Annotated in this window: 53 protein-coding genes, 1 pseudogene and 1 riboswitch (1 of these 55 only partly in view); of the genes and pseudogenes, 31 read left to right on the plus strand and 23 right to left on the minus strand. The window is 71.3% G+C overall.

Annotated elements, in window-relative coordinates; translation table 11 throughout:
* From OF819_RS16350 to OF819_RS16365, 4 genes are all read right to left on the minus strand, one after another.
* The coding region (locus OF819_RS16350; protein ID WP_267244272.1) for a reverse transcriptase-like protein at window positions 1–517 on the minus strand (517 nt) is incomplete at its 3' end.
* Entirely contained in the window at window positions 517–1,260 is a 744-nt protein-coding gene (locus OF819_RS16355; protein WP_267244433.1) for a zinc ribbon domain-containing protein, read from the minus strand. The genes OF819_RS16350 and OF819_RS16355, both read right to left, overlap by 1 nt.
* Window positions 1,257–2,108, minus strand: coding sequence for a Nif3-like dinuclear metal center hexameric protein (locus tag OF819_RS16360; protein ID WP_267244273.1), 852 nt, complete (start codon window positions 2,106–2,108; stop codon window positions 1,257–1,259). Before OF819_RS16360 ends, OF819_RS16355 begins: the two co-directional genes overlap by 4 nt.
* A 279-nt stretch (window positions 2,109–2,387) precedes the next feature.
* Complete coding sequence (locus OF819_RS16365; RefSeq protein WP_267244434.1) at window positions 2,388–3,458, minus strand: ABC transporter substrate-binding protein; 1,071 nt, start codon at window positions 3,456–3,458, stop codon at window positions 2,388–2,390.
* Window positions 3,459–3,696: 238 nt separating this feature from the next.
* Here OF819_RS16365 and OF819_RS16370 point away from each other — a divergent pair, with 238 nt between their 5' ends.
* Window positions 3,697–5,055: a hypothetical protein gene (locus OF819_RS16370; RefSeq protein ID WP_267244274.1), complete on the plus strand. Its 1,359-nt coding sequence runs from the start codon at window positions 3,697–3,699 to the stop codon at window positions 5,053–5,055.
* 430 nt (window positions 5,056–5,485) lie between these two features.
* Here the strand turns inward: OF819_RS16370 and OF819_RS16375 are convergent, their stop codons facing one another.
* The 4 genes from OF819_RS16375 to OF819_RS16390 all read right to left on the minus strand — a co-directional run bounded on the left by OF819_RS16375 (window position 5,486) and on the right by OF819_RS16390 (window position 10,085).
* Window positions 5,486–6,445, minus strand: coding sequence for a 3-oxoacyl-ACP reductase (locus OF819_RS16375; protein ID WP_267244275.1), 960 nt, complete (start codon window positions 6,443–6,445; stop codon window positions 5,486–5,488).
* Between the two features lie 17 nt (window positions 6,446–6,462).
* The gene (locus OF819_RS16380; protein WP_267244276.1) at window positions 6,463–7,539 is read right to left on the minus strand and encodes a Zn-dependent alcohol dehydrogenase; all 1,077 of its coding nucleotides are present in this window, start codon (window positions 7,537–7,539) and stop codon (window positions 6,463–6,465) included.
* Window positions 7,540–7,569: 30 nt separating this feature from the next.
* The gene (locus OF819_RS16385) at window positions 7,570–8,424 is read right to left on the minus strand and encodes a MaoC/PaaZ C-terminal domain-containing protein (RefSeq protein WP_267244277.1); all 855 of its coding nucleotides are present in this window, start codon (window positions 8,422–8,424) and stop codon (window positions 7,570–7,572) included.
* Window positions 8,425–8,639: 215 nt separating this feature from the next.
* Window positions 8,640–10,085 carry an MFS transporter gene (locus tag OF819_RS16390; protein ID WP_267244278.1) on the minus strand — a complete coding sequence of 482 codons (1,446 nt, stop codon included), beginning with the start codon at window positions 10,083–10,085 and terminating at the stop codon, window positions 8,640–8,642.
* 220 nt (window positions 10,086–10,305) lie between these two features.
* Here OF819_RS16390 and OF819_RS16395 point away from each other — a divergent pair, with 220 nt between their 5' ends.
* The 3 genes from OF819_RS16395 to OF819_RS16405 are packed head-to-tail and all read left to right on the plus strand — an operon-like array spanning window position 10,306 to window position 13,566.
* Window positions 10,306–10,761, plus strand: a complete 456-nt coding sequence (locus tag OF819_RS16395; protein ID WP_267244279.1) for a hypothetical protein — start codon at window positions 10,306–10,308, stop codon at window positions 10,759–10,761.
* A gap of 7 nt (window positions 10,762–10,768) precedes the next feature.
* Window positions 10,769–12,604 carry an alpha/beta hydrolase gene (locus tag OF819_RS16400; protein WP_267244280.1) on the plus strand — a complete coding sequence of 612 codons (1,836 nt, stop codon included), beginning with the start codon at window positions 10,769–10,771 and terminating at the stop codon, window positions 12,602–12,604.
* A complete protein-coding gene (locus OF819_RS16405; protein WP_267244281.1) occupies window positions 12,601–13,566 on the plus strand; it encodes a hypothetical protein in 966 nt (321 codons plus the stop codon). The genes OF819_RS16400 and OF819_RS16405 overlap by 4 nt, the downstream gene beginning before the upstream one ends.
* On the opposite strand, the gene OF819_RS16410 is transcribed toward OF819_RS16405, so the two are convergent.
* Together OF819_RS16410 and OF819_RS16415 are read right to left on the minus strand one after the other, a co-directional pair.
* Complete coding sequence (locus OF819_RS16410; RefSeq protein WP_267244282.1) at window positions 13,567–13,848, minus strand: DUF397 domain-containing protein; 282 nt, start codon at window positions 13,846–13,848, stop codon at window positions 13,567–13,569.
* Window positions 13,808–14,674, minus strand: coding sequence for a helix-turn-helix domain-containing protein (locus OF819_RS16415; protein ID WP_267244283.1), 867 nt, complete (start codon window positions 14,672–14,674; stop codon window positions 13,808–13,810). The genes OF819_RS16410 and OF819_RS16415 overlap by 41 nt, the downstream gene beginning before the upstream one ends.
* A gap of 163 nt (window positions 14,675–14,837) precedes the next feature.
* Here OF819_RS16415 and OF819_RS16420 point away from each other — a divergent pair, with 163 nt between their 5' ends.
* The 6 genes and pseudogenes from OF819_RS16420 to OF819_RS16445 all read left to right on the plus strand — a co-directional run.
* A complete protein-coding gene (locus tag OF819_RS16420; RefSeq protein ID WP_267244284.1) occupies window positions 14,838–15,476 on the plus strand; it encodes a class I SAM-dependent methyltransferase in 639 nt (212 codons plus the stop codon).
* A gap of 33 nt (window positions 15,477–15,509) precedes the next feature.
* Complete coding sequence (locus OF819_RS16425) at window positions 15,510–16,421, plus strand: N-acetylmuramoyl-L-alanine amidase (RefSeq protein ID WP_416370553.1); 912 nt, start codon at window positions 15,510–15,512, stop codon at window positions 16,419–16,421.
* Window positions 16,422–16,582: 161 nt separating this feature from the next.
* Window positions 16,583–17,404, plus strand: a complete 822-nt coding sequence (locus OF819_RS16430) for a hypothetical protein (RefSeq protein WP_267244285.1) — start codon at window positions 16,583–16,585, stop codon at window positions 17,402–17,404.
* 145 nt (window positions 17,405–17,549) lie between these two features.
* On the plus strand, window positions 17,550–18,560 hold the full coding sequence (locus OF819_RS16435; RefSeq protein WP_267244286.1) for an LLM class F420-dependent oxidoreductase: 1,011 nt from the start codon (window positions 17,550–17,552) through the stop codon (window positions 18,558–18,560).
* A 117-nt stretch (window positions 18,561–18,677) separates the two neighbouring features.
* Complete coding sequence (locus tag OF819_RS16440) at window positions 18,678–18,881, plus strand: cold-shock protein (protein ID WP_267244287.1); 204 nt, start codon at window positions 18,678–18,680, stop codon at window positions 18,879–18,881.
* 32 nt (window positions 18,882–18,913) lie between these two features.
* Window positions 18,914–19,333 (plus strand): annotated as a pseudogene (locus tag OF819_RS16445) (Uma2 family endonuclease); the annotation flags it as partial.
* Window positions 19,334–19,562: 229 nt separating this feature from the next.
* On the opposite strand, the gene OF819_RS16450 reads toward OF819_RS16445, so the two are convergent.
* Entirely contained in the window at window positions 19,563–19,703 is a 141-nt protein-coding gene (locus tag OF819_RS16450) for a hypothetical protein (RefSeq protein WP_267244288.1), read from the minus strand.
* 643 nt (window positions 19,704–20,346) lie between these two features.
* Between OF819_RS16450 and OF819_RS16455 the strand changes: the two genes are divergently transcribed.
* From OF819_RS16455 to OF819_RS16470, 4 genes are all read left to right on the plus strand, one after another.
* A complete protein-coding gene (locus OF819_RS16455; RefSeq protein WP_267244289.1) occupies window positions 20,347–20,826 on the plus strand; it encodes a hypothetical protein in 480 nt (159 codons plus the stop codon).
* Window positions 20,827–21,026: 200 nt separating this feature from the next.
* Complete coding sequence (locus tag OF819_RS16460; RefSeq protein ID WP_267244290.1) at window positions 21,027–22,958, plus strand: hypothetical protein; 1,932 nt, start codon at window positions 21,027–21,029, stop codon at window positions 22,956–22,958.
* A 309-nt stretch (window positions 22,959–23,267) separates the two neighbouring features.
* On the plus strand, window positions 23,268–23,984 hold the full coding sequence (locus OF819_RS16465; RefSeq protein WP_267244291.1) for an ISAs1 family transposase: 717 nt from the start codon (window positions 23,268–23,270) through the stop codon (window positions 23,982–23,984).
* Window positions 23,985–24,018: 34 nt separating this feature from the next.
* Window positions 24,019–24,297: a YncE family protein gene (locus tag OF819_RS16470; RefSeq protein WP_267244292.1), complete on the plus strand. Its 279-nt coding sequence runs from the start codon at window positions 24,019–24,021 to the stop codon at window positions 24,295–24,297.
* A gap of 68 nt (window positions 24,298–24,365) precedes the next feature.
* Here the strand turns inward: OF819_RS16470 and OF819_RS16475 are convergent, their stop codons facing one another.
* The 3 genes from OF819_RS16475 to OF819_RS16485 all read right to left on the minus strand — a co-directional run bounded on the left by OF819_RS16475 (window position 24,366) and on the right by OF819_RS16485 (window position 27,842).
* Window positions 24,366–25,454, minus strand: a complete 1,089-nt coding sequence (locus OF819_RS16475) for a prenyltransferase (protein WP_267244293.1) — start codon at window positions 25,452–25,454, stop codon at window positions 24,366–24,368.
* Window positions 25,451–26,203, minus strand: a complete 753-nt coding sequence (locus OF819_RS16480) for a class I SAM-dependent methyltransferase (RefSeq protein ID WP_267244294.1) — start codon at window positions 26,201–26,203, stop codon at window positions 25,451–25,453. The genes OF819_RS16475 and OF819_RS16480 overlap by 4 nt, the downstream gene beginning before the upstream one ends.
* Before the next feature lie 286 nt (window positions 26,204–26,489).
* Entirely contained in the window at window positions 26,490–27,842 is a 1,353-nt protein-coding gene (locus OF819_RS16485; RefSeq protein WP_267244295.1) for a glycosyltransferase family 4 protein, read from the minus strand.
* Between the two features lie 252 nt (window positions 27,843–28,094).
* On the opposite strand from OF819_RS16485, the gene OF819_RS16490 reads away from it, so the two are divergent.
* From OF819_RS16490 to OF819_RS16500, 3 genes are read left to right on the plus strand one after another with little or no spacing between them, the layout of a single operon-like run.
* Window positions 28,095–28,763: a TetR family transcriptional regulator gene (locus OF819_RS16490; protein WP_267244296.1), complete on the plus strand. Its 669-nt coding sequence runs from the start codon at window positions 28,095–28,097 to the stop codon at window positions 28,761–28,763.
* A 43-nt stretch (window positions 28,764–28,806) separates the two neighbouring features.
* A complete protein-coding gene (locus OF819_RS16495) occupies window positions 28,807–29,010 on the plus strand; it encodes a hypothetical protein (RefSeq protein WP_267244297.1) in 204 nt (67 codons plus the stop codon).
* The gene (locus tag OF819_RS16500) at window positions 29,007–29,387 is read left to right on the plus strand and encodes a hypothetical protein (RefSeq protein WP_267244298.1); all 381 of its coding nucleotides are present in this window, start codon (window positions 29,007–29,009) and stop codon (window positions 29,385–29,387) included. Before OF819_RS16495 ends, OF819_RS16500 begins: the two co-directional genes overlap by 4 nt.
* Before the next feature lie 18 nt (window positions 29,388–29,405).
* Here the strand turns inward: OF819_RS16500 and OF819_RS16505 are convergent, their stop codons facing one another.
* Window positions 29,406–29,639, minus strand: a complete 234-nt coding sequence (locus OF819_RS16505) for a ferredoxin (RefSeq protein WP_267244299.1) — start codon at window positions 29,637–29,639, stop codon at window positions 29,406–29,408.
* A gap of 4 nt (window positions 29,640–29,643) precedes the next feature.
* Entirely contained in the window at window positions 29,644–31,107 is a 1,464-nt protein-coding gene (locus tag OF819_RS16510; RefSeq protein WP_267244300.1) for an aldehyde dehydrogenase, read from the minus strand.
* 101 nt (window positions 31,108–31,208) lie between these two features.
* On the opposite strand from OF819_RS16510, the gene OF819_RS16515 reads away from it, so the two are divergent.
* The 7 genes from OF819_RS16515 (at window position 31,209) to OF819_RS16545 (ending at window position 39,557) form a co-directional block, all read left to right on the plus strand.
* Entirely contained in the window at window positions 31,209–32,246 is a 1,038-nt protein-coding gene (locus OF819_RS16515; protein ID WP_267244301.1) for an MBL fold metallo-hydrolase, read from the plus strand.
* Window positions 32,247–32,357: 111 nt separating this feature from the next.
* Window positions 32,358–32,483, plus strand: a riboswitch (cobalamin riboswitch).
* Between the two features lie 112 nt (window positions 32,484–32,595).
* A complete protein-coding gene (locus OF819_RS16520; protein ID WP_267244302.1) occupies window positions 32,596–33,882 on the plus strand; it encodes a prenyltransferase/squalene oxidase repeat-containing protein in 1,287 nt (428 codons plus the stop codon).
* Window positions 33,879–34,619, plus strand: a complete 741-nt coding sequence (locus OF819_RS16525) for an SCO2322 family protein (protein ID WP_416370554.1) — start codon at window positions 33,879–33,881, stop codon at window positions 34,617–34,619. Before OF819_RS16520 ends, OF819_RS16525 begins: the two co-directional genes overlap by 4 nt.
* Complete coding sequence (locus OF819_RS16530) at window positions 34,592–35,926, plus strand: energy-coupling factor transporter transmembrane component T (RefSeq protein WP_267244303.1); 1,335 nt, start codon at window positions 34,592–34,594, stop codon at window positions 35,924–35,926. Before OF819_RS16525 ends, OF819_RS16530 begins: the two co-directional genes overlap by 28 nt.
* Entirely contained in the window at window positions 35,923–37,737 is a 1,815-nt protein-coding gene (locus OF819_RS16535) for an ABC transporter ATP-binding protein (RefSeq protein WP_267244304.1), read from the plus strand. The genes OF819_RS16530 and OF819_RS16535 overlap by 4 nt, the downstream gene beginning before the upstream one ends.
* A gap of 11 nt (window positions 37,738–37,748) precedes the next feature.
* Window positions 37,749–38,801: an ECF transporter S component gene (locus OF819_RS16540; RefSeq protein WP_416370559.1), complete on the plus strand. Its 1,053-nt coding sequence runs from the start codon at window positions 37,749–37,751 to the stop codon at window positions 38,799–38,801.
* Window positions 38,802–39,155: 354 nt separating this feature from the next.
* Complete coding sequence (locus OF819_RS16545; protein ID WP_267244305.1) at window positions 39,156–39,557, plus strand: transglycosylase SLT domain-containing protein; 402 nt, start codon at window positions 39,156–39,158, stop codon at window positions 39,555–39,557.
* 136 nt (window positions 39,558–39,693) lie between these two features.
* Here OF819_RS16545 and OF819_RS16550 read toward each other — a convergent pair whose 3' ends face one another.
* Window positions 39,694–40,866, minus strand: a complete 1,173-nt coding sequence (locus tag OF819_RS16550; RefSeq protein ID WP_267244306.1) for a steroid 3-ketoacyl-CoA thiolase — start codon at window positions 40,864–40,866, stop codon at window positions 39,694–39,696.
* 379 nt (window positions 40,867–41,245) lie between these two features.
* Here OF819_RS16550 and OF819_RS16555 point away from each other — a divergent pair, with 379 nt between their 5' ends.
* Window positions 41,246–42,502, plus strand: a complete 1,257-nt coding sequence (locus OF819_RS16555) for a cytochrome P450 (protein ID WP_267244307.1) — start codon at window positions 41,246–41,248, stop codon at window positions 42,500–42,502.
* A gap of 195 nt (window positions 42,503–42,697) precedes the next feature.
* Here the strand turns inward: OF819_RS16555 and OF819_RS16560 are convergent, their stop codons facing one another.
* Window positions 42,698–44,134: a DNA-binding response regulator gene (locus OF819_RS16560; RefSeq protein ID WP_267244308.1), complete on the minus strand. Its 1,437-nt coding sequence runs from the start codon at window positions 44,132–44,134 to the stop codon at window positions 42,698–42,700.
* A gap of 251 nt (window positions 44,135–44,385) precedes the next feature.
* The gene (locus OF819_RS16565) at window positions 44,386–46,446 is read right to left on the minus strand and encodes a bifunctional glycosyltransferase 87/phosphatase PAP2 family protein (RefSeq protein ID WP_267244309.1); all 2,061 of its coding nucleotides are present in this window, start codon (window positions 46,444–46,446) and stop codon (window positions 44,386–44,388) included.
* Between the two features lie 271 nt (window positions 46,447–46,717).
* On the opposite strand from OF819_RS16565, the gene OF819_RS16570 reads away from it, so the two are divergent.
* Window positions 46,718–47,395: an O-methyltransferase gene (locus OF819_RS16570; protein WP_267244310.1), complete on the plus strand. Its 678-nt coding sequence runs from the start codon at window positions 46,718–46,720 to the stop codon at window positions 47,393–47,395.
* An 81-nt stretch (window positions 47,396–47,476) separates the two neighbouring features.
* Entirely contained in the window at window positions 47,477–47,815 is a 339-nt protein-coding gene (locus OF819_RS16575) for an antibiotic biosynthesis monooxygenase family protein (RefSeq protein ID WP_267244311.1), read from the plus strand.
* Window positions 47,816–47,935: 120 nt separating this feature from the next.
* Here the strand turns inward: OF819_RS16575 and OF819_RS16580 are convergent, their stop codons facing one another.
* A complete protein-coding gene (locus OF819_RS16580) occupies window positions 47,936–49,984 on the minus strand; it encodes an MDR family MFS transporter (RefSeq protein ID WP_267244312.1) in 2,049 nt (682 codons plus the stop codon).
* A gap of 462 nt (window positions 49,985–50,446) precedes the next feature.
* Between OF819_RS16580 and OF819_RS16585 the strand changes: the two genes are divergently transcribed.
* Window positions 50,447–50,635: a peptidoglycan-binding domain-containing protein gene (locus OF819_RS16585; RefSeq protein ID WP_267244313.1), complete on the plus strand. Its 189-nt coding sequence runs from the start codon at window positions 50,447–50,449 to the stop codon at window positions 50,633–50,635.
* Between the two features lie 217 nt (window positions 50,636–50,852).
* On the opposite strand, the gene OF819_RS16590 is transcribed toward OF819_RS16585, so the two are convergent.
* Window positions 50,853–52,037 carry a serine hydrolase domain-containing protein gene (locus OF819_RS16590; protein ID WP_267244438.1) on the minus strand — a complete coding sequence of 395 codons (1,185 nt, stop codon included), beginning with the start codon at window positions 52,035–52,037 and terminating at the stop codon, window positions 50,853–50,855.
* A gap of 407 nt (window positions 52,038–52,444) precedes the next feature.
* Between OF819_RS16590 and OF819_RS16595 the strand changes: the two genes are divergently transcribed.
* The gene (locus OF819_RS16595; protein ID WP_267244314.1) at window positions 52,445–53,095 is read left to right on the plus strand and encodes an HAD-IA family hydrolase; all 651 of its coding nucleotides are present in this window, start codon (window positions 52,445–52,447) and stop codon (window positions 53,093–53,095) included.
* Between the two features lie 139 nt (window positions 53,096–53,234).
* Here the strand turns inward: OF819_RS16595 and OF819_RS16600 are convergent, their stop codons facing one another.
* Together OF819_RS16600 and OF819_RS16605 are read right to left on the minus strand one after the other, a co-directional pair.
* Window positions 53,235–53,819, minus strand: coding sequence for a TMEM165/GDT1 family protein (locus tag OF819_RS16600; protein ID WP_267244315.1), 585 nt, complete (start codon window positions 53,817–53,819; stop codon window positions 53,235–53,237).
* Window positions 53,820–54,115: 296 nt separating this feature from the next.
* The gene (locus tag OF819_RS16605) at window positions 54,116–54,847 is read right to left on the minus strand and encodes an ABC transporter permease (protein ID WP_267244316.1); all 732 of its coding nucleotides are present in this window, start codon (window positions 54,845–54,847) and stop codon (window positions 54,116–54,118) included.
* Between the two features lie 233 nt (window positions 54,848–55,080).
* Between OF819_RS16605 and OF819_RS16610 the strand changes: the two genes are divergently transcribed.
* Both OF819_RS16610 and OF819_RS16615 read left to right on the plus strand, forming a co-directional pair.
* Window positions 55,081–55,734, plus strand: coding sequence for an HNH endonuclease family protein (locus OF819_RS16610; RefSeq protein ID WP_267244317.1), 654 nt, complete (start codon window positions 55,081–55,083; stop codon window positions 55,732–55,734).
* A gap of 121 nt (window positions 55,735–55,855) precedes the next feature.
* Window positions 55,856–56,445, plus strand: the 5' portion of a protein-coding gene (locus tag OF819_RS16615) for an alkaline phosphatase D family protein (RefSeq protein WP_267244318.1). It continues 1,534 nt past the right edge of the window; only the first 590 of its 2,124 coding nucleotides appear in the window; it begins with the start codon at window positions 55,856–55,858; the stop codon falls past the right edge of the window.

Consider the following 56,445-nt stretch of genomic DNA (forward strand, 5'->3'; position numbering starts at 1 on the left):
CGTGGGCGTCGGCCTCGGCGCCCCGCAGTGCGGCCGTGGAACGGGAGGGTTCCCACTGCCCGCCCCGCTTGCCCGCGTCCATCGCCTCGTTGGCGAGCCGGTCCGCGTGCTTGTTCTTCTCGCGGGGGATCCACTCGTACGTCACCTGGGACGCGGGGAAGATCCGTCCGGCCTCGGCCGCCAGCGGCTTCATGTCCGGGTGCTTGATCTTCCAGCGGCCCGACATCTGCTCGACGACGAGCTTGGAGTCCATGCGGACGCGCACCGTGGCGTCCGCGGCCAGTTCGCGGGCGGCCGTCAGCCCGGCGATCAGCCCCTTGTACTCCGCGACGTTGTTCGTGGCGACGCCGATGTACTCGGCGCGTTCGGCGAGCGTCTCGCCCGTCGCCGCGTCCCGGACGACCGCGCCGTAACCGGCCGGGCCGGGGTTCCCCCGCGAGCCGCCGTCCGCTTCGACGACCAGCCCGGAAATCCGCGATGGGGCAGTCCGCGATGAAGCAATCCGCGCCGCAGCCATCAGAGGCCGGACTCCGAGGTGCGCACGAGGATGCGGCGGCAGTTCTCGCACCGTACGACGGCGTCGGGGGCCGCGGCGCGCACCTCGTTCAGCTCGGTGATGTTCAGCTCAAGGCGGCAGCCCTCGCAGCGGCGCTGGTAGAGCCGGGCCGCGCCGACCCCGCCCTGCTGGACGCGGAGCTTCTCGTACAGGGCGAGCAGATCCGCCGGGACGGACGCCGCGACGACCTCGCGCTCCTTGGTGACGGTGGCGATCTCGCCGTCGATCTCCTGCTGGGCGGCCTCGCGCCGGCCGGTCGCGTCATCGACCTTGGCCTGGACGGAGGAGACGCGTTCGGTCAGTTCGCCGACCCGCTCCTGCGCGGCCTCACGCCGCTCCATCACCTCCAGGACGACGTCCTCCAGGTCTCCCTGACGCTTGGCCAGGGAGGCGATCTCGTGCTGGAGGCTCTCCAGGTCCTTGGGCGAGGAGACCGCTCCGGAGTCCAGGCGCTGCTGGTCGCGCACAGCGCGCTGGCGCACCTGGTCGACGTCCTGCTCCGCCTTGGTCTGCTCGCGGGCGCAGTCGCTCTCCTCCGTCTGCGCGGCCACCAGCAGGTCGCGCAGCTGGCTGAGGTCCTTGGTCAGCGACTCGATCTCGGCGTGCTCGGGGAGGGACTTGCGCTTGTGCGCGAGCTGCGACAGGCGTACGTCCAGGGCCTGGACATCGAGAAGTCGGATCTGGTCGGCGGGCGCGGCGTTCAGTTGGGGGCTCCAGAAGGATGGTGGGTTGACCAGGGGTCGGTGACCGTCTTCGAGACATGGACGCGCAGGTCCCAGCCATGGCGGTCGGAGATCTCGTCGAGCTGGGCTGCGGCCTGTTGGCACCAGGGCTGCTCGGTGGCCCAGTGCGCGGCGTCGACCAGCCCCAGCGGTGCGTGTTGCGGAAGCGAGTGCTGTACGGCCTCGGAGGCGGGGTGGTGGCGCAGGTCGGCGGTGAGGAAGGCGTCCACGCCCGCCGCCCGTACGGCGTCGAAGAGGCTGTCGCCCGAGCCGCCGCTGACCGCGACGGTGCGGACCATCGCCTCCGGGTCGCCCGCCGTGCGGATGCCCTGCGCGGCGGCGGGCAGCCGCTCGGCCGCGCGCGCCGCGAACTCCCGCAGGGTGAGCGGGTGGTCCAGCTCGCAGATCCTGCCGAGGCCGCGGCGGCCTGCCGGGTCCGTCGGGTCGGGCACCAGGGGGCGTACGACCCTGATGTCCAGCGCGCCCGCGAGCGCGTCGGAGACTCCGGGGTCGGCGGTGTCGGCGTTGGTGTGGGCGACGTGCAGCGCGATGTCGTGCTTGATGAGGGTGTGCACGACGCGGCCCTTGAAGTGGGAGGCCGCGACCGTCGTCGTACCGCGCAGATAGAGCGGATGGTGGGTGACGAGCAGTTCCGCGCCGAGCTTCACCGCCTCGTCGGCGATCTCCTGTACGGGGTCGACGGCGAACAGCACACGGCTGACCTGGGCGTCGGGGTCGCCGCAGACCGTGCCGACGGCGTCCCACTGCTCGGCCCGCTCAGGGGGCCAGAGGGCGTCGAGCGCGGCGATCACTTCAGACAGACGGGGCACGGGGGCAAGGCTACCTGCCTGCCGCGCCCCGCAGCCCATGGGTCACGCCCGTGCGGCGTTCGCACGTTCGGCGGGTGCCGCGAGAGCGCCCGCGGTCACGCGCGGCCGCCAGTCGGCGCCCACGGGTGTCCACGGATGTCCGCGGATGTCCGCGGATGTCCGCGGGTCCCGCCGGCGCACACGGGCGCCCACGGGTGTCCTCCACGGGTGGTGCCCACGGGTGCTCGCGGGTGCCGCACGGGCGCCCAGGGAGCCGTGTACGAGCAGTCCGGTCGCGTGTTACGGCAGCAGGAAGCCGCGCAGGTCGTCGAGGACCCGGTCGGCCGCGGTGACGCCGAGTCCCAGGTACCAGGTCTCGTCCGGAACGTCCTCTGCCCGGCCCGCCTTGACCGCCTTCAGCTTCTTCCACAGCGGGTTGGAGCGTGCGGTGTCGCGCTGGGTGGCCTTGGGGTCGCCGTACACGCCGGTGAAGATCCAGTCGGCGTCCGCGTCGTCGATCTTCTCGGGGCTGATCTCCACCGCGAGATCGTCGGTCTGCTGGTTCTTCGGGCGGGGCAGCCCGGAGTCGTCGAGGATCGTGCCGATGAACGAAGCCTTGGCGTACAGCCGGATCTTGCCGGGCATATAGCGGACCATCGAGACGGTCGGCTTGCCCTCGCCGCCGCTCGCCTCGGCGACGTCCTCGCCGAGCTGCCGCGCCTTCTCCTCGTACGCCGCGAGCTTGGCCTTCGCCTCTGCCGTCCTGTCGAGGGCGGCGGCGTTGAGGAGGTAGTTCTCCTTCCAGGTGAAGCCGGGGCGGATGGCGAAGACGGTCGGCGCGATCGCGGAGAGCTCCTGGTACTTGTCGGCGGCGCGCAGCTGGGTGCCGAGGATCAGATCCGGCTTGAGCGCGGCGATGGCCTCCAGGTTGAGGTTGTTGATCGTGCCGACGCTCTTGGGGCGGCCCGCCGTGTCGGCGAGGTACTCCGGTATGCCGTCGTCGCCCTCGGTGGGCGCGTAGCCGACGGGCCGCACGCCCAGGGAGGCGACGTTGTCGAGTTCTCCGACGTCGAGGACGACGACCCGCTTGGGCTTGGCCTTCAGTTCGGTCGTGCCCATGGCGTGGGCGATGGTGCGGGGGAACTGGCCGGGCTTGGCGTCCGTGCCCATGGCGGCGGTCTTCTCGGCGGCGCCGCCGAAGTCCTTGCCGCCCTGGGCCACGGCCTTCTTGCCCGCGCCGTCGGCCTGCCCCGCGGCGCTCGCGCCCGTCCCGCCGCCGCTGCCGCCGCCGTCGGCGGATGAGCAGGCGGCCAGGGAGAGCGCGGCGGCGACGGCGACAAGGGCGGCGACGCCACGGCGGCGCGGGGACACAGACATCGGAGGTGCTCCAGATCGTTCCGGATCGTGCGGGGGTGGCCTGACGGCCCCGGGCACACCCGGCCAGCCGAATTAGGCGAGGCTAACCTAAACCATTCGCACCGGGGAGCACAGTTGCCTCCCTCCTCACAGCCGATTCGCCACGCCGCCACCCGTACGTGTGAAGACGTCAAGCTCGCATTGTTCGGCTGGAAACGTGAAAACTAGCTTCGGCACCGGAGGTGACGATTCGATGACAGCCTGTGCCATTGAGACCGCCGCGAAGCAGCACGGCGCGGCGGGGCGTACGGGGGGTTCGGTTCGTACGGTGCATCCGGGTGCGGGGCGTCCGGACGCCGGATATCCGGTCCGCGCGGGGCTCACGATCAGCGCGGACGGCACCTACGCCGCCAGGCTCGCCGGTCATGGCGACGCCCTGTTCCCGGAGCGGTGGACGCTGGACGGCCCAGAGCCGTACGCCGTCCCGCTGCCGCTCGACCAGCCCGAGGAGCGCGACGCCGAGGTGCTGCCGCTGAGCGACGGCCGGGTGCTGATCCGGCGGCGGGTCGCCTCGCGGTTCGCCTTCTCCCTGCTCTACCCGACCGGGCCGGGCACGGGCGAACTCCCGCTGGGCGGAGTCGAGTCGGCCGAGCTGACGCTGCTGCCGCCGTCCCCGGACGGCATGCGCGCCTATGCGCTCGCACCCGGCGCGCGCTCCACCGTGATCTGGCTGGCCGCCGGGGGCTCCTTCGGCCCCGAGCGGGTCGCCGAGGTGCCGGGACGCTGCACGGGCGGAGTGTGGCTGGACCGTACGGGGCGGCTGCTGGCCCTGGACCGGCAGCTGGACGGCGGCCCGGTGAAGGCGGTGGCGGTGGACCTGGAGCGCGGCGGGGAGGTGACGCCGCTGCTGCAGATCACCGAGGAGAGCGACGACCGGCTGCTGCTCGCCGACCCCGACAGCGGGCTGCTGCTGATCCGGTCCAACGCGCCGGGGCCCGGCCAGGACCGGGTGTGCTGGGGCGTGCTGGGCAGCACCCGCCCGGCCCGCTTCCCCGACTGTCTGCGGCTGCCGGACGCGGCGCTCACCCCGTTCGCCGTACAGCCGGGGCAGATGCTGATGCCGGAGAACTGTGCGGTGGCGCTGCGGATCGACGGCCCGTCGGGCAGCGGCCTCGGCGTGTGGCGGCCCGCGGAGCGGCGGCTGCGGCAGCTGCCCGTGCCGCAGGGGTGGCTGGCGGGCGCGGGGCTGGTGAACCGGGACGGCGTGATCCGGCTGCCGTACGCGAACCGGGCGGTGCCGTGCGGACTGGCGCGCGTCGAAACCCCCGCGGCGCAGCCCGAGCCGCAGGCTGTTCCTCAGCCCGCGCCACAGCCCGGGCCGCAGACTGCGCTTCAGCCCGAGCCGCGGCACGCACCGCGCCCCGAACCGCACGCCGCGCCACAGCCGGTGACAACCCCGGTGACACACCCGGCGACAGCCCCGGTGGCACAGAGCGAGGCCCGCTCCGGGCACCCCCTTACCCCGTCACCCGCCGCCGCGTCCGGCGGTGTGTGCCGACCCGTCCCGCTCCAGCAGGCTCCGCTGACGGGCCGCGCGACGACCGCTGGTTAAACTCTCGGGCCGGGGGCTACGCAGCCGCGCCGACCGTACACCTGCGGTTACACCTACGGTGACGGGGTGCTGCGGTGTCACGCGGTTCTATGCAAAGCTCCGTGACACGTAATCAGCGATCACGACGGGGTGACATCCCACTATGTCTGAAGCCTCAACCGACACGACCCAGACGCGTCCGCAGCCCGCGGCCGCGGAACGGGCCGACGCCGGCGGCTCCGGAAAACACCGCGGCACCGCGGCAACGTCGGAGGACTCCACTGCTCCGGCGCATGGCCGCCACCGCCGCACAGCGACGGAACAGCGGGTGAGCTGACCGCCCGAGCTGACTGCCCATCGGGAAACCGTGAAGGGGCGCCATGGCGGACACGGCGGCCCCTTCACCCATTCCAGCGCCAGAAGCGAGAAGAAGCGCGAAGAAGCGCGCAGGTCAGCCCCGCCTGAGGCCCAGCACCTCGCTCGCCGCGAACGTCTCCCCCGCCGGACGCCCCGCGAAGTACCCGCCCACCGTCCGGTCCAGCTCCTCGAAGGTGAACGTCTCCTTCGCCGCGTCGAACTTCGCCGCCACCCTGGGACGTTCCACGACGGCCACCATTCCGCCGTGCACCACCAGCAGCTGCCCGTTGACGCGGGCCGCCGCCGGGGACGCCAGATAGCCCACCAGCGGGGCGACATGCTCGGGCGCGAGCGGATCGACCCCGCCGCCCTCCGGTTCTGCGAAGCCCGCGAAGACGTCCTCGGTCATACGGGTACGGGCCCGCGGGCAGATCACATTGGCGGTGACCCCGTACTTGGCCAGCGCCAGAGCGGTGGAGGTGGTCAGCCCGACGATGCCGCCCTTGGCCGCCGCGTAGTTCGGCTGGCCCGCCGAGCCCGCGAGGAACGCCTCGGAGGAGGTGTTCACGATCCGGCCGTAGACCGGACCACGCCCCTCACCCGCTTTGAAGCGCTCGCGCCAGTGCGCGGCGACGAAGTGGGTGGTGTTGAAGTGGCCCTTGAGGTGGACCCGTATCACCGAGTCCCACTCGCTCTCGCTCATCGAGAAGATCATCCGGTCGCGCAGAATCCCCGCGTTGTTGACCAGGATGTCCAGCTTCCCATGGGCGGAGACGGCCAGTTCGACCAGTTCGCGGGCGGAGTCGTGGTCGGCCACATCGCCCAGGTGCGGGGTGGCCCGCCCGCCCGCGGCGCGGATCTCGGCCGCGACCGCCTCGGCGGGGGCGGCGGACGCCTCGCCCGAGCCGTCCCGCCCCGGCCGCCCGTAGTCGTTGACGACGACGGCCGCGCCCAGCCGGGCAAGCTCCAGGGCCTCGGCCCGGCCGAGCCCGCGGCCCGCACCCGTGACGATCGCGCTCAGCCCCGCGAGAGGTCTTTCCAGCGGCAGCGACATGACCCCGACCCCGCCCCTCACAGCTCGATGCAGGTGCGCAGCGCCGCACCCGTGCGCATCTGGTCCAGCGCGTCGTTGATCTCCGCGAGCGGCACCCGATGGGTGATCAGGCCCTCCAGATCGATCCGGCCCGCCCGCCACAGCGCGATGGCCCGCTCATACGCGGTGAGCACATCCCCGCCCCCGTACATGGACGGCAGAATCCGCTTCTCGTCGAAGAACAGCTCGAACATATTGAGCTGGAGGACGTCGTCCGCCGCGCCCGCGCCGACGATGCAGAGCGTGCCGCCGCGCCGGGTGGTCTCGTATGCGGTGCGCGCGGTGGCGGACTTGCCGACGACCTCGAAGACATAGTCGAAGCCCTCGCCCGCGGTGATCCGCTGTTTGGCGTCGGCCAGCCCGTCGGGTGCGACGGCCTCGGTCGCGCCGAAGCGGAGGGCCGCCTCGCGGCGGGAGGCGACGGGGTCGACGGCGACAATCTGCGCCGCGCCCTTCAGTCTCGCGCCCTGGATGGCGGAGACGCCCACGCCTCCGCAGCCGATGACGGCGACCGACGAACCGGCGGCCACATCAGCGGTGTTGACCGCCGCGCCGAGCCCGGTCGTCACCCCGCAGCCGATGAGCGCGGCGATGTCGAACGGCACATCGTCGGGGATCGGCACGGCGCAGCCCGCGTCGACGACGACCTCTTCGGTGAAGGTGCCGGTCCCGGCGAAGCCGAAGACGTCCCCGGCGGGGCGTTTGAAATTGGGGGTGCCCGCGTTCATAAAGCCCGCCAGGCACAGCTGGGTCTGGCCGCGCTTGCAGGAGGGGCAGCCGCCGCACGCGGGCAGCCAGCACAGCAGCACCCGGTCGCCCGGGGACAGCGCGGTGACGCCGTCGCCGACGTCCAGGATCTCGCCCGCGCCCTCATGGCCGGGGATGAAGGGCGCGGGCTGCGGCAGCACGCCGTTCATCGCGGAGAGGTCGGAGTGGCACAGCCCGGTGGCGCGGACCCTGATCCTCACCTTGCCGGGGCCGAAGCCCACGGCTTCCACGTCGTCGAGGACGTCAAGCTTGTCCTGGCCTGTCTCGTGCAGTACGGCTGCGCGCATGCTGCGGCTCCCCTCGTACGAATCAGCCGGTCAGATGTGTTCTACGGCGGTGTCGGCGAGGACCGGCGCATCGTCCCGTTCCACGGCGGCGACAGCGGCGCGTACGGTCCCGTCCTCGCGCCACATGCGGATGCGCAGGGTCTCGCCGGGGTAGACGACACCGGCGAAGCGGGCGGCGTACGACCGCACCCGTGTCACATCGCCCCCGAGCAGGGTGTCGACGACCGCCTTGAGCGTCATCCCGTAGGTGCACAGGCCGTGCAGGATGGGCCGGTCGAATCCGGCGCGTTTGGCGAATTCCGGGTCGGCGTGCAGCGGGTTCCAGTCGCCGGACAGCCGGTACAGCAGCGCCTGGTCCTCCCGGATGGGCCGCTCCACGGTCCGGTCGGGCTCGCGGGCGGGCGGCTCGGCGCGCTGCGACGGCCCTCGCTCGCCGCCGAAGCCGCCCTCTCCCCGTACGAAGATCTGCGAGTCGCACGTCCACAGCGGCCCGTCGCCGTCGGCCGCCTCTGAGCGCAGCACGATGACCGCCGCCTTGCCCTTGTCGTAGACGGCGGCGACGCGGGCGGCGGTCGTGGCCCGGCCGCTGACGGGGATGGGCCGGTGCAGCCGCACGGTCTGGCCGCCGTGCAGGACGGACGCGAGGTCGACGTCGATGCCGGGGGCGGCGAGCCCGCCCATCATGCCCATGCCCGCGCCCGCGACGGTGGCGAAGCTCGGCAGCACCTGGAGCCGGGATTCCAGGGTGTAGCGCAGTTCGTCGGGGTCGGCGGCGGGGACTCCCGCGCCGACGCCGAGGTGATAGAGCTGGACGTCCTTGTGGTCCCAGCGGATCTCGGCGCTGCGGGGTTCGGCGGCGACGGCCCTGGCTGCATCAATGGGCATGGGGCTGCTGCTCCTTGAGGAGGGAAGACCTCGGCGCGGCCGTCCGCACCGTCGGCCGCACCGAGGTCGTACGGAGGACCGGCCCGGACCTCGCATGAGAACACGTTCTAGGGCCGGATCGCCCCCTGTATAACGCAGGCTCCGATACTTGTGAAGACACCTGACTGTACGTCAGATAATCTGCGGGGGCTACGGCTCCGGGCTATGACTCGGGGCTACGACTCGGGGTTCCGGCGCGGCAGCCAGAGCAGCATCAGAACGGCCGCCGCCAGCAGCACGCCCACGCCGGTGCGGAACGCCGTCGCATACCCCTCGGTCAGCGCCTCGGCGCTGGTGCCGCCCGCCGTACGGGAGGCGGCGACGGTCGACAGGACGGCGAGGCCCAGCGCCCCGCCCATCGTGCGGGAGGTGTTGATCAGCCCGGAGACCAGCCCGGCCTCGCCGTGGGCCGCGCCCGAGGTGGCGAGCGTCGCGAGCGGGGTGACCGCGAGACTGACGCCGGACATCATCAGCAGGCCGGGCAGCATGATGGTGGTGACATAGCCGCCGTCCGCGGTCATCGTGGACTGCCAGGCATAGCCCACGGCCGCGGCCAGCGCCCCGGTCACGGCAGCCATCCGGCCGCCGACGAGAGCCATCAGCCGGGGAGCGAGATGCGATCCGGCGAGGAAGCCGAGCGACGACGGAATGAGGGCGAGACCGGCCCGCGTGGGGCTGTAGTCGAGCACGTTCTGAGCGAACAGCGTCATGAAATACCACATGGCGAACGACGCGGACCCCAGCATCAGCATCGCGACGTTCGCGGCGGAGACGGACCGCGCCCGGAACAGCTTCAGCGGCATCAGCGGACGCTCGGTCCGCGACTCCACGGCGACGAAGACGGCGAGCAGCGCCACCCCCGCGAGCAGCGGCAGCAGCGTGCCGGGGGCCGTCCAGCCCGACGCCTCGGTCTGCACGATCCCGTAAGCGAGCGTGCCGAGACCGGCCGTGACGAGCACCGCGCCCGGAAGGTCGAGACGGCGGCCGCCGCCCGCGCGGGTCTCGGACAGCCACAGCGCACCCAGCACCACGACGACCGCCCCCACGGGCACATTGATCAGCAGCGTCCAGCGCCAGGACAGCGCGTCGGTGAGCACCCCGCCGACGAGCCCCCCGGTCGCGCCGCCCGCCGCGCCGACCGCGGACCATACGCCGATCGCCCGCGTACGGGCCGGCCCTTCGGGCACGCAGGACGTCACCAGGGCGAGGGTCGAGGGCGCGAGCACGGCCGCCCCCAGCCCCTGCGCGGCACGGGCGGCGAGCAACTGCCACCCCTCCTGCGCCATTCCGCCCGCCAGCGAGGCGGCCGAGAACAGCCCGAGCCCCACCAGGAACATCCGCTTCCGCCCATACAGATCCCCGGCCCGTCCGCCGAGGAGCATAAATCCGGCGAAGGCGATCGAGTACGCGTTCACCACCCACTGCAGACCGAGGGCGCTCAGCCCGAGGTCCGCCCGCATCGACGGCAGGGCGGTGTTCACCACCGACACATCGAGGACGACGAGAAACTGCCCGGCACAGGCGGCAAGCAGCACCGCCCACGAGGGGGCGGCGCGGCGTCGGTCGGATGGGGCTATTCGGGCGGCGGGGAGCTCTGAGGGGGCTTGGACCATGCCTGTCATGGTCGCAGGAGATGAGTGCCCCGTACACCAGTTGATCAACACCTCGTTATATCGAGGCATCCGCCCCCGGCCGCCGGCCCTAGGACCCAAGGCAAAGGGAACAGGTACTCATTCACATAGGTACGGATACTCATGGAGTGCCCAGTACGGCGACATGGGCTGAGTGCTGCCGGTGCTATGTAGTGTCCCTACTGGAGTGATCAACAGGGGAGGGCCGCGCATGGCGTGGGACGAATGGGACCAGATCAAAGCCGGTGCGACCAATCGGCAGCCCACGGCGATGCGGCTCAATCAGGCTCCGGCGGATCCCGGCACCGGGCCCAGCGCCGTCACAGGCGGCCTGAAGTCCAGCAAGAAGGCGTGGACCACGGCCGGCGCAGAGGTGGGCTCTTTGCGCACGCACGTCAGCACCGCGCTGACCAAGCTGGAGGACAGCCAGACCGGGCTCGGTGAGATCCCGGGTTGCCTGAGCGCGGCAGCGCAGACAGACGTGTACAAGTCATGGAAGAAGTACGCCGAAAGCGTCAGCGAGCGGTGCGGCTCACTCCAGAAGCTCCTGGACCAGGTGGGCCACGACCTGTTGACGACCGATGAGGCGATCAAGAGCGAGATACAGAAGCTGAACCTCAAGTATGCGGACACCGACGCCGTCGGCGGCCAGGCGAAGGGCCGGTGACGGCGGGATGGACTACGCCGCTCTTAAGGCCCTCAAGCCCTCCGAGTTCGAGGACGCCGCCGACGGATACCGCTCCACAAGCACCATGGCGCAAGCGGCCAAGGACCACATCGAGAACACCGTCGCCACGGGAATGCGCAAGTCCTTGGAGGGTGAGGCGGCAGAAGCCGCACAGGCACAGCTTCAAGCCCTGGCGAAGAATTTCCATTACATGCAGACCGAGTGCGGCGTGATCAGCACGGCCCTCAACGGGCTCGCCTACGACATGGCGGCCGCCAAGCGGAAGCTGAACGCAGCAATCGAGGACGCCCATGCGGACGGCTGCACGGTGAACGGGGACGGCTCGGTCACATATCCAGCGGGTCAGAAGCCCGGCGACGACAAGGTCGCCGACGGCGGCACGGTGACCGGGAGTGCCGGAGGCAGCCCGACCTCCGAAGCCCTGGAGCGCCAGGCGGCGAACATCCACCCGAACCCGAACTACGGCAAGGCGATGGGGTACGCGAACCGGATCGCCGACGCGCTGAAGGAAGCCACGGACGCGGACGCGAAGTGGGCGCCGAAAGTGCGAGCGCTCCAGGCCGACGACGACCTGACCGTGTCCGCACGGGACTGGACGGACGCCGTGTCGGACGCGAGCGGCGTACGCGCGGCCGCTGACGCCTACCTCGACACGATCAAACCGCCGCCCAAGCACGACTGGCCCCAGTCCAACGCCAACTGGTGGAAGGGGCTTTCCGAGGAGCAGCGCGCAGCCTACGTCTCCATGCACCCCGCGAGCATCGGAGCGCTCGACGGCCTTCCCTCCGACGTGCGCGACGACGCGAACCGTCTGGTACTCGCGGAACAGCGAGCGGCCAAGCAGCTGGAGTACGACGCCTGGCTCAAAAAGGAACCGGAGCACTACAAGCCCTACGTCAGCCCCATCACGGGCCGCGAGGTGAAGGGCGCGACGGTCCCGACCGAGGAGTGGAAGGAATGGAACGAGAAGAGGCAGCAGCTTGAGAACGGCTTCAAGGGCATGGACGCCGTCCAGAAGCGCTTCGACAGCTACACGAGCGAGAGCAACCGCCCCTATCTGCTCGGATTCGACAGCAACAACATGGGGCGTGCCATCGTCTCCATCGGAAATCCGGACACTGCCGACAATGTGGTGACGTACGTGCCCGGGACGTTCGCGAAGCTGGAGTCCATCGGCGGAGACATGGACAGGGCCGTGGCGCTCCAGGCGGAGGCGGAGCGCCAGGACGGCGCCCACTCGACGGCCTCGATCGTGTGGCTCGGCTACGACGCCCCGCAGGCCATCCTGACCGATGCCACGGAGACGAGGTGGGCCGACAACGCGAAGGAGCCGCTCGGCGACTTCATCCAGGGGATCGAGGAAGCCAATCACCGCGACAGCGGCGTGACCCAGACGCTGATGGGTCACAGCTACGGGTCCCTGGTGGTGGGCCAGACGATGAACATGCACATAGACCTGCCGGTCGACAACGCGATCATGGTAGGCAGTCCGGGTGTGGGAGTGGACCACGCCAAGGACCTGAACATTCCGCCGGACCATGTCTTCGCAGCCACGGCCAAGAACGACCTCATCAACCTCGCCCCGCCTCCTGCCGGCCCCCTGGCCCCCCTCAACCCGAAGGCGTACATGAGGCTTTTCGACGACCACTCGATCGTCCACGGAACCGACCCGGTCTCCGACGACTTCGGGGGCCAGGTCTTCGAGGTGCCCGACGGGAAGCTGCCGGGCGCGGGCGGCGAGATGATGCCCGCCCATTCCCAGTACTGGGACGAAAGGCCCCTCGGCAGCCTGGGGAAGATCGTGACCGGAGGACGACCGTGAATCTACGCAAGGCAGTCCCGGCTGCCGCACTGCTGGCCATGACGATCATGGTGGCCGCGTGCGGGGCGCAGGAGGACGGGCAGGAAACCGGCGGAAACGCACCGAAGCAGGTGACGATGAACGAGCAGCAGGCGATCGACCGGGCAGAAGAAATCATTCACCAGGCGGTGGACGCCATGTCCCCCAAGCCGACACTGGAGCGCATGGGCCACGCGCCCGTCGGCGCCTGCATCGCCAGGGACGACCACGGCCCCGACGACCGGGTGCAGGTCACCGTCATCTACAAGCTGACCGGCGTTCCGGGGGCCAAGGCCCAGACCCTCGTGCGGCAGGCACGAGACGCCTGGCTGAAGCAGGGCTACAAGTACAGCGCCTCGGGCGAGGTCGACTGGTCCAGCCCCTTTCCGACGGTCTACATGCGTACGGAGCCCGACGACTTCTGGATGAACGCCGTGACCGGTGTCGTGGACCGCGCCAAGGGCGAGGGAGTCGCCTCTCTCAAGGTGACATCGCCCTGCTTCCTCCCGCCGGACAAGGCCTCGGCGTCGACCACCGCCGCCCCCGCCGCACTGGAGACCCCCCAGGCCAACGATTCCGCCGGGCGCAGCGCCCTCGGCCACTCCAGCCGGATCTACGACGCCTTGCGGGTCGGGTCGGCGCCGACGCAGCCCGGGGAGGGCCTCAGCACAGTCCAGGACGAGTCCGGGACCTCGGTCCACCACACCTGGTCGACCGAGCCGCTGCCGAAGGACGGGACAACACGAGCTTTGGCACGTGCGCAGGCGTACTTCCAGAGCGCGGGATGGGCCGTGCGCCACATGCCGACGCGTGGGGGTGCCCCCGCTGTCGTCGCCCGCCACCCCGCAGACGGCACGATCGCTCAGGTCGCAGCCTCGACCACCGGCGCGGTGCGCATCGCGGTTACGACGCCCGCCAACGGTCAGGCGTCCGCAGACGCCTGACTAGCCGCCTAGGGCGGAACGTTTCGCCGCCGCGACGAACGCGGTAAACGCCGCCGGGGCGACGGCGAAGGCGGGTCCGTCGGGGTTCTTGGAGTCACGGACGGCGATACGGCAGGGCTGAGGGGACACCTCTATACAGCAGCCCCCGGTGTTGCCGCTGTACGACGACTTACGCCAGGCGGCTGCGCCGAGGGGGGCGCACTCGACGCACTGCCCCCCCGTGTCAGCGCTGTACGACGACTTACGCCACCGTGCGCCCGTCAGGTTCTGGATGCTCTCCATAGCGCTCCTCCAACACTCGGGCGATCAATGCTGCCGAGTCCTCCACCGAGAGGGCTGCGGCCTGCAAGTGATCGTAACGGAGCGAACCTTCCCTGACAGCGCTTGGATTGGCCGTCATATGGCCCTCGATGAGGTCCTCGGTGTAGACGACGTCCGGGTCCTTGTCGAAACGAATCAGAGTGAACGTTCCCGGCAGCCCCGCATGCGCACCGACGCTGAAGGGCAGAATCTGCACCTTGACCCACTCCCGCTCCTGAAGGCGGAGCAGATGGGCGAGTTGCCTGCGCATGACCTCCCGGCCGCCAATCTCCTGGTACAGCACGGTCTCGCTCAGCACCACCCAGATCAGCGGTGGATTGTCGTGGTCCAGGATGCGCTGACGCTCCATTCGTGCTGCCACGCGAGCGTCAAGGTTCTCTTCATCCCTTACGCCCAGCACGGCCCGCGCGTACTCCTCCGTCTGGAGCAGCCCGTCCACCAACTGCGCCTGGTAAGTGGCGATATACGTCGCCCTCGCCTCCATGTCCGCGTACGGCTGGAACCAGGTCGGCAGCTGGCTGCGCAGCACCAGCCCCACCAGCCGGGAGAACATCCCGTCCGTGCCCAGCGCCGCGTCCACCCGCTCGGAGAAGTCCCGCGTCGGGACCCTCCGTGCCGACTCGATATGGCCGATCTGCGAGCCCGTGCAGAAGACACAGCCGCCGAGGGCGTCCTGGCTGAGCTGCGCCGCCTCCCTCCGGTGGCGGAGTTCCGAGCCGTAGTACTCCAGCGGCGACGCGCTGGGATCGAGCTGACGAGTCTTGTCCACGATGACGAGCACCCCCATGCCAACGCCGTACGCACCGCACGGCGTGCGATCAGTCCACCGCCGACCGTATGAGCGCTCGCACATGCCGGTGATATGAATCACCCAACGACCACCCGAGTGAGGGACGCCTACGATGTGACCGCCCAGTAAGCGCCCATGCCGTACGCCCCGGAGGAACCCCATGGCCCCCAAGCCGGAGATACTCGCCGCCTTCGAGGCCGCGAAGGGCTTTATGCCCGTGGACGAGGGGCTCGCGCTGTACGAGGCGGCCGCCCAGGCGGGGGCGCTCGGGCTGCCGCTGCTGGAGGTGGGGACGTACTGCGGGCGGTCCACGATCCTGCTCGCCGACGCCGCGCGGGAAACGGGCACGGTCGCCGTCACCGTCGACCACCACCGCGGGAGCGAGGAGCAGCAGCCGGGGTGGGAGTACCACGACCCGGAGACGGTGGACCCGGAGGTCGGCCGGATGGACACGCTGCCGACGTTTCGCCGCACGCTGAACCGGGCGGGTCTGGAGGAGCACGTGATCGCGGTCGTCGGGCGGTCTCCGCAGGTCGCGCGGGTGTGGGCCAAGCCGCTGGGGCTGGTGTTCATCGACGGCGGGCACACCGACGAGCATGCGACGGCCGATTACGAGGGGTGGGCCCCGCATCTCGCGGACGGCGGTCTGCTGGTTGTGCACGATGTGTTCCCGGACCCGGCGGACGGCGGGCAGGCCCCGTACCGCGTCTACCGGCGGGCGCTGGAGTCCGGTGCGTTCGCGGAGGTTTCGGTCACCGGCTCGCTGCGCGTCCTGCGCCGCACCGGCGCGGGCATCTGAGCCGCGGGGCACGTCCGGGCTAGCATCGCCATCGTGAGCGAACGCCCCGGGCCGTACGAGCAGCGCCCGCCCCTCCCCGTACTCCGGCGGACCCGCGTCCTGGCCGTGACGCTGGCCGCGCTGGCCGCGACCGCGCTGGCGGGTTGCGGCGGCGGCGCGGCCGCCGGCGACGGGCAGGGCGGCCGGACGAAGGAGTCCCTGCCGCAGCCGGGCCAGTCGGCCACCGAGCGGGCGGCCCCCTCCGACGCCCCCACACCGTCGTCCGCGTCGCAGCCGCTCGCCGGAAAGACCGTGGTCATCGATCCTGGCCATAATCCCGGAAATTTCGATCATCCACGCGAAATTGCCAAACAGGTGGATATCGGCACCAATCGCAAGGAATGCGATACCACCGGCACGGCCTCCAATGACGGTTACCGGGAGGCCGATTTCAACCTCGACGTTTCACGCCGTCTGCGTGACCTGCTGGAAAAGCAGGGCGCGACCGTGAAACTCACCCAGGACGACGACCGGCCCTTTGGTCCCTGCATCGACGAGCGGGCGCGGATCGGCAACGAGGCGGAGGCGGACGCCGTGCTCTCCGTCCATGCCGACGGGTCGGCGCCCGGCCATCGCGGCTATCACGTGATCCTTCCCGCCCAGGTCAAGGAGGGTTCCGCGGATACGACCAAGATCGTGGGGCCGTCTCGCGAGCTGGGGGAGCAGCTCGCCGAGGAGTTCGGGCGGGCGACCGGAACCGAGCCTTCCAACTACGTCGGCGGCGGTACGGGCTTGCACGTGCGGGACGATCTCGGCGGGCTCAATCTGTCGACTGTGCCCAAGGTGTTCATCGAATGCGGCAATATGCGTGACGCCAAGGACCTTGCACTGCTGACGAGTCCGGAGTGGCGGCAGAAGGCCGCTCAGGGAATGGCGAACGGCATCACGACGTTCCTCGCCGGGTAACACTCCTTGTCACACTCCGATACCGGGCGGACGACCGGCTCGGGCAGACGATAGATTCACCTTTACGATGGGGAGCACCCCCGAAGCTCCGCGCCGTGCATCCGCCTGCACCGGCGGCAGCGACGACCGCCCCGATGAGACGACCGACAAAGGATTGATACGTGAACATCCGCTCCCTCACTCGAGGCGATGGCGTGGTGATCGGAGCAGCGGTGTTGCTGTTCATCGCCTCGTTCCTCGAGTTCACCAGCTTCGACTGCCCCAGCAGCGGCGGGTGTCCCAGCGTGGACCTGCCGAACGCCTGGGACAATCTGGGCCTCCTGATGAGCATGTTCCTCTCTGGCGTCATCGGCACAGCGCTGATCGTGGTGAGCCGTGCCATGCCGGGGCGGAAGATCGTGGGCATCGACCTCGGCCAGTTCGGGGTCGCGTTCTGCATCTTCGCAGCGTGGACAGCGTTCTGGACGGTCATCGGCATGGACCCGGACGCCGGCGCGGGTGCGATCGTGGGCCTGCTGGCCGCCCTGGTGCTCGCGGCCGGCGTCATCGCCGCCCCGCTGGTCCCGGCCCTGAAGGCCCCGCTCATGGGCGCGCCGCGGCCGGCCGCCCCGCAGCCGTACGGCGTCCAGCCGGGCGGCGTTCCCGGCGGCTATGGCTACCCGGGCGGCCAGCAGCAGCCGTACGGGGCGCAGCAGCCGGGCCAGCCGCAGCCGTACGGGGCTCAGCAGCCGCAGGCCGCCGACCCGCAGGCCCAGGCGCAGGCGCAGCAGACGGGCGGCGGCGGGGACTTCACGCCGTTCTGGTTCGCGGTTCCAGTGGCCCGCCCGCTGTACGGCGAGGACGGCTCGCCGACGCCGATCGCCGAACTGGCGCCGGGCACCTGGTATCTCGCGGTGGAGCAGCGCGGTCCGGGTCTGGTGGCCCAGACGCAGGACGGCCGCCGCGGCGTGCTGCAGGACACCACGGGCATCCAGCGCGGCTGACGCCGGCCCCGGGATATCGGGATACACCGTTCACGGCTCCTCGCCCTTCCGGGCGGGGGGCCGTTGCCGTACTCTGACGCCCCGTCAGAAAACCGTGGGTACGGGACGGGTACGGGATGAGTACGGGAGGGGCGGAGGGGTCGGCATGCGCTTGGGGCTCGCGCTCGGTTACTGGGGCCGGGGTCCCGACCCCGGCCAGCTGGAGCTGGCCCGGGAGGCCGAGCGGCTCGGCTATGACTCCGTGTGGACGGCGGAGGCCTGGGGCTCGGACGCCTTCACCCCGCTGACCTGGATCGCCGCGCACACCTCCCGTATCCGGCTGGGCACGGCGGTGGCCCAGATGGCGGCGCGCTCCCCCACCGCCACGGCGATGCACGCGCTCACCCTCGACCATCTGTCCGGCGGCCGGATGCTGCTGGGGCTCGGCCTCTCGGGGCCTCAGGTGGTGGAGGGCTGGTACGGCAGGCCGTTCCCCGCGAGCCCGCTGACGGCGACCCGCGAGTATGTGGAGGTCGTACGGCAGGCGCTGCGGCGGGAGGGGCCGGTGCGGCTGGAGGGGCGCTACTGCTCGCATCCGTACGCGGGCGAGGACGGCACCGGTCTCGGCAGACCGCTCAAGTCGATCACCCACCCGCTGCGGTCCGGCCTGCCGGTGCTGCTGGGCGCGGAAGGGCCGAAGAACATCGCCCAGACCACCCGTATCGCGGACGGCTGGCTGCCGCTGTACTGGTCGCCGATGCGGGCGGACGTCTACGAGGCGTCCCTCGGCGGACTCCCCGACGGCTTTATGATCGCCCCGCTGGCCCGTGCGGCGGTCTGCGACGACGTGGCCAAGGGGCTGCTGCCGGTCAAGGCGATGCTCGGCTTCTACATCGGCGGCATGGGGCACGCCTCCCGCAACTTCCACGCGGACCTGATGGCCCGGATGGGCTTCGAGGCCGAGGCGCGCCGCATCCAGGAGCTGTTCGCCCAGGGGCGGCGCGAGGAGGCGGCGCTGGCCGTGCCGGACGTCTTCGCCGACGAGATCTCCCTGATCGGCCCGCGCGCGCGGATCGCCGACCGGCTGGCGGCCTGGCGGTCGGGCCCGGTGACGGATCTGCTGGTCACGGCGCCGGACCGGGAGACGCTGAGGGTGCTGGCAGCGCTGAACGGGTAGTAGTTCCGCCCGACGGGGCCGCCCCATGCCGCTGCCATGGAGGCCCGGCCGTTTCCTTCGGGGCGCTGATGCGTTGACCGATGCGACAGCCTCTCTTGTCCGAAGGAGCCCTCCCCCATGGCTACCGGCACCGTGAAATGGTTCAACTCCGAGAAGGGGTTCGGGTTCATCAGCCCGGACAACGGCGGAGCCGATATCTTCGTGCACTACAGCGAAATCCAGAGCTCCGGTTTCCGGACCCTTGAGGAGAATCAGAAGGTCGAGTTCGAAATCGGCCAGGGGACGAAGGGGCCGCAGGCTCAGCAGGTCCGCCCCCTGTGACACCCGGCGCGACGGGGGCTTCGCTCCTCACCGCCGCCGAAGTCATCCGTGACCAGGTCCGGCCCCGAGCGCGGGAGCTCGGATGCGTGACCGGCTCCGGCAACGTCGACCTCCCGGGGTCGTCCAACTGGTACGTGCCCGACCTCGCCGTCGTCCCCGCGCAAGCCGCCAAGGGCGCGGGCGCGCTGCTCCCCGATCAGACGCTGCTCGTCGTCGAGGTCACCTCCGAGTCAAACGGCGAGACCGACCGCGTGGTGAAACGCCGCCGCTATGCGGAGTACGGCGCACCGCTCCATCTCCTGGTCGACCGCCAGGAGCAGAGTGTCACCCTGTACTCCGAGCCGGGGCGTCTCGGCTACTCCCGCGCCGACGGTCCACACCCGTACGGCGTCGTCATCCGCCTGCCCGAGGCCTTCGGTCTGGACCTGGACACCGGCGCACTCCGGGCGTGATGCGGACGGCAGGCCGGGGCGGTGTCCGGGTCGGGCCGATGGGCCTTAACCTTCCCGGACACGGCACTGGCGTTCACGATTCGCACAGTCGGCCCGTCACATGGCGCGCCAGGAACCAGGCCGGGCGGCGCATCCCGGCCGCTTCACGGCACCCTGCGGCCGCGCGCACCGCCCTGGCCTGTTCGGCGTGGTGATCTTCCCGGTGCCGGGCAGGGCTTGATCAAGTTCCTTAGGTGTCCGGGTTGTTGGTGATGCCCAGGATGGGGAGTGCTCGTTCGGGTTCATCGCGGATCGCCCGGGTGGTCTTGGCGATGTTGTCGGCTCCGAGGGCTTTCAGCGCGCCGATGGCGAGGTTGCGGAGGGTCGCCATGGCCCGTGGTGCCTGACGGCCCCGACGGCTCGGACACACAGACGATGCCTGCCCCAGCTTTCGCAGGCTCGCCCCCGGCCAAAAGGCAGAATACCGATCAGTTTCGGCCCTATATCGGGGGACATTGGGGTGGCCAGGAATCAACGCGATCTGCAGTTCGATGACGTCGTGAAGAGGCCCCTCCGAGCTGGTCGTTGCAGGTCGCAGGCGGGGCATATCAGAGTATCGTTCAATGGGAAATCAACTGGGGGGGCAGTTCCAGCCGTCATGGGGGCCGGATAAGAACGTCGCAATCAGCCTGCGGCCAGGTGATGGGCGAGAAGCCGCAGGGCCGCGCCGCATAGGTTGATCAACGAGGGGGTAGGCAGCAGCACGAAGATCCTGGTGCACACGGAGAATGACGCAAGGGCAGAAAGGTACGGACAGCAAGAGCGACGCGTGCACAGCCTGCGTCGGCGAAATGCGCCACTGTCTTTGTGGGCCCATTTGTCAGCGGCCCCCCGTCGGGGTGCGCGAGGTCTTGGCCCTTGAATATCAAGGTTTTGATCCCGGCATCGCGGCATCCCGGCATCGCGGCGAGGGGAAACAGCCTCTTCGCAAGGGTTGATTTCGTGTCCATCGAGAGAATCCGGAGGGAAGTCACATGACTTTTAAAAACATCTTCGACAGCGGCGAAAGTGAAGCCAAGTCCGCCGAAGAGTCCGCTCGGAAGGTCCATGAAAAGATTCCCGGGGCTCAGCCCGAAAGGGAAGGGGTCGATCCCGAGCTCTACGACGGCATTCCTGACCCTGTGCGCGACCCGAAGATTGTGCGCGACACGTCGCCTGAGGCCCTCAGCATCATGGAAAACTTCATCACCCCCCTATTCAAGAACACCCAGACGGCAGCGGCAAAGCAGAAAGAAGCCAGTGAGAACCCGGAGTCCACATCCGGTATGGCGTCTTCGGCCAATAATGAGGCATTCAAGAAGGTGAAAGTGGAGATCAAGGAAGAAGACCGGCCGAAGATCAGGGAGGAAGACCGTCCAAAGATCAGCGACGAGCAGCTGGAAGAATCGAGGAAGGATAACCGCCAATCAGCCAAAGATATTAAAAGGACCGACGACGGGTCAACCAAGGGGTGAGGTTGAGCTCGGAGCCGACTCGAGGGGCGCGAGGGCCGATCGAAGGCCTCAGCTTTATGAGTCCGCCGCCCTTGAGCAGCAGCACAACGGCCCCGCTCGGCAGCCTGACGACTCCTCACTGGGGCGTGCCGGGCCGTCAGCAGCTCACAAGTAATCCCTGACAAATCGTTCAGTTCTGGTATGCAAGGAGGCTGAAGGCCATGGGCGGTCCCACCAAGAACAATGTGAGTACGACTCATCTCGGCGAACGATTTGTGCGCCACCCGCTGACAAAGCGAAACCTGGAGGAACTCGGCATCGCCGGAAAGGCCGCTGCCATCCTGAAGCGGGACAAGGAAAAGCTGAAGCGGAAGGCCGAGAAGAAGGCGAAGGATGGGAGCGACCGGTATGTCTACCCTACCGGATTTTCTTTGAACAAGGGGCGATTCAACTTTCCCGAAAAGGACACTGCGCACGACCTCGGGTGGATCGCCTACATGACGGTGGGTGTGCCGCTCGTCGAAGAGCGAGGCGACATTGCGCAGCCCCCTCCCGACGTGATTGCCAAGCAGACGTACGTCAATCGGACTGACCCCATCCCCACCGACTGGTCGCACACGGTCGAATTCTCGATCTCGAACACGATCAGCTGGTCGCTCCAGGGACAGGTGCAGCTCACGTTCGGGGCAAAAGTCACTGCGTCACTGCAGCAACAGCTGCAGAAGAGCATGGCTTTGAATCAATCTCAGAAGACCACCCTGAAGAACAGCAAAGACAATCAAGGCGTTGATACGGAGTCTCAGTCGCAGACGACGAGCACGTCAACGGCCACGAGCACCGCCACGGGTACTGGCGAATTGTCGGCACAGCTGATGCTCGGGATCACGGGTTCTGTCAGTGGTTCGCTGACCACTTCGTTCAAGACTTCGTCCACGCTGAGCGGCAAAGTCGGCAGCCGCGTGGACGTCCTGGCCACGCAGCGACGTCAGGTGCGGAGGTTCGACTACGAATACCCCATCTCCTTCGGTGGGTGGGTCGCTCTGTATTACCCCGAGCCGGTGGAGGTCAAAGAGACCCTCCCAAGCGGCCCACAGGCCAAGGAGCCGAAATATTCCAGGGTGCTTGCATGGAAACTCGGCGAGACCGGCACGGCCGCGGAGGCTTTCGACTTGACCGATGAAGGCAAGCCGTTCCTGCAAAAAGGGGAGGCTGAGGTCGTTTCCACCCTTGCCGGGGTGCACGAGATCTTCGAGCTTGAAAAACTCAATTTCGATGTGGAGAAGCACCCCCTTCACAAGGGCAAAGGCAAGGAGCAGGAGCGCCCGAAAAAGGCTCCCTCGGTGCGCGCCTCCGGGCTGGGCAGCTCCTACGGCCTCGCGCTGGACGAGCCGAACAACAAGGCGTACGTCGCCGACCGGAACGGCAGGCTGTACGAGGTGGATCTCACCTCAAATCTCCGCTCCGGCAACTGGCGTGAGGTCGCGAGCGGCCTGGGCGACATCGTGGATGTGGCGCTGGACCTGTCGAAGAAGGTCGCGTACGTCACCGACTACTCAGGTGGCCGCCTGTGCAAGGTGAAGAACCTGTTCGATGACTCCAAGGCCGTCGAAGTCGTCGAGGTCGCCAAGGTCCCCTACGTGTACGGCCTCGCGCTGGACGGGTCGGACAGGGCCTATGTCACCGACTACAACAACGGGCAGTTGATCGCGGTCAATCTGAAGGACGAACTGGAGAGCGGAGAGGCAAGGACGAAGCCGGTCATCGGGGGTATGGCGTATGCCTCCGGAGTAGCGCTGGACAGGGACGGCAGGAAAGCGTACGTCGGCCGGTACGGCAGCGGCCCTCTGTACGAGGTCGACCTCAATCCCCCTTCCGGCGCCACCAAGAGCGATGTCGCCACCTTCTCCGCAAGCACCCGCGTCGCGCTGGACGGCAAGGGCCGCGCATACGTCTCCGACCATGCGGGCGATTGCCTGCACGAGGTCGACCTGAATGAGAAGACCAAGGGCCTGCAGCGCGTGGTCGCCACCGGGCTTGGCGATGCTTGCGGCGTCGGGCTGCACAGCCGCACCGGCAAGATCTACGTCAGCAATATGTCCGGCCAGCTGTGGGAGATCCCCGACGTGCTGCCCGAGGCTCGGGAAACGTTGTAGCGTAAAACGTCTTTCGCGGGTGGGCGGGCATGGCTTCCTTGATCGTGTGGGTTGTCGACAGGGCGGTTGCAATTTCCGGGGTCGTGCGGCCGGTCGGGTAGCGATCGGTTGGGGTGCATACCAGAGCAGGCACGGGCTTCGTGATCATTGTGGTGTCTGAAGCCCAATGATCATGAGGTGGCCCGTGCCTGCTGCCATATCTTCTCCTGTCCCTGTCGACGGCAAAGCACTCAAGGGATCAGCCCGTCTCACCGCGACGCCCCGGCATCTGCTCTCCATCTGCTCTCCGCGGTCACTCACGGCACCGTCGTGACCCTCGCCCAGGTGGAGGTCGGCGCGAAGACGAACGAAACTACACACTTCCGTCCGCTGCTGGCACCGCTGGGCCTGGCCGGCACCGTCGTCACCTTCGATGCCCTGCACTCGGTCAAGGCGAACATCTCGTGGCTGGTCGAGACCAAGAAGGCCCACTACATCGCCGTGATCAAAGCCAACCAGCCGACCGCTTACAGCCAGCTCGCTGCCCTGGCATGGCAGGACATTCCCGTCCAGCACACCGCCTCCGCCTCCGGGCACGGCAGGCGGGAATCCCGCTCGATCAAGACCTGCGGGATCGCGGACCAACTCGGCGGAATCGCCTTCCCCCACGCTCGCCTGGCCATCCGCGTCCATCGCCGCCGCAAGCCCACCGGCGAACGCGAGACCCGCGAGAGCGTCTACGCCGTCACCAGCCTCGACGCCCACCAGACCGACCCGGCCGATCTGGCCGCCGCGGTTCGCGGGCACTGGGGAGTGGAGAACTCCTCGCACCACATCAGCAACGTCACCTTCGCCGAGGACGCCTCCACCGTTCACACCGGGACCGCACCACGGGCCATGGCGACCCTCCGCAACCTCGCCATCGGCGCGCTGAAAGCCCTCGGAGCCGACAACATCGCCAAGACCACCCGGGCGATCCGCGATGAACCCGAACGAGCACTCCCCATCCTGGGCAACACCAACAACCCGGACACCTACGGAACTTGATCAAGCCCTGGGAGAAGACGGCACACCAGCGCGGATGGCGCGCTTATATTCCGGCTACAGCTGCGACATGGCGCTGGACGGCACGGGCAAGGCATACGTCTCCGACCACTACAGCGACCGCATGTACGAGGTCCACCTGTCCGACGGCGCGCAGCGCGAGGTGGTCAAAGCCAGCAGCGGCGCCTTCTCCCCGCTCGGCGTCGCGTGGGACAGCGGCAGTCGCATGCTCTACATCAGCACCTGGGAAGGCCAGCTGTGGCGGATCTCCCAGCGTGCTCTCCAGAGCCCCGGCATGGTCGAAATCAAGGCCTAGCGCAGGGGGCTTTGCGCAGGAGGCTTTGCGCAGGGGGCGGGCACTGGGGGCCCGCCCACCGCCCATCCTTACCGGGGCCTGTCGGCGCAGCACTCCGGGGTCAGCCCCTTCGGGAGGCGTTCGCCGCCGAAGACCGCGACCGTCGCCTCGTCGCCGCCGAGCGCGGCCACCGCGAGCAGCAGGGAGCCGGCCGTCCAGGTGGTCTGCTCCTCGGGCCAGATCGCGCGGTCCTCGAAGACGTACCCCGTCCAGTACATGCCGCCCTCGGCGCGCAGATGGCGGATCGACTGGAGGATCTCCAGGGCACGGTCGGACTCGCCCATCGCCCAGAGCGCGAGGGCCAGTTCGCAGCTTTCGCCGCCCGTCACCCAGGGGTTGGGCAGCACACAGCGGACGCCGAGGCCGGGGACCACGAAGTCGTCCCAGCGGTCCTCGATGCGGGCCTTGGCCTCCGGGCCGGTGAGGGCGCCGCCGAGGACGGGGTAGTACCAGTCCATCGAGTAGCGGCTCTTGTCGAGGAAGCGCTCCGGGTGGCTGCGGATGGCATGGGCGAGCGCCCCGGCCGCCAGCTCCCAGTCGGGCTGTGGCTCCTCGCGTTCCTCGGCGATGGCGAGGGCGCAGCGCAGCGCGTGGTGGATGGAGGAACTCCCGGTCAGCAGCGCGTCGTTGACGGGCGTTCCGTCGGCCTCGCGCTTCCAGCCGATCTGGCCGCCGGGCTGCTGGAGCGCCAGGGTGAACTCGATCGCCGCGCGGACGGTGGGCCACATGCGGTCGAGGAAGGCGTCATCGCCGGTGGAGAGGTAGTGGTGCCAGACGCCGACGGCTATATAGGCGCAGAAGTTGGTCTCGCGGCCGAGGTCGGTGGGCCGGCCGGCCTCGCCGTCGTGGTAGGCGGCGTACCAGGAGCCGTCGTCGTTCTGGTGCCGGGCCAGCCACTCGTACGCGCGTGCCGCGGCCTCGTGCTCGCCGGCCGCGTCCAGCGCCATCGCGGCCTCGGTGTGGTCCCACGGGTCGAGGTGGTGCCCGCGGAACCAGGGGATCGCGCCGTCCTCACGCTGGACGGCGCGTATCCCGGCGACGGTCTCGGCGGCCTGCTCGGCGGTGAGGACTCCGGTCAGGGCGAGATGCTCGGTCCGCTCGGACGGCGTCGGCGTCACCGGGTGACGTCCGCGGACTGCTCGGGCCGGCGGGGCTGATGGGGCTTCGTCGCGTACGCCACGAAGCTCTTGCCGATCAGCGGGTTGAGCGCCTGCTCGGCGACCCGCGTGGCCAGCGGCTTCTTCATGATGTCCCAGACCAGCAGCTTGTGGTACGCGCGGACCGGCAGCGCCTTGTCGTTGTCGACGCCGAACGCGCACTTGAGCCACCAGTACGGGGAGTGCAGCGCGTGCGCGTGGTGGGTGCCGTACGGCTTGAGCCCGGCCTCCCGCATCTTCGCCAGCAGCTCGTCGGCCCGGTAGATGCGGATATGGCCGCCCTCGACCTCGTGGTAGGCGTCGCTGAGCGCCCAGCAGATCTTCTCCGGGCCGTAGCGGGGGACGGTGACCGCGATCCGGCCGCCGGGCTTGAGGACCCGCACCATCTCGCCGAGCACGCCCTTGTCGTCGTGGATGTGCTCCATCACCTCGGAGATGATCACGACGTCGAACGAGGCGTCGGGGAAGGGGAGGTTCAGCGCATCGCCCTCCATGGCGGTGGCGGTCGCGCCCTGCGGGGCCTCCCCCGCCTCCTTCATGGCCGCGAACCACTTGGCGACCTCGCGGATCTCCTCGCCGTTCTGGTCGAGGGCCACGACCTGGGCGCCCCGCCGATAGCACTCGAACGCGTGCCGCCCGGCCCCACAGCCAAGGTCCAGCACGCGATCGCCCGGCGCGAGCGGGAATCGGGAGAAGTCGACGGTCAGCAAGGAGTCAGCCCTTCGGGATACGTCATGTTTCGGGCCGCGGAGCGGCCGGTGCCCGGCCCTGCGGCCGCGGCGCGGCGACCCTGAACCGGGGGCCTGGGGCCCACACGCCGGGCCGCGGAGCGGCCGGTGCCGGGGACCGTCGCGAGCGTGGGCCGCAGGCCCACAAGCCGGGCCGGCGGCGCGGAGCGCCGAGAGCCGGACCCCGGGAACCTGGGCGTGGGCCACAGGCCCACGCACCCGGCCGCGGAGCGGCCCGGAAGCAGCGGCGCGGAGCGCCGGAGCGCCGTCACCGCACCGCCCCCGCCGCGGCGATCGACTCGCGGTACCGCTCCACGGTCCCCCGCGCCGCCCGCGCCCAGGTGAAACGATCCAGCACCCGGGCCCGGCCCGCCGCGCCCAGACGGGTGCGGAGTTCCTCGTCACCGAGCAGCCGGCCGAGCGCCGCGGCCAGCGCGCCCGCGTCGCCGGGCGGGACGGCCAGACAGGTCTCCCCGTCGGGCCCGGCGACTTCGGGGATCGCCCCGCCTGTGGTGGCGACCAGCGGCGTCCCCGTGGCCATCGCCTCCGCGGCGGGCAGCGAGAACCCCTCGTACAGCGACGGCACACACGCGATCTGCGCCCCGCGCACCAGGTCGACGAGCTGCGCGTCCGAGATGCCCTTGACGAATTCGACGGCGCCCTCCAGCCCGTACCGCTCGATCATCTGGGCGACGGGCCCGTCCTCGGCGCGCTTGCCGACGACGACGAGGTGTGCGGCGGGGTGCTCGGCGCGGAGCTTGGCAAGCGCCTCGACGAGGTGGACGAGACCCTTGAGCGGTACGTCCGCGCTGGAGGTGGTGACGATGCGCCCGGGCACCTCGGGGACGGCCGGGTCGGGCGAGAAGAGGTCGGTGTCGGCGCCGATGTGCACGACGTGGACGCGCTCCGGACGCACCCCGAGGTGGTCGACGATCTCCTGCCGTGAGGAGCCGGAGACGGTCAGCACGGACGGCAGCCGGCGCGCCACGCGCTTCTGCATCCGGGTGAAGCCGTACCAGCGGCGTACGGAGGCGCGCCGCTTCCAGTCCCCGGCGGCGTCCAGTTCGAGCTGCCGGTCGACGGTGATCGGGTGGTGCACGGTGGTGACCAGCGGCGCGCCGAGGCCGCCGAGGAGGCCGTAGCCGAGCGTCTGGTTGTCGTGGACGACGTCGAACTCGCCGCGCCGTGCGGCGAGGTGCCTGCGGGCCCGCAGGGAGAAGGTGAGGGGCTCGGGGAAGCCTCCGGTCCACATGGTGGCGACTTCGAGGGCGTCGATCCAGTCGCGGTACTCGTCGCGCTTCGGCGTCCGGAAGGGGTCGGGGCTGCGGTACAGGTCGAGGCTGGGCAGCTCGGTGAGGGTCACGCCCTCGTCGAGTACGGGGTAGGGCTGGGCGCCGATGACCTCGACGCGGTGCCCGAGGCGGGCCAGCTCGCGCGACAGATGGCGGACGTAGACACCCTGGCCGCCGCAGAACGGATTCCCCTTGTAGGTGAGGAGGGCGATGCGCAGCGGACCGTCGCCGCCGCTGCCGCCGTCGCCTCGGCCGTCCCGGCCGGTCCTGCTGCCCCTGTCCCGGGCGCGGTCCGCACGGGGACCCGCGGCTATGGCCTCAGCGGTCACTCGCGGCCCCCTTCTCGCTGCGTTTCGCGGGAGCGTAACCGCTCGCGCTAATCTAGAACAAGTTTCAGACTTGATCGCTCAAGGAGCTCCGAATCTACCGGCAGGTAGCGCCACTGTAAGGGCCGGAACAGGTGATTCGCGCCACGGCGGAGGCCCTGCCATGCTGTGCGGTCCGCGGACGCCCGCGGAGGCCCGCAGTGGTGCGTACGCGTACGGAGAACAGGACGACGGGACGACGGGACGACGGGACAGATGACAGCAGCCGAAGCCACGTCGAAGTCGCCGGCAGGGTCGAGGACGGGGGCAAAGGCGGTAGCGCCGCTCAAGGAGGCCGCGCCGCCTTTGACGGAGCGCCAGGAGGCGCGCCGCCGTCGCATCCTGCACGCCAGCGCCCAGCTCGCCAGCCGCGGCGGCTTCGACGCCGTCCAGATGCGCGAGGTCGCCGAGGCGGCGGAAGTCGCGCTCGGCACGCTCTACCGCTACTTCCCGTCCAAGATCCATCTGCTGGTCGCCACCATGCAGGACCAGCTGGGGCGTCTGCACTCCACACTGCGCAAGAAGCCCCCCGCCGGGGACACCGCGGCGGAGCGGGTTGCGCAGACGCTGATGCGGGCGTTCCGCGCGCTCCAGCGGGAGCCGCAGCTGGCGGACGCCATGGTCCGCGCGCTGACGTTCGCGGACCGCAGCGTGAGCCCCGAGGTGGACACGGTCTCCCGGCTGACCACGGCGATCATCCTGGACGCGATGCGGCTGGAGGACCCCACCCCTGAGCAGCTGTCCGCGGTGCGGGTGATCGAGCACACCTGGCACTCGGCGCTGATCACCTGGCTTTCGGGGCGGGCGTCGATCGCCCAGGTGAAGATCGATATCGAGACGGTCTGCCGGCTGATCGACCTGACGACGCCGTCAGCCGGCGATTGACATTTGCTATCACCACCCATTGCACGCTTGATACCATCGCTCCATGCCGATGATCACAGTGGAGTTCACGGACGAAGAGCTCGCCGAGGCCAAGGCGCACGCCGCCTCGCTCGGCAAGTCCATGCGTGCCCATGCACACGACATAATCGTCGCGGACGCCCAGCGCGCGGCCTTCCTGAAGGACGCCGACAAGACCGTCGCCTACTACATGGACGTCTTCAAGGACGCCCCCGAGGGACAGCGTTGAGCCCTGTCATCCGGGTCGACGCAGGCTGGATCCTCGACATCCAGACGCGCGTCTCCCCCCTGAACACACCGATCGCCGACTGGGGCGCGCTCCACGTCATGGCCGACCGCCATGTCTACGAGCAGCCCCATGGCCAGCTCTATTACGAAGTACCAGCCGCCCGCGCGGCCACGCTGCTCCAGTGCGCTGTCCTGCTTCGGCCGTTCACCGACTACAACTCAGTGATCGGCTGGGCATGCGCCGACCAGTACATGGCCGCGTCTGGCGAGGCCATCACCCCTCCGAAGCCGGATGAGATCCACTTGCTGACCGGCGCGATCAGAGCCCAGGAAGCGGATCTCCGCGACATCGCCCGAGCCATCGCCTCCTGGCGCTGACCGGTACGGGGAGCCGGGCTACTCCTCCGGCGGGAACACCGGTTCCCCGCCTTCCCGCAGGGTGATGGCGATCGCCTCCACCGGGCAGTTCTCCGCCGCCGCGAGGATGTCCTCGTCCGGATCGGTCTCCGCCGACCGCGGGTGCGACTGGCGGGCGGCGTCCAGCCGGAAGCGGTCCGGGGCGCGGCCGGCGCACATGCCGGAGCCGATGCAGACGCCGCGGTCCACCTCCACATGCCAGCGGTCCCCCATCGCGTCAGCCTTCCCCGTGCCCGGCGGGCAGATGGATCATCTTGTGCTCCAGATACGCGCCGAATCCCTCGGGGCCGAACTCCCGCCCCACGCCGGAGTTCTTGTAGCCGCCGAACGGGCCGAGCATGTCCAGGCTGAAGGTGTTGACGTTGTACGTGCCCGTTCTGATGCGCCGGGCGAAGTCGACGCCGTGCTCGACATCGGCCGTCCAGACGCTGCCGCTGAGGCCGTAGTCGGAGTCGTTCGCGATGGTCGCGGCCTCGTCCTCGTCCCCGTACGGCAGCAGACAGATCACCGGGCCGAAGATCTCCTCGCGGGCGATGCGCATCGCGTTGTCGACGCCGCCGAAGAGCGTCGGCTCCACATACCAGCCGCGCTCCAGGCCCTCGGGGCGGCCGCCGCCGGTGAGGATCTTCGCGCCCTCCTCCTGGCCGATCCTGATGTAGTCGAGCGAGCGCTGCTGCTGCCGCCGGGCGACCAGCGGGCCGACCTGGGTCGCCGGGTCCAGCGGGTCGCCGACGGCCAGCGCGCGCGCCGCGGCCGCGAACGCCTCGGCGATCTCCTCGTACCGGCTGCGCGGCGCGAGGATACGAGTCTGGGCCACGCACGCCTGCCCGTTGTTCATCCAGGCCGCGGGCACGATCCCGGCGACGGCTGCCTCCAGGTCGGCGTCGGGGAGGATGACGGCCGCCGACTTGCCGCCCAGTTCCAGGGTGACGCGGGTCAGATGGCGCGACGCGACCTCCATCACGCGCTTGCCCGCCGCAACCGAGCCGGTGAAGGAGACCTTGTCGACGCCGGGGTGCCCGACGAGATACTCGCTGACCTCGCGGTCGGCGGGCAGGATCGACAGCACGCCCTCGGGCAGGCCGGCCTCCCGGACGATGTCGGCGAGGATGTACGAGTCGAGGGGGGACTCCGGGGACGGCTTGAGCACCGCCGTACAGCCGGCGAGCAGCGCGGGCCCCAGCTTCGCGGCGGCCGTGAACTGCGGGACGTTCCACGGCACCACCGCCGCCACCACCCCGACCGGCTCCCGCCGCACCAGGATCGGACCGAGGACCCCCGAGCGCCGCTCCTCGTACGCCGTGTGGTCACGCGCCACCGTGATCGCCGCGTCCCACACCATCATCGCGCCCAGCGCCTGCCCGAGAACGCTCCATGAATAAGGGGAGCCGTTCTGCGCGCTGATGCAGCGGGCGATCTCCTCGTGCCGTGCCATGACCGCGTCCTTGATCCTGCCCACCACGGCGATCCGCTCCTGAAGCGGCAGCCGCGGCCACGGCCCTTCGTCGAACGCCCGGCGCGCCGCGGCCACGGCCCTGTCGACATCCGCACGCGAGGCGTGCGGCACCCGGCCGATGACCTGCTCGGTGTGCGGCGAGACGACCTCGATCACCCCGTCGCCGTCAGGGTCGGCGAACTCCCCGCCGATGAACAGCTTTCCGTGTTCCACAAGGTCGGTCATGCCGCCGCCTTCCAACAGCCGAGCTGACACCGTTTCAGAACTGATACCAGTTCTAGTTATAGTGGGCAATGGCCGTGCCGCCGACCGGAGATGAGACGCCCATGTCCCACGTCATCGCGCACGGCGGAGGCGTCTGGTCCATCGCCGTGCCCATCCCCGGCAATCCCCTCGGGCATACGCTCGTCCATCTCCTCGACACCGGCCGCGGTCCCGTCCTCATCGACGCCGGCTGGGACGACCCGGCATCCTGGGACGCCCTGAGCGACGGGCTGGCCGCGCTCGGGACGTCGGCCGCCGAGCTGCACGGGGTGGTCGTCACCCACCATCACCCCGACCACCACGGGCTGTCGGGGCGGGTGCGGGAGGCATCCGGGGCGTGGATCGCGATGCACGCCGCAGACGCCGCAGTGGTGCGCCGCACCCGGGCCGCGGAGCCGGGTCTGTGGCTGGACTATCTCGCGGACAAGCTGGAGCGCGCCGGGGCCCCCGAGGAGCACATCGCCCCGCTGCGCGCCGCCCGCGCGGCCGGGCGCAGCGGTGAGCTGCCCGGGCTGCGGCCCGCGCTGCCCGACCGCGGGATCGCACCGGGGGAGCTGCTGGATCTGGCCGGGCGGCGGCTGCGCGCCGTGTGGACGCCCGGCCACACCCCCGGACATGTCTGCCTCCATCTCGAAGAGGACCATCCGGCTCGGCTGCCGGGCCACGGCAGGCTGTTCTCCGGCGACCATCTGCTGCCGGAGATCACCCCGCACATCGGGCTGTACGAGGACCCCGACGACGCCACCGTCACCGACCCCCTCGGCGACTACCTCGACTCCCTGGAACGGGTCGGCCGGCTCGGCCCCGCCGAGGTCCTCCCCTCCCATCAGCACGCCTTCACCGGCGCGCCCGCGCGCGTACGGGAGCTGCTCGCCCACCACGAGGCCCGGCTGACCGCCCTGCTCGGGCTGCTGGAGCGGCCCCTCACGCCCTGGCAGGCCGCGGAGCGGATGGACTGGAACAGACCGTGGGAGCAGATCCCGCACGGCTCCCGCAACATCGCCGTGTCGGAGGCGGAGGCACATCTGCGGCGGCTGGTGAAGCTGGGCCGCGCCGAGGCCGTCCCGGGCAGTGAGCCCGCGGCGTACGTCGCCGTGTGAGCGGTGAACAGTGAGCAGTGAGCGGAGGGGCGGCAAGCGGAGGGGCAGCGGGGCGGCGAAGGAGCGGCGGAGGGGGCGGGCACCGGGCCGTCAGATGACCTGCCGGTAGAGTGTGCGCGTCGTCATCATGCGCGTACGGGGGGAAGCCGGTGCAATTCCGGCGCTGACCCCGCAACCGTGAGCCGTCTGCCTCGCAGCCGGTGAGCCGGAATGCCCCGTATGCGTTCAATGACCGGCTCACGCCGTCGGCAGCCCGCCGGCGGTCGGCACCGTCGAGGCATTACGGAGCCGGAGCCCTGGTGCCTTCCGTGTGCCCGTGCCCGGCCCACGCAGGAGAGGCACAGCCGCCATGACCACCGTTCGCCGTCGCAGACCCGCCGTGCTCGCCGCCATCGCCGCCGCCGGGCTGGTCTGCACCGCAGCCCCGGCCGCCGTGGCCGCGTCGCCGTCCCCCTCGCCCTCCGCGGCGCTGCCGTCCGGCCTGTACGGCGCAGGCGACCCCACGTACGACGGCGTGTGGCGGCAGTCCCTGGCGCTGCTCGCCCAGGACACCGTGGGGGTGCGCCCGGCCGCCAAGGCCGTGGACTGGCTGACCGGCCAGCAGTGCGACGGCGGCGGCTTCCCGTCCTACCGCGCGGACGCGACCGGCGACTGCGACGCCCAGCTGCCGCTGGACTCCAACGCCACCGCGGCGGCGGTGCAGGCGCTCGCCGCGCTCGGCGGCGACGGAAACGACGCGGCCGTCGACAAGGGCGTCGCCTGGCTGAAGTCCGTGCAGAACGAGGACGGCGGCTGGAGCTACAACCCCGGCGGGGCCAGCGACGCCAACTCCACCTCCATCGTGATCGGCGCGCTCGCCGCGGCCGGTGAGAAGCCGGAAGCCGTGACCTCGAAGGGCGGCAAGACGCCGTACGACGCGCTGCTGACGTTCGCGCAGCCGTGCGACGCCGAGGAGGCGGGGGCGTTCGTGTACCAGCCGGGCACCCCCGGCCTGGTCGCCGACTCGACGGCCGCGGCGGTGCTCGGCGCGCACGGCGCGGGCCTGGTCGCCACCGCGGGCACAGCCGATGCCAAGGGCCTGACCTGCGCGAAAGCGACCAGCGCCGAGGGCGCGGCGCACAACGGCGCGGTGTATCTCGCGAAGGCCCTCGCCGCGACCGGGCACCTCGACACCCCGCCGATGCCGGGCGCGGAGAACCCGGAGAAGAAGCCGGACTTCGGCAACACCGCCGACGCCGTGGTCGCACTGTACGCACAGGGCCTGGGCGATCAGGCGGAGAAGCCGCTCAAGTGGCTCCAGCAGAACGCGGACGCCTGGGCGAAGGAGAACGGCCCCGCCGCCTACGCCCAGCTGATCTTCGCCGCCCATGCGGCGGGGGCCGACCCGAAGAGCTTTGGCTCGACCGACCTGGTCGCCGCCCTGAACGCGACCGGCCCCGCGCCGGAGGCCGCGTCCCCGCAGGGCTCCGCGTCCGCCTCCGCCGAGGAGAAGAAGGACGAGGACAAGGACGAGGACAAGGACAAGAACGACGACGGCTCCGGTCTCGGCCCGTGGTGGATCGTCGGCGTGTTCTTCGCCGCGAGCGTCGGCGTGGGCTTCCTGCTCAGCGGCCGCAAGAAGAACCGGCAGCAGTGAGGCGGACAGCTGTGGGGCCGACAGCCGTGGGGCGGACAGCCGTGACGCGTCCTCGTCTCGCCGCGTTCCTCGCGTTCCTGTCCGCCCTGTGCGCCGTCGTGACGTTCACCGTGGCGGCCGCCGTCCCGGCGCAGGCCGCCACCGGCTACCGCTACTGGTCGTTCTGGCTGGCGGACGCCGGACGATGGGTGTACGCGAGCGAGGGCCCGGCCACCGCCCGCCCCGCGGACGGCTCGGTGAACGGCTACCGCTTCTCGGTCAGCGAGGACAGCGGCGACTCGGCACAGCCGCGCGAGGCTCCCGACTTCGCGGCGATCTGCGCGGACACGCCCGCGAAGGACGGCGTCAAGCGGGTCGCGGTCGTCGTCGACCCCGGCGTGCCCGCGGACGCGCCCGAGGGTGAGACGGCTCCCGCGCTGCGGACGGCCTGCGCCCGGGTGGCCGAGGACGCGACGAGCGCGGAGGCGCTGGCCGCGGTGGCGAAGCCGCTGCGGTACAACGGCGATGCGCTGCTGTGCGCGATCTCCGGGTACCCGAAGACAGGCTGCGGGGAGCAGGTTTCGGCCGACGGCGACGGCGACAGCGACACCGCAGCCACGGCCACCGCGTCACCCGCCGCCTCTTCTGCCGAAGAGGACGAGGACGGCGGACCGTCGCTCGGGCTGATCGCGGGCGGCGCGGCGGTGCTGCTGCTCGGCGTGGCCGCCGTATGGCAGTCCCGCCGCCGCAGGCCATGAGCCCGGCCGACGCACACCACGGCGACCCGGCCGACGCCGTTGACCGGCCCGACGTTGCCCGGCCCCGGGCAGCCGCCCGGCCCCGGCCAGGCGCACTGGCCCGGAAAGGCGCACTGGTCCGGAAAGGCGCACTGGTCCGGCCAGGCGCCTGGCGGGCACGTCTGCGCGCCCCCGCCGCCGACCGGGCGAACGCCCTGCACGCGGGGGCCTGGTGGCTGTGGGCCGTCGGGCTGGCCGTGGGGGCCTCGCGTACCACCAATCCGCTGCTGCTCGCGCTGATCGTCGCCGTCGCCGGGTACGTCGTCGCCGCGCGCCGCACCGACGCGCCCTGGGCCCGCTCGTACGGGGCTTTCGTCAAGCTGGGGCTCGTCGTGATCGCCATCAGGGTGCTGTTCTCGGCGGTGCTGGGCTCGCCGATCCCGGGGACGCACGTCTTGCTGACCCTCCCCGAAGTCCCCCTGCCCGGCTGGGCGAAGGGCATCCGCATCGGCGGCCGGATCACCGGGGAGCAGCTGCTGTTCGCGCTGTACGACGGCGCGAAGATCGCGACGCTGCTCATCTGCGTCGGCGCGGCGAACGCCCTCGCGAACCCGGCCCGGCTGCTGAAGTCCCTGCCCGGCGCGCTGTACGAGGCGGGCGTCGCGGTCGTCGTCGCCATGACGTTCGCGCCGAACCTGGTCGCGGACGTGGTGCGGCTGCGCACCGCCCGGCGGCTGCGCGGCCGTCCCGCCGGCGGGCTCCGGGCGATCGGGCAGATCGGGCTGCCCGTCCTGGAGGGCGCGCTGGAGCGGTCGGTCGCGCTCGCCGCGTCGATGGACGCGCGCGGGTACGGGCGTACCGCCGAGGTGCCGCCCGCGGTGCGGCGCGCCACGCACGCCCTGACGCTCGGCGGGCTGCTGGGCGTGTGCGCGGGCTCGTACGGGCTGCTGGCCGCGGCCGGCGCGTCGTACGGGCTGCCGCTGATGGCCGCCGGGCTGCTGGCGGCGCTGGCCGGGCTGCGGCTGGGCGGGCTGCGTTCCCCGCGTACCCGGTACCGCCCGGACCGCTTCGGCGTGCGGTCCTGGCTGGTCGCGGCCTCCGGTGCGGCCGTCGCCGCCGCGCTGGTGTGGGCGCGGGCGGCGGATCCGGCGGCGCTGCACCCCGGTGTCGTACCGCCGGTCGCGCCGGCGCTGCCGCTGTGGCCCGCGGCGGCGGTGCTGATCGGGCTGCTGCCCGCGTTCATCGCACCCGCGCCCGCGCCCATGCCCGCATCCGCATCCGCATCCGTGTCCTCTGTGAAGGTGCCTGCGAAGGAGCCACACCAGTGATCCGCTTCGAGAATGTGTCGGTGGTCTACGGCGACCCCGGCGGCCAGGCGCGCACCCCCGTCCTGGACGGGGTCAAGCTGACCGTGCCGGAGGGGGAACTGGTGCTGCTCGTCGGCCCGTCCGGGGTGGGCAAGTCGACGCTGCTGGGGGCCGTGTCCGGGCTGGTGCCGCACTTCACGGGCGGCACGCTGCGCGGCAGGATCACCGTCGACGGCCGTGACACGCGGACGCACCGCCCGCGCGAACTGGCCGATGTCGTCGGCACGGTGGGCCAGGACCCGCTTGCGCACTTCGTCACCGACACCGTGGAGGACGAGCTGGCGTACGGGATGGAGTCGCTGGGCCTCGCGCCGGAGGTGATGCGCCGCCGGGTAGAGGAGACCCTCGATCTGCTGGGGCTGGCCGAACTGCGCGACCGGCCGATCGCGACGCTGTCCGGCGGCCAGCGGCAGCGGGTGGCGATCGGCTCGGTGCTCACCCCGCACCCGAGGGTGCTGGTCCTCGACGAGCCGACGTCCGCGCTGGACCCGGCGGCCGCGGAGGAGGTGCTCGCGGTGCTCCAGCGCCTGGTCCACGACCTGGGTACGACGGTGCTGATGGCGGAGCACCGGCTGGAGCGGGTGGTGCAGTACGCGGACCAGGTCATCCTGCTGCCCGGACCGGGCGAGGCCCCGGTGGTCGGGGCGCCGGCCGAGGTGATGGCCCTCTCCCCGGTCCATCCGCCGGTCGTCGCCCTGGGTCGGCTCGCGGGCTGGTCCCCGCTGCCGCTGTCGGTCCGTGACGCCCGGCGGCGGGCCGCGGAGCTGCGCGACCGGCTGTCGGCGACGGCCCCGGTCCCGCATACCGGGGCGCTGCCGTCCGTCGCCCCGCCGACCGTGGCTGCGTCCTCCACGGCCCCCGCGTCCGCCGCATCCCCCGCGGCCGCCGTGGTCCGGCCCCCGGCCCCGGTCCCGTACGCCCCTGATGCGCGGCCCCGCCCTTCGGGAGTCCTCGGCCGTCTCCTCGGCCGACGCGGACGCGCGGTCTCCCCGCCGCACGAGCCCGTCTCCGCCTCCCGCGACGGGGCCGTCGCGCAGGCCGCGGGCCTCGGGGTGCGCCGCGGGCGGATCGAGGCGCTGCGCCGGGTCGATCTCGCCGTCGCGCCGGGCGAGACCATCGCGCTCATGGGCCGTAACGGGGCCGGCAAGTCCACCCTGCTTGCCACGCTCGTCGGGATGATCGAGCCGACGTCCGGCAGTGTGACCGTGGGCGGCCGCACCCCGCACCGCACCGACGCGCGGGAGCTGATCCGGCAGGTCGGCCTGGTGCCCCAGGAGCCGAGGGATCTGCTGTACGCGGACACGGTGGCCGCCGAGTGCGCGGCGGCCGACGCGGACGCGGGCGTCGCGCCCGGCGCCTGCCGCGCCCTGGTCGGCGCGCTGCTGCCGGGCGTGCCGGACGGGACCCATCCGCGGGATCTGTCCGAGGGCCAGCGCCTCGCCCTGGCGCTCGCGGTCGTCCTGACGGCCAGGCCCCCGCTGCTGCTGCTCGACGAACCGACCCGCGGTCTGGACTACGCGGCCAAGGCCCGGCTGGTCGGCGTGCTGAAGGACCTGGCCGCCGAGGGCCACGCCATCGTGCTGGCCACACACGATGTGGAGCTGGCGGCCGAGCTGGCGCACCGGGTGGTGATCCTCGCGGACGGCGAGATCGTCGCGGACGGCCCGACGCCGGAGGTCGTGATGTCCTCGCCCGCCTTCGCCCCGCAGACGGCCAAGATCCTGGCGCCGCAGCCATGGCTCACGGTCACCCAGGTCCGGGAGGCGCTGTGACCGACGACCCCATGCGGACGACGGTCCGGGCTCCGGCTACCCCCGCTGGTACCGCACCCGCCCAGGCGGCGGCGTCCGATGCGGCGCCGCCATCGGCATCCGGCCCGGAAGCGCCATCCGGCAGCCCGGAGCGGACTGATGCCTCTGCCCCCGATCCGGCCCCTTCGCCGAAGGCAGACCGCGCCGTCGCCCCAGGGCACTCGCCGGAGTCCGGCCCCGCGACGGCAGGTCGCCCGCGGAAGCGGACCCGCGGCGGCGGCGCGCGGCCCATCCGCCTCGGGGCCCGCTCCGTCGTCGCTCTCGGGCTGATCTCCGCCATCGGGGTCGTCGCCTTCGGGTGGCCGCTGCTGGCGGACGCGGACAGCGCGGTCACCGATCATGCCGCCGACGCGCCCTGGCTCTTCGGGGCGCTGCTGCCGCTGCTCGTCGCCGTCGTCGTCGCGACGATCGCGGACACCGGCATGGGCGCGAAGGCGGTGGCGATGCTCGGCGTGCTGGCCGCGGTCGGGGCGGCGCTGCGCCCGCTGGGCGCGGGCACGGCCGGTCTGGAGCCGATGTTCTTTCTGATGGTGCTCAGCGGCCGGGTCCTCGGCCCGGGCTTCGGCTTCGTCCTCGGCTCGGTCACGATGTTCGCGTCCGCGCTGCTGACCGGCGGGGTCGGCCCCTGGATGCCGTTCCAGATGCTGGCGATGGGCTGGTTCACGATGGGCGCGGGGCTGCTGCCCGCCCCGCTCAGGCTGCGCGGGCGCGGCGAGGTGCTGATGCTCGCGGGATACGGCTGCCTGGCCTCCTTCGCGTACGGCACGGTCATGAACCTCCAGGGCTGGGTGCTGCTCCAGTCGGCGGCGAGCAGCTCGGCCGCCTTCCATCCGGGCGCGGCGGTGCACGAGAACCTGGTGCGTTTCGTCGCGTACTGCCTGGCCACATCGCTGGGCTGGGACCTGGGGCGGGCCGCGCTCACCGTCGTGCTGACGGTGCTGCTCGGCTCCACGGTCCTCAAGGCGCTGCGCCGGGCCACCCGGCGCGCCGATTTCGAGGCGCAGGTCACATTCGAGCCGCGCTGAGGGGCGGTTGAGGGGGTCCGGAAGGGTCCCGGGCGGGTGAGCCGTCTCACGGGACGTTGGTCCTCTACGGCCTGGCTTCGTAGTCGTACGGGGCGGGCCGGGCGGCCCTTCAACCCCACCCCCACCAGGCGAAACACCCCCTATACCAGGGGGGAGGGCTTTTGTCCCGTACTTCCCGTATATCGCCTTCTCCCTCGTATTTCCGTAGTGAGCCCGCTCACGGCGCGGGCCCCGACGCCTGCTTTACAACTGTTCGAGTCGCCAGGCGGCGCAGGGCTTCGAGCCCGGCGTACGAGCCCCGCTCAGCCACGCCGCTCATGGCGACTCCCCATGCCCCCGACGTTAGGTATCGCTTTGTCCCGCTCGCTGATCAACCGCTTCACCGCCCGCCAGAAGACCGTCGTCGCAGGCGCCGCTGTGCTCCTGGGTGCGGCAGGCGCGGTGATGGGGTCGACCACGACGGCCGCCGCTGCGACCCCGCAGCAGATCGCCAAGCAGATGATGCCCGCCGGCCAGTTCCAGTGCTTCAGCAACATCGTCGAGCGTGAGTCCGGCTGGGACCACACCGCCACGAACTCCTCCTCGGGCGCGTACGGCCTGGTGCAGGCCCTTCCGGCCTCGAAGATGGCCTCTGCGGGCTCCGACTGGAAGACCAACCCGAAGACCCAGATCAAGTGGGGTCTGGACTACATGAACGACCGCTACGGCAGCCCGTGCGGCGCGTGGAACTTCTGGCAGGCGAACCACTGGTACTGAGCCAGACGCTGAGCCCGGCGCCGGACTGAGCCGCTGACGGCGCAGTCCGGCGGTACGAGGGCCCCGGCGACCGACCATCCCCCTGGTCGGCCGCCGGGGCCCGTTCTGTTGTCCACCTGTCGTCTAGGCCAGTCGTCTAGGCCAGCCGCTGGATGATGGTTCCCGTCGCCAGCGCCCCACCCGCGCACATCGTGATCAGCGCGAACTCCCGGTCCCTGCGCTCCAGCTCATGCAGCGCCGTGGTGATCAGCCGCGCGCCCGTCGCGCCCACGGGGTGGCCCAGCGCGATGGAGCCGCCGTTGACGTTGACCTTCTCCAGGTCCTGTTCGAAGACCTGGGCCCAGCTGAGCACCACGGAGGCGAAGGCCTCGTTGATCTCCACCAGGTCGATGTCCTTGAGCGACATGCCCGCCTTGCCGAGCACCGCGCGGGTCGCGTCGATCGGGCCGTCAAGGTGGAAGTGGGGGTCCGCGCCGACGAGCGCCTGCGCGACGATGCGGGCGCGCGGTCTGAGTTTGAGCGCCCGGGCCATGCGCTTGGACGCCCACATGACCGCCGCCGCGCCGTCGGATATCTGGGAGGTGTTCCCGGCGGTGTGCACGGCGGTGGGCATGATGGGCTTGAGCCTGCCCAGGGCCTCCATGCTGGTGTCCCGCAGCCCCTGGTCGCGGTCGACGAGCCGCCACATGCCCTGGCCCGCGGCCTGCTCCTCTTCCGTGGTGGGGACCTGGACGGCGAAGGTCTCCCTCTTGAAGCGCTCCTCGGCCCAGGCGGCGGCCGCGCGCTCCTGCGAGATCAGCCCCAGCGCGTCGACGTTCTCCCGCGTCAGCCCGCGGCGGCGCGCGATCCGCTCGGCGGCCTCGAACTGGTTGGGCAGATCGACGTTCCACTCGTCGGGGAACGGCTTTCCCGGGCCGTGCTTGGAGCCGCTGCCCAGCGGCACCCGCGACATCGCCTCGACTCCGCAGCTGATGCCGATGTCGATGACCCCGGTCGCCACCATGTTCGCGACCATATGGCTCGCCTGCTGCGAGGAGCCGCACTGGCAGTCGACCGTGGTGGCGGCCGTCTCGTACGGCAGGCCCATCGCCAGCCAGGCGGTGCGCGCGGGGTTCATGGACTGCTCGCCGGCGTGGGTGACGGTGCCGCCGACGATCTGCTCGACGCAGTCGGCGGGGATGCCGGTGCGGCCGAGGAGTTCACGGTAGGTCTCGCCCAGCAGATAGGCGGGGTGGAGATTGGCGAGCACCCCGTGCCGTTTTCCGATGGGGGTGCGTACGGCTTCGACGATGACGGGTTCCGCGGCCATAGAGCTCGTCCTCTCCTGCGCATCCGCCATGGGTGCGCATCGGCGGGGGCGTCCCGGCGCCACACCGCGAGCGAACTAGTACACGTTCTAGTTCTCTCAGCAGTCTGGAGAGGCTTACCCGCGGTACGCAAGGCCCGTGCACGCCTTACGCGCACCTGCGCCCGCCCAACGCCCGCCCGGCGCACACCCAACGCGCGCCCGCGCACGGCATCTCCGCGCAACGGCCGCCGCCGCGACTCTTGCCACTTGCGGAACCCGTTACTACCTTGCGAACTAAATCTGATGGGCCGTCAGACAGTCCGCGTCGCGCCCGCGTCCGGCCGGCGGGGTCGCCTTCCGCACCGGCAGCCCGACGCCTCCGCCAGTCCTGGAGTTGCCCATGCCCCCCTGCCCCCGCCTTCCCCAGGGATTCGACTTCACCGACCCCGATCTGCTCCAGACCCGCATCCCGCACCCGGAGTTCGCGGAAACACGCACGACCGCGCCCGTCTGGTGGTGCGCCCAGCCGACGGGGATCTCCGGCTTCCAGGACTCCGGATACTGGGCCGTCACCCGGCATGCCGACGTGCGGCACGTCTCCACCCATCCCGAGCTGTTCTCCTCGAACACCAACACCGCGGTGATCCGGTTCAATGAGTCGATCAGCCGGGACCGGATCGACGTCCAGAAGATGATCATGCTCAATATGGACCCTCCCGAGCACACCCGGGTCCGGCAGATCGTGCAGCGCGGCTTCACCCCGCGGGCGGTGCGCTCCCTGGAGGACGCGCTGCGCCGCCGCGCCCGCTCCATCGTCGAGACGGCGCTGGCCGACACTGGGCGCTCGCCGCACGGCAGCTTCGACTTTGTCACCAACATCGCCGTCGAGCTGCCGCTCCAGGCGATCGCGGAGCTCATCGGCGTACCGCAGGAGGACCGCGCAAGGATCTTCGACTGGTCCAACAAGATGGCGGCCTACGACGACCCGGAGTACGCCATCACCGAGGAGATCGGCGCGGAGGCGGCGCTGGAGATCGTCTCGTACGCGATGAACCTCGCCGCCGCCCGCAAGGAGTGCCCCGCCAAGGACATCGTGACCCAGCTGGTCGCCGCGGAGGGCGAAGGCAATCTCTCCTCCGACGAGTTCGGCTTCTTCGTCATCCTGCTGGCGGTCGCGGGCAATGAGACCACGCGCAACGCCATCAGCCACGGCATGCACGCCTTCCTCACCCACCTCGACCAGTGGGAGCTCTACAAACGGGAACGCCCGCAGACGGCGGCCGAGGAGATCGTGCGCTGGGCCACGCCGGTCGTCGCCTTTCAGCGCACCGCCACTCAGGATGTGGAGCTGGGCGGGGCACGGATCGCCAAGGGCGACCGGGTGGGGATCTTCTACTCCTCCGCCAACTACGACCCCGAGGTCTTCGACCGCCCCGAGGTCTTCGACATCACCCGCGACCCGAACCCGCATCTCGGCTTCGGCGGCGGAGGCCCGCACTTCTGCCTCGGCAAGTCCCTGGCCGTGATGGAGATCGACCTGATCTTCAACGCGATCGCGGACGCCCTCCCGGACCTGCGGCTGGCGGGCGAGCCGCGGCGGCTGCGCTCAGCCTGGCTCAACGGCATCAAGGAACTCCAGGTCAGCACGGGCATCTGACGCCCGCTTACACGTGGGAGGCAGGGGCTCATCCCCTACGCCCCGCCCCTGCCGCCCGCCGAACCGCGCTGTCTCCGCGGCGCGTGCACCACGCGTCCGTTCGCGCGTGTCCGCCCCGCCGCGTGTGCCAGCCCCGCCGCGTGTGTTTGCCCCCGGCCACAACTGGCCCGGCGCGCCGGGCGCTCCGGGCGCTCCTCAGCCACGCGCCAGGGCGTCCAGCCGGGACAGGTCCCCGGCCGCGCCCAGGCGGGCGAACTCCGCGCGCGCGGCGGCGAGTTCCGCCGCGGCCGTCTCCGTGTCACCGGCCGCCCGGCAGGCCAGGGCCAGCGTGGCGCGGGTGCGGGCGGCCTCGTACGGGATCTCCAGGGCGGACCAGAGACCGAGGGCCCCGCGCAGCACCGGTACGGCGGCCCGCGCGTCGCCCTCGGCGAGCAGCACGGCGCCCGTCGCCTGCGCGGCCGCCGCCCGCGGCTGGGGCGTGCCGAGCAGCGCGCCGACCGCGGACAGCTCCTCGGCGGCTCTGCGCGCCGCCGCCAGGTCAGAGGACGCCAGCATGATCTCCGCATACGCGGGCAGGAAGCGGGCCCGCTCGACGCCGCCGCCGTCCGGCATCTCGTCCGCAAGCCGCAGCACGGCCGCCGCGGCCGCGTCCGTGCGCCCCTGCGCCAGCCGCAGCAGGGCCAGCTCCGGCTGCGGATCGGCTCCGGCGTCCGCCGCCCGGCGGAACTCCGCCTCGGCGTCGTCGTACGCGCCGCGCAGCCGGTGAAGCTCGCCCAGCAGACGCCGGGCGGCGGCCTCGGGCCCGCCCGGCGCGGCGCACGCGCGGTGCGCCTCGGCCAGCGCGTCCGCCCAGTCGCCGCGCAGAGACAGCGTCTCGGCGCGGTGCAGCAGCCACCTCCCCCGGTATGGAACAAGCTGCGGCTGCCCCGCGCACCAGCGGCCGAGCGCCTCGGTCCACGTCCGCGCCCCCCGTACGTCGAGCATCTCCCGGCAGGCTTCGACGCGGCCGCAGCGGGCCTCCCCTGCGACCGCCGGGGAGACCTCGTCCGCCACGACAGCGACCATGGCCTCGTCGAGCAGGGCGCTGCCCTCGTCGGCCCTGCCGAGGCGGATCAGCGCCCGGCCCACACCCTGGCGGGCCAGAGTGAGCAGATCAGGGTCCCGGAAGCGCTCCCCGGCCTGGGACGCCTCGCCGAAGGCGGCGTACGCGCGGGCGGCGTCGCCTTCGAAGAGGGCCTGCAGGCCGGTCAGACAGCGCAGATATCCCCGCTCGGCGCAGTCGGGCCGGCCGTCCTCGTCGAGGAGGCGGCGGGCCCGGCCCGCCCAGCCGCTCGCGCGCGGGATGTCACCGGCGGCCAGCAACCGGTAGGCCAGCCAGAAGGCACAGCGGGCGGCGCGCGGCCGCTCGCCCCGGAGCAGCCAGGCGTGGTGGGCGCGGATCCAGGTCTCTTCGCTGCCGAGATCCTCGCCGGCCAGATGCGCGGCGACGGCGAGGCGCTCCAGGTCCTCGGGGCTCAGCGGGGCGGCCAGGTCGGCGGCGGCAAGCTGCGCCTGGGCGTCGTGCCACGCCCGCTGCGCGAAGGCGGAACGGCCGCGGTCGAGCGGCGGCGCGTGGGGGGCCGTGGGGGCCATGCCGCCCTTGTACCACGCCGGGCGGAGGGCCGCCTGCGGACGGCGGGCCGCGGCCCCGGGTGGCGGACCGGACGGCGGGGGCGGATCCTGACGGAACGCGGCGATCCACCCGGGGGGCCGCCCATGCAGGCGCGCTCCCCGGGCCAGACGTCAAGGCCGCACGCGTCACGGCCCGTACATGAGGCACGTACACGCCACGGGCCCGTACGTCAGCCCCGTACACGTCACGGACCGTACGTGAGGCACGTACGTTACGAGGCGACGCCGCCCGCGCCCGCCCGCGCGATGTCCTTGTCTGCCGGCCCTGCCGGCTCCGTGCGGCCGGCGTCCTGCCGTGGGCTCCCGGGCCCCTCCGACGGCGGCGGCATCAGCTGCCGCCGTCCGGACAGCGCGTATGTGAGCCCGAAGCCCGCCGCCACGACGGTCGCGCCGCCCACCGCGTCCAGGACCCAGTGATTGGCGGTGGCGACGATGGCGCAGACGGTGAAGAGCGGGTGGAGCAGCCCCAGCAGCTTCATCCACAGCTTGGGCGCGAGGACGACCGCCACCACACCGCACCACAGCGACCAGCCGAAGTGCAGCGACGGCATGGCCGCGTACTGGTTGGTGACCGCCGTCATCGCCCCGTAGTCGGGGTTGGCGAGGTCCTGCGGGCCGTGGACGGTGTCGATGAAGCCCAGGCCGGGCATCAGCCGCGGCGGGGCCAGCGGGAAGAGCCAGAAGCCGATCAGGGCGAGCAGCGTGGCGAAGGCGAGCGAGGAGCGCGCCCACCGGTAGTCGGCGGGGCGGCGGGCGTAGAGAATCCCGAGGATCGTCAGCGGGATGAGGAAGTGGAAGGACGTGTAGTAGAAGTTGAAGAAGCCTTCCGCCCACTCGATCTTGACCACGGCGTGGTTGACGGCGTGCTCGATGTCGATGCCGAGCGCCTGCTCGACGGAGAGGATCAGCCTGCCGTGCTCCTCGGCCGCGCCGACGCTGCCCGTGGCGGCGAGGCGGATCTGTGAGTACACGGAGTAGCCGACCCTTATCGCCAGCAGTTCGAGCAGCAGATTCGGCCTGCTGAGCACGCGCCGCCAGAACGGCAGCAGGGGCACCCGGCGCCAGCGGGAGGCGACGGGGGTCGCGTACCGCGTGGGCACGGGGCGGCGGAAGTACGGGGAGTCGAGCGTCAGGAAGGGCACGGCGCAGGCGGCGGCGAGCGCGGCGATGAGCAGGGCGTTGTCCCGTACGGGGTGCAGCACGGCGAGGTTCGGCAGCAGCATCTTGCCCGGCAGGGTCATCGCCAGCACGATCAGCACGGGCCACAGCATCCGGTCGGACGCCCGCTTGCCGACCCGGCCGACGACCGCGAGCAGCACCCACAGCAGCTGGTGCTGCCAGGCGGTCGGGGAGACGGCGACGGCGACACAGCCGGTCAGGGCGACGGCCAGCAGCAGCTGCCCGTCGCGGGCATAGCGGACGGCGCGGCGCAGCCCGACGAAGCACACGGCTGCGGCGAGGGCCGCGTAGAGCGCGATCTCCAGCGGCCCTTCGAGGCCGAAGCGGAGCAGCGCGCCGTGCAGAGACTGGTTGGCGAGGCTGTCGGGCCGGGCGCCGAGCCCGGCGCCCGCGAGATGGTGCACCCAGTACGTCCATGAGTCGCTGGGCAACGCGGCGGCGGCGAGCGCGGAGCAGGCCGCGAAGGTGCCGACGGCGCTGACGGCGGCGGTGCGGCGGCCGGTCAGCCACAGCAGGGGTGCGAAGAGCAGCACGGTGGGCTGGAGGGCCGCGCCGACGCCGATGAGCAGGCCGGCGGACCGCTCGCCGCGCGCGGCGAAGCAGCCGAGCAGCACCAGCAGGACCGGGATGATGCTGGTCTGGCCGAGGTGGAAGCTGTTGCGTACGGGCAGCGACAGCATCAGCAGACTGATGGCGACGGGCGCGGCCAGCAGTTTGCTGCGGCGGGACACCGGGATGGGCAGGGCGCGGGCGGCGACCAGGCCGAGGGCCACGACGAGGAGCAGGGTGCCGAAGGTCCACACCACTCCGAACGTCTGTTCCGCGGAGCGTGCGAAGGGTTTCAGGACCAGACCGGCGAAAGGGGTGCCGGTGAATGTCTCGGAGTCGTACAGCGATCCGCTGACGTGCAGCACGCCGCCCTCGCCGATCCAGGTCTCCAGGTCCACGAGCCGCTCGCCGGGCGGCGAGGTGAGGACGGCCGCCGTCTGCCGTATGGCGAGCACGGCGGCGACGGCCCAGAGGAAAACCCTGGCCAGGGCCATCCTCGATACCGTCGTCGCGCTGCCGTTCACGCTGTGCTCCGCGTTCGCCACGTCGCGCCGCGCCTCCCCACGTCTGTGATCCGATCCCGAGTCGATAGAGCCTCGCACTCCCCCGGGACAGAGACTCAGGCAACCCCCACTTCGCCTGACTGTCACCCCGTTTTGACCGGAAGTCTGTGATCGCAGGCAGACATACAAGACCATAAGCCCGATCGGGTGACCTCTCATCCGCAGTCTCCGGGGCAGCGCCCCCGGGGGCGGAATCCCCGGGGCGGCCGGAAAGCACCGCTGTGCCCACCTGGCCTGGCATAGGTTGGACGCCATGACTCAGGAGCAGTGGAACGCCGTCGACGCCTATCTCACTGACACGCTCATCCCGGACGACCCGGCCCTGGACTCCGCCCTCGCGGCGAGCGACGCCGCGGGTCTGCCGCAGATCGCCGTCTCGCCCCCGCAGGGGAAGCTGCTGCACCTGCTGGCACGGACGCAGGGCGCGCGCCGTGTGCTGGAGATCGGCACCCTGGGCGGCTACAGCACGATCTGGCTGGCCCGTGCGCTGCCGCAGGACGGCGGCAGGCTGATCTCCCTTGAGTACGACCCCGCCCATGCGGAGGTGGCCCGCTCGAACATCGCCGCCGCCGGACTTGACAAGATCGTCGAGGTGCGCACGGGCGCGGCGCTCGACACGCTTCCGCGGATCGCGGCGGAGCTGACCGAGGCGGACCGGTTTGATCTGGTCTTCATCGACGCCGACAAGAAGAACAACCCCCGCTATGTGGAATGGGCGCTGCGGCTGACCCGCCCTGGCAGCCTGATCATCGTGGACAACGTGGTGCGCGCGGGCCGGGTGACCGAGACCGGCGGCGGCGACGAGGCGATCGAGGGCACCCGGGAGATGTTCGACCTGGTGGCGCGGGAGCCGCGGCTGGACGCGACCGCGGTGCAGACCGTCGGCACGAAGGGGTACGACGGCTTTCTGCTGGCGCGCGTCGTGTCCTGACCTGTTCCCCGCCTGTCCCCGCCTGTCCCCCGGGCGCTGGGTCGGCGCCGGCCCTGGCTCGATGTAGGGCAGGATGGCGTCATGAGCATCGTGAAGATCAATGTGCTGACCGTTCCAGCCGAGCAGCGCGAGGTGCTGGAGAAGCGATTCGCCTCCCGCGCGGGCATGGTGGAGAACTCCGACGGCTTCGAATGGTTCGAGCTGCTGCGCCCCGTCGAGGGCACCGACCAGTACCTCGTCTACACGCGCTGGCGCTCGGAGGCTGACTTCCAGGCCTGGATGGACGGCCCGATGCGCGCCGCCCACCAGGGCCGCGGCGACCAGTCCGGTGAGCGCCCCAAGCCGGCGGCCACGGACTCCACGGTCTGGACGTTCGACGTGGTCCAGCAGGCGGCCCCGGCGACGCCCACGGCCGGTTGACCGTGTGGTCCATCACGGCCAGTCAGTCCGGCACGGCCGGGCGGCTTCAGCGCCCCGGGCCGGCGTCGTGGTCGACGCCCGTCCAGCCGGGGCCGGGCGGTCGACAGGACAGGCGGCCGGTCACAGGGAGTGGTCCCGCTTCGCCTCCCCCTCGTACGGCCGGTCGCCGTCCGAGCCGCAGAGTTCGGCGTTCAGTTCGCGGACCAGCTGGATCAGGTCCGTGGGGCGGTCCGGGCCCCACCAGTCGCCGAGGAGTTCGGAGAGGGACTCCTCGCGGGCGTGGGAGAGGCGGCCGGCCGCCTCGGCTCCCTCGTCGGTGAGCATCAGCCCCAGGCCCTCGCGGCGCGCCAGGCCGCGTTCCTCGATCTGGCGGGCGGCATCGGTGATCGTGCGCAGCGGGACGGGTGTGGTGTCGGCGAGGAGCGCGGGCTCCACCACGCCTTGGCGGCGGATGCGCAGCAGCAGCCAGCCGGCGGCGGGCAGCAGGTCGAGGCCCGCGCGTTCGGTGATCCGGACGTAGATCTCACGGCGGCCTTCGCGGGAGCCGAGCACCGACAGGGCGCGGGCCACCTCGTCGTGGGAGGAGCGTTCGACGGGGTTGGAGGCGAGCGTCTCGGAGTGCTCGGGCGCGGTGACCGAGGCGCGCAGCCGGTCCTCCTTGAGGAACCAGCAGACCAGGAAGGAGACGGCCACGACCGGCGCGGCGTAGAGGAAAACGTCGGTGATGGACGTGGCGTAGGCGTGCAGGACGTCCGGCCGCAGCTCGGCGGGCAGCCGGGCGATGGCGCGCGGATCGGCGGCCAGTTCGGCCGCGCCCGCGCCCTGCGGGACCGGCTGCCCGGCCAGGGCGGCGGCGAGCTTGCCCTCAAGCCGGTTGGTGAAGACCGTGCCGAAGATCGCCACGCCGAAGGACGCGCCGATGGAGCGGAAGAACGTCGCGCCGGAGGTGGCGACGCCCAGATCCTCGTATCGGACGGCGTTCTGCACCACCAGCACCAGTACCTGCATGACGAGCCCGAGGCCCGCGCCGAAGACGAAGAAGTACGCGCTGATCTCCCAGGTCGCGCTGGACTCCTTCATCTGGTGCAGCAGCACAAGCCCGATGGCGGTGACGCCGGTGCCGGCGATCGGGAAGACCTTCCAGCGGCCGGTGCGGCTGACGATCTGCCCGGACAGCGTGGAGGTGACGAGCATGCCCAGCACCATCGGCAGCAGGTGCACCCCGGACATCGTCGGCGACACGCCCTGTACCACCTGGAGGAAGGTCGGCAGATAGGTCATCGTCCCGAACATCGCGAAGCCGACGACAAAGCTGACGGCCGCGACCAGGGTGAAGGTGCGGATGCGGAACAGCTTCAGCGGCAGCACCGGCTCCACGGCCCGCCGTTCCACGGAGAGGAAGGCCACGAGCAGTACGGCGCCGAGGACCGCGAGCGAGACGATCTGCGCCGAGCCCCACGCCCAGGTCGTGCCGCCGAGGGAGGCGATCAGGACCAGACAGGTGGCGACCGAGGCGATGAGGAAGGTGCCCAGGTAGTCGATGGTGTGGCGGGTGGGGCGCGCCGGGATGTGCAGTACGGCGGCGATGACGGCCAGCGCGACGGCCCCGATGGGCAGATTGATGTAGAAGACCCAGCGCCAGCTGAGGTGTTCGGTGAAGAAGCCGCCGAGCAGCGGCCCCAGCACGCTGGTCGCCCCGAAGACCGCGCCGAACAGCCCCTGGTACCGTCCGCGTTCGCGCGGGGAGACGATGTCGCCGACGATCGCCATGGACAGCACCAGCAGTCCGCCGCCGCCCAGGCCCTGGAGGCCCCGGTAGGCGATGAGCTGCGGCATGTTCTGGGCGACGCCGCACAGCGCGGAGCCGACGAGGAAGATGACGATCGCCGCCTGGAAGAGCTTCTTGCGGCCGTACTGGTCGCCGAGCTTGCCCCACAGGGGGGTGGCCGCGGTCGAGGCGAGCAAATAGGCGGTGACGACCCAGGAGAGGTGGTTCATCCCGCCCAGCTCGCTGACGATGGTCGGCAGGGCGGTGGCGACGATCGTCTGGTCGAGGGCGGCGAGCAGCATGCCGAGCAGCAGCGCGCCGATGGCGACCAGGACGCTCCGCCGGTTCTGCCCTTCCCCGGGGGCCGGGCCCACAGCCGGCGTGCTCACTTCCTGGGCCATGCGAGTCTCCTCGGGTCCGCCGTGTTCCTCTCCATCGTGGTGGGTCTGGCCGGTTATGGCCTGCCGAGTACGGCGGGGCGGCCTGGGGCCTCCGGGGCGGCGGTTGCCTCATCGCTCGCAATTCAAGGGAGGGGACCGTCGTGATGACGCCGAGCAGTTGTCCGGAATGCGGTGCGGCGGCGCTGGTCGGCGCGGACGGCGCGGCGCGGCCGGACTGTGACTGCGCCGTACGGGCGGTGGCGGCCATGCGGGCGCGACGCCAGGCCGAGTTCGATGCGGCGGAGGACTTCCATCCGCTGCGCGTCCGCCCGTATGTGACGCTCCAGGGGCTTCAGGCCGACGAGGGGGAGCGGCTCCCGGGCGGCGGCGCAGGCGAGGAGAGGGGCGACGGGCGCGGTCTCGACGTCCACGGCCCTGCAGCCCGGCGGCGGCACGCTGCGGCGCGGCGGCAGCGGCCCCGAGGTGCGGGAGCTCCAGCTGCGGCTGAAGCAGGTCGGGCTGTTCCATGGCCGCCCGGACGGCGAGTGCGACGGGGATGTGGAGAGCGCCGTGCGCTTCTACCAGTGGGACCGGGATGTCGCGGGCGACCCGGAGGGGGTGTACGGACCGCGGACGCGACGGGCGCTGGAGGCGGAGACGGCGGCGCCGTGAGGGCCTCGGGAGGCACGCGAGGGGCCAGCATGAGAGGGGACGGCGGAGGGCCCGGCAGGGGGGATGGACCGGCCGGTTTTGCACCCCGCCCCGGATTTTGTACCATCGAAAAACAAAGTGGCTCCGCGCGCACCCCCTGACCGGCGCGTGGAGCCACTTATGTGTTCGACGGGCGGCCAGGGCCGCCCAGGCCGCCCTGGCCGCCCGCGCCGCTCCGTCAGCGCAGGATGTTCAGCATCGCGTCGCCGCCGCCCCGCAGCTCCGACCGCGACCGCTTCTCCGGCTTGACCCCGCAGTACTCGGCCTCCAGCACCGACTGGGTGTCACCGCCCCAGTCGCCGTTCAGATTGAACGCCACGGAGTGCCGGCCGTCCTTGGTCGTGGTCGCCACGGACAGGGAGCCGTGGATGCCGCCGCTGTGGCCCCAGAGCTCCGTGCCGCAGGACAGCTTGTGCTTGATCAGCCCGAGGCCGTAGCCCGCCTCCGGCCAGCCCTCCGCGTCGACCGGCACGGCAGTCAGCATCTCCTTGAGCTGCGCGGGCGGCAGCAGCCTGCCGCGCATCAGGGCGGAGTAGAAGCGGTTGAGATCGGCGGAGTCGGAGATCATCTCGCCGGCCGCCCAGGCGCCGGAGGGGTTGAACTCCGTGACGTCATAGGTCGGGCCTGAGGTGTTGTCGAACCAGAGCTTGGAGTAGCCGCGTCCGCTCGGCCAGGGCATGCCGGGGTCGGTGCCCGGCACACTGGTCGCGCGCAGACGCAGCGGCCGGATGATCCGGTCGCGGATCTCCTCCCCGTACGGCTTCCCCGTGGCCTTCTCGATGATCATCCCGGCCAGCGCGTAGTTGGTGTTGGAGTACGACCAGCCCGTCCCCGGTTCAAAGGCCGGCTTGTGCCGCATCGCGACCTCGACCAGTTCCTTGGGGGTCCAGGTGTCGAAGCGGTGCTCGAAGAACCCCGGGGCGACGAAGTGCGACTGCAGCTCGGGGTCGGCGGTGTAGTTGTAGATGCCGCTGGTGTGGTTGAGGAGCTGCCGGATGCTGATCTTCGTACCGTCGTGGCCATTGCCCTTCACCAGGCCGGGCAGCCAGGCGTCCACCGCGTCGTCGAGCCGGAGCTTGCCCTCCGCCTCCAGCTGGAGCACCGTCGTGGCGACGAACGTCTTGGTGATGCTGCCCACCCGGTAGCGGTCATGGAGCCCGCGCGGGCGCTGCGTCCGGATGTCGCCCACGCCCGCGGTGCCGCCCCAGACGCGGTACCGCTCCCTGACCTGGGCGGTCACTCCGGGGATGCCATGCTCGACCAGGGCGTCCAGGGCCTGCTGGGTGGCACGGTGCGAGCCGCGCCCGGCCGCCGCGGGCTCTTGTGCCGCGGCGGCCGGCTGGACGAGGGCGACGGCCGCCAGGGCGGCGGCCGTGAGGCCGACGGTCGCGGTGCGTACGGCGGTCGCGCGCCGACGCGTGGACGGAGTTGCGGACGCGGACGTGGACGTGGACGTGGATGCGGGAGAAGGTGCGGGTGCGGGCGAGGGCACTGCGGACTCCTTGTCACCGAGGGTCACCGTCGTCGATGTACGTCGATGCACACGGCCCTGGGCCGTGCATTCGGTCACAAGGACTCCGCACGAACAGGTCGGAGTTGGCAAGATTCAGGCCACTTAACGCCACTTGACGGCAAAACCACCCGCGAGGGTGAACGAGCAGCGAGCTGGCATCCGCACCCTCTTTGTTTGTATCGTGATGAAACAAACCGGGGACGAGTATCCGCACACGCGACAGGACGGCCACTTTGCCCAGCTCAGCCACCAGCACAATGCCCATCGGCGTGTTCCAGGCCGCGCTTCTCGACATGGACGGCACCATCGTCAACTCGGACGCCGTCGTGGAGCGCTGCTGGCGCAGATGGGCCGTCGACCACGGGCTGGACCCGGAGGAGGCGCTCAAGGTCGTCCACGGCCGGCAGGGGTACGCCACCATGGCCGTCCTCCTCCCCGACCGCCCCATGGAGCAGAACCACGCCGACAACCGCGCACTGCTCGCCCAGGAGACCGCCGACACCGAGGGCATCGTGCCCATCCCCGGCGCTCCGGCCTTCATGGCCGCCCTCGCCGGGCTCCCGCATGCGCTGGTCACCTCCGCGGACGAGGCCCTCGCCCGGGCGAGGATGGCGGCGGCCAGGCTCCCAATGCCCCGTGTGCAGGTCACCGCGGAGCGCGTCGGGGCGAGCAAGCCCGACCCGGAGGGGTTCCTCAAGGGTGCGGCGGAGCTCGGTTTCGACCCGGCGCACTGCGTGGCCTTCGAGGACTCCGAGGTCGGCATCGCGGCGGCCCGCGCCGCGGGCGCACACGTGGTGGGCGTCGGCCCGCGCGCCGCGGCGCACGCCCCGGACGTGCATGTGCCGGACCTCACGCGCATACGGGTGACGCCCCGGCCGGACGGCGCGTTCGAGCTGAGCCTGATCTGACACGCGGTCAGCAGGGACGGCCCGAGCCGCGAGGGGGCGGGCCCCGTACACCGGTCCGGCACGCCGACCCCGTACACGGGTCCGGTACGCCGGTCCGGCACGCCGGCGCGGTCCCGGCTCGGCCCGCCTCCGCCCGCCGCTACGCCGCGACCGCCTCGTACAGGCTGAACCCCGCCAGCACCAGCATCAGCCCCGCCGCAACCTTGGTGATCAGGTGCAGCGGCACATACCGCATCAGCGTGCGCCCGCCGAGGATCCCGATGCCGGCGACCGCCCAGAGCGCCAGCACGGCGCCGAGCCCCACCGACAGCGGGTCGTCATAGCGCGCGGCCAGGTTCGCGGTCATGATCTGCGTCAGATCGCCGAACTCCGCGACGAGGATGAGCGTGAACCCGGCCCCGGAGACCTTCCAGAAGGACTGGTCCGCCGGGGCCGGCACATTCTCCTCCGCCCCGCCGCCCTTCTTCATCAGCAGCATCAGAGCACCAGCCAGGAACAGCAGCCCCACAGTTGTCTGCACCAGCCGCTGCGGCAGCAGGGTCAGCACGCTGCCCGCCGCGACGGCGAGGGCGACATGCACGGCGAACGCGGCGGCGACGCCCGCGAAGACATAGGAGGCCCGGTAGCGGGTGCCGAGCATCAGCCCGGCCAGCGCGGTCTTGTCGGGCAGCTCGGCAAGGAAGACGACGCCGAAGGCGATCGCCAGGACGGTGAAGCTCAGCACGGGCAGTGGTTCCTCAATCGGTCGGGACGGCGCGGCCCCGCCGAGAGACCTTCAGCAGACTCAGAAGCTGTCCAGGGGTCGCTTCGGCACGGCAACGCCCTCACATGAGCATGGACATTGCGGCCGAAGGTCTCGCTGGCGGACTTTCCGGGACTCATCCCGCCACACCGGGACCCGTCCCGCCGTGGACTCCGCCTCCGGGCGCCGGCTGAGCGAACTCAGCAGTATGTCGACGCATCCGGCGAAGAGCTACTCCCCTTCTGCTCCGTTCAGGGTACGCCATGGCGCGCGGGCCCTCAGCCGCGGTGGATGCGCCCCCGCGCCGCCAGCTCCAGCACCGCCGCCACCGCCACCGTCTGCACCGCCATCAGCGCCACCAGCACAAACAGCTGCACGGCCCCCGCGTGCAGGGGTGACGCCCCGCCGAGCAGCATCCCGACGAACGCGCCGGGCAGGGTGACGAGGCCCACGGTCCTGGTCTGGTCGAGCCCCGGCAGCAGCGCGTCGGACGCGGCCGTGCGCGCCACTTCCAGCCGGGCGTCGCGGTCCAGGAGCCCGAGGGCCAGCCCCGCCTCCACCTCGCCCCGCCGGGCCTCCAGTTCGTCCAGGGCGCGCCGCCCGCCGAGCACCGTGGCCGTGAGCGCGCCGCCGATGAGGATGCCGGTCACCGGGATCAGCGCGATGCCCTTGAGCGGCACAAGCCCCGTCAGCAGCAGCGCGACGACGGGCACGACGCTCGCGGCGATCGGCAGGGCGGCCCAGCGCCAGGTGCGGTTGGGGGTGATGCGACGGCCCGCGGTGCGTACGGCGACGGCGTACATCAGCGCCAGAAACCCCAGCAGCAGCGGCACCGAGCGGATGACCCACCCGATCACCAGGGATACGGCGGTGAGCTGGACGGCGGCGCGCACTCCCGCGACGGCGATCTCCCGTGACCGCCCCAGACGGGCCGCGGCGGCGACCGTCGCGGCAACGGCGAGGAGGACGGCCAGTACGGCCCCGAGGGTGAGGTTGACCGGCAGCAGCACGCGGCAACCCTATGCCCGGCACTGCCCCGGGACGCCTCTGCGCCACGTCAACCACGCGCGCGGGGACGGCGCATGGCGAGCAGTCAAAAATCGCCAGAACCCTTGATGTGACGTGTCCATGTCGTCATCTTGTCACCTGGCGCATTCCCCCAGGAAACCTGGCGCCGACACGATGGCCGGGCCCTGCGAGGGGCGAGTACCGGCCAACATTCCCCCACTGCCCTGGAGTTCACATGTCAGGTGTCTACGCGCGTCATGCCGCCCGCGCCGGTGTGCTCGCCGCCTCCGTCGCCCTCGCCGCAGCCGCCGGTCTGGTCACGGCGCCCACGGCCCAGGCCGCTCCGCCCGCCCCGGTCAGCGCTTCTGTCGCACGCTCGTACCTCAGCTGGCTGACGGTCGAGGCGGAAGGTTCCTCCAGCGGCTACAGCCGTGACAAGTTCCCGCACTGGATCACCCAGTACGGCTACTGCAACACCCGCGAAGTCGTCCTCGAACGCGACGGGGCCTATGTCGAGCAGGCCGCCAACTGCTCGGCGGTCAGCGGCAGCTGGTACTCCCCGTACGACGGCGCGACCTGGTACGCCGCCTCCGACGTGGACATCGACCATGTCATACCGCTCGCCGAGGCCTGGCGCTCCGGCGCGAACTCCTGGACGACCTCCGAGCGCCGGGCCTTCGCCAACGACCTGTCCAACCCGCAGCTCATCGCGGTCACCGACAACGTCAACCAGTCCAAGGGGGACAAGGACCCGGCGGAGTGGATGCCGCCGCGCGGCTCGTACCACTGCTACTACGCCCGTATGTGGGTGGATGTGAAGTACGAGTGGGATCTGTCCGTGGACCCGGCGGAGAAGAACGCGCTGCAGTCGGTGCTGAACGGCTGCTGACGGCTGCTGACGGCTGGTGACAGCCGCTGATGCCCGTGCGGGGCCGGTGCGCCGGAACCGCCGCCCGCCTCCCCGTCGTTCCGTACCGTACAGACGTCACGGGACGGCGGAGGGGGCGCATATGGCCGGGCTGCGGCTGGGACCACTGCTGCGGTACGTGGACTGGGAGTCCGGCGACCGCGCGACCGTCTGGGTCGAGGCCGACCGCCCGTGCCGCGCCGAGGTGCGCTGCGCGGGCGGCGCCGGCGGCGGGTCCGCCCGGACGTTCCAGATCGAGGGCCACCACTATGCGCTGATCCCGGTGACCGGACTGACCCCGGACGCCGCGACCGCGTACGAAGTGCTGCTGGACGGCCGCCGGGTGTGGCCCCTCGACGGCTCTCCGTTCCCCCCGAGCGTCATCCGCACCCCGGCGGTCCCCTCCGACGAGGTGACGGTCGTCTTCGGCTCCTGCCGCTGGGCCGCCACGCCCGCCGGGGAACACGACCCGATCGGTCCCGACGCCCTGGCCGCGCTCGCCGCCGAACTGGCCTCCGGCGCGCTCCCGGAGCCGTACCGCCCCGATGTGCTGGTGCTGCTCGGCGACCAGGTGTACGCCGACCAGACGAGCAAACAGGTCCGGCGCTGGCTGGCCGCGCGCCGCGATCTGCGCGAGCCGCCGGGCGCCGAAGTCGCCGACTACGAGGAGTACACCCGGCTCTATTGGGAGTC

Source organism: Streptomyces sp. PR69, from assembly GCF_026420845.1.
Lineage (GTDB): Bacteria > Actinomycetota > Actinomycetes > Streptomycetales > Streptomycetaceae > Streptomyces.

What these genes read in the sequence shown, in the direction of transcription:
- OF819_RS16375 (WP_267244275.1), bottom strand. Translation starts at nt 6,445, where the DNA reads ATGTCGCTGCCGCTGGAAAGACCTCTCGCGGGGCTGAGCGCGATCGTC.
- OF819_RS16370 (WP_267244274.1), top strand. Translation starts at nt 3,697, where the DNA reads ATGACAGCCTGTGCCATTGAGACCGCCGCGAAGCAGCACGGCGCGGCG.
- OF819_RS16530 (WP_267244303.1), top strand. Translation starts at nt 34,592, where the DNA reads ATGGCAGTCCCGCCGCCGCAGGCCATGAGCCCGGCCGACGCACACCAC.
- OF819_RS16540 (WP_416370559.1), top strand. Translation starts at nt 37,749, where the DNA reads ATGCGGACGACGGTCCGGGCTCCGGCTACCCCCGCTGGTACCGCACCC.
- OF819_RS16570 (WP_267244310.1), top strand. Translation starts at nt 46,718, where the DNA reads ATGACTCAGGAGCAGTGGAACGCCGTCGACGCCTATCTCACTGACACG.
- OF819_RS16560 (WP_267244308.1), bottom strand. Translation starts at nt 44,134, where the DNA reads ATGGCCCCCACGGCCCCCCACGCGCCGCCGCTCGACCGCGGCCGTTCC.
- OF819_RS16390 (WP_267244278.1), bottom strand. Translation starts at nt 10,085, where the DNA reads ATGACAGGCATGGTCCAAGCCCCCTCAGAGCTCCCCGCCGCCCGAATA.
- OF819_RS16410 (WP_267244282.1), bottom strand. Translation starts at nt 13,848, where the DNA reads ATGGAGAGCATCCAGAACCTGACGGGCGCACGGTGGCGTAAGTCGTCG.
- OF819_RS16505 (WP_267244299.1), bottom strand. Translation starts at nt 29,639, where the DNA reads ATGGGGGACCGCTGGCATGTGGAGGTGGACCGCGGCGTCTGCATCGGC.
- OF819_RS16380 (WP_267244276.1), bottom strand. Translation starts at nt 7,539, where the DNA reads ATGCGCGCAGCCGTACTGCACGAGACAGGCCAGGACAAGCTTGACGTC.
- OF819_RS16610 (WP_267244317.1), top strand. Translation starts at nt 55,081, where the DNA reads ATGTCAGGTGTCTACGCGCGTCATGCCGCCCGCGCCGGTGTGCTCGCC.
- OF819_RS16450 (WP_267244288.1), bottom strand. Translation starts at nt 19,703, where the DNA reads ATGGCGACCCTCCGCAACCTCGCCATCGGCGCGCTGAAAGCCCTCGGA.
- OF819_RS16385 (WP_267244277.1), bottom strand. Translation starts at nt 8,424, where the DNA reads ATGCCCATTGATGCAGCCAGGGCCGTCGCCGCCGAACCCCGCAGCGCC.
- OF819_RS16415 (WP_267244283.1), bottom strand. Translation starts at nt 14,674, where the DNA reads ATGGGGGTGCTCGTCATCGTGGACAAGACTCGTCAGCTCGATCCCAGC.
- OF819_RS16420 (WP_267244284.1), top strand. Translation starts at nt 14,838, where the DNA reads ATGGCCCCCAAGCCGGAGATACTCGCCGCCTTCGAGGCCGCGAAGGGC.
- OF819_RS16510 (WP_267244300.1), bottom strand. Translation starts at nt 31,107, where the DNA reads ATGACCGACCTTGTGGAACACGGAAAGCTGTTCATCGGCGGGGAGTTC.
- OF819_RS16490 (WP_267244296.1), top strand. Translation starts at nt 28,095, where the DNA reads ATGACAGCAGCCGAAGCCACGTCGAAGTCGCCGGCAGGGTCGAGGACG.
- OF819_RS16435 (WP_267244286.1), top strand. Translation starts at nt 17,550, where the DNA reads ATGCGCTTGGGGCTCGCGCTCGGTTACTGGGGCCGGGGTCCCGACCCC.
- OF819_RS16580 (WP_267244312.1), bottom strand. Translation starts at nt 49,984, where the DNA reads ATGGCCCAGGAAGTGAGCACGCCGGCTGTGGGCCCGGCCCCCGGGGAA.
- OF819_RS16395 (WP_267244279.1), top strand. Translation starts at nt 10,306, where the DNA reads ATGGCGTGGGACGAATGGGACCAGATCAAAGCCGGTGCGACCAATCGG.
- OF819_RS16555 (WP_267244307.1), top strand. Translation starts at nt 41,246, where the DNA reads ATGCCCCCCTGCCCCCGCCTTCCCCAGGGATTCGACTTCACCGACCCC.
- OF819_RS16550 (WP_267244306.1), bottom strand. Translation starts at nt 40,866, where the DNA reads ATGGCCGCGGAACCCGTCATCGTCGAAGCCGTACGCACCCCCATCGGA.
- OF819_RS16595 (WP_267244314.1), top strand. Translation starts at nt 52,445, where the DNA reads ATGCCCATCGGCGTGTTCCAGGCCGCGCTTCTCGACATGGACGGCACC.
- OF819_RS16495 (WP_267244297.1), top strand. Translation starts at nt 28,807, where the DNA reads ATGCCGATGATCACAGTGGAGTTCACGGACGAAGAGCTCGCCGAGGCC.
- OF819_RS16455 (WP_267244289.1), top strand. Translation starts at nt 20,347, where the DNA reads ATGACTTTTAAAAACATCTTCGACAGCGGCGAAAGTGAAGCCAAGTCC.
- OF819_RS16515 (WP_267244301.1), top strand. Translation starts at nt 31,209, where the DNA reads ATGTCCCACGTCATCGCGCACGGCGGAGGCGTCTGGTCCATCGCCGTG.
- OF819_RS16520 (WP_267244302.1), top strand. Translation starts at nt 32,596, where the DNA reads ATGACCACCGTTCGCCGTCGCAGACCCGCCGTGCTCGCCGCCATCGCC.
- OF819_RS16440 (WP_267244287.1), top strand. Translation starts at nt 18,678, where the DNA reads ATGGCTACCGGCACCGTGAAATGGTTCAACTCCGAGAAGGGGTTCGGG.
- OF819_RS16460 (WP_267244290.1), top strand. Translation starts at nt 21,027, where the DNA reads ATGGGCGGTCCCACCAAGAACAATGTGAGTACGACTCATCTCGGCGAA.
- OF819_RS16575 (WP_267244311.1), top strand. Translation starts at nt 47,477, where the DNA reads ATGAGCATCGTGAAGATCAATGTGCTGACCGTTCCAGCCGAGCAGCGC.
- OF819_RS16470 (WP_267244292.1), top strand. Translation starts at nt 24,019, where the DNA reads ATGGCGCGCTTATATTCCGGCTACAGCTGCGACATGGCGCTGGACGGC.
- OF819_RS16400 (WP_267244280.1), top strand. Translation starts at nt 10,769, where the DNA reads ATGGACTACGCCGCTCTTAAGGCCCTCAAGCCCTCCGAGTTCGAGGAC.